Raw genomic sequence first — 56,252 nt, forward strand, 5'->3', positions numbered from 1 at the left:
CGCCCCGGGCCCGCAGCACCCGGGGCACCGCGATGCCGGTGGACTTGCCGGCCCGGGGGGCCATCAGGTCCAGCTCCACGTCCTCGAAGGAGGAGCGCAGCTCCGGGCCGTTCGGCGCGAGGTCGCCGAGCAGGTTGCCGGTGTCGTCCGGGCTGAGCTGCCGTACCCCGGCCAGCGAGGGACGCAGTTCCCGGGCGCGGGCGGCGATCCCGGCGGGGGCCAGCGGGGCCAGGTCACGTACCCGGGCCAGTCCGACCCCGCGCCCGCGCAGGTCCAGCAGCCGGCGTCCGGCGAGCACCGCCGGCACCACCAGCAGCAGCGCCACCACCAGCATTCCGGCGTAGACCGGGTACGGCGACGCGCCGGGCCAGAGCGTGCCGATGTCACCGGAGATCAACGCCAGGTACGCGCCGAGGGTGAACGGCGGCGGGTGCCAGCCGTGCCCGGTCACCGCGGCGCCCAGGGTGCCGCCCAGCCAGGCGACCGTGAACAACGCCGCGTTGGCGAGGACCACCAGGCAGAACGCCCAGAAGAACAGGTCGGCCCCCCGGGGCGCGCCCGACGACATCCGGCTCATGCCCGCCACCCCGGATCGCCCGCGAGGGCCTCGTCGGCGAGGTGGGCCAGCTCCGGCCGGGTGGCCAGGTTGCCCAGTTCCGCCTCGGCCTCGAAGACCGCCTGCCGGGCCGCCGCCCGCTCGGCGGCCTGCTGGGCGGCGTACCCGTTCTGCACCCAGCGTTGGTTGGTGTCGTGCAGCCGGCGCTCGGTGTCGGTGATGGACACCCGGATCGGGATGCCGGGCCGGCCACCCACCTTGATCAGGAACCGGCCCCGGCCGGGTGGTTCCTCGTTGCTGCCGGTGCTCGCCCAACCCGGCGGCGACGACCAGGACGAGACCAGCTCGATCTCCCGCTTGGACAGGCCGATCACCCGGCCCAGGTCGGTCATCTCGGCCGCCGGCAGCCCGGCGCAGGCCACGATCCCGGCCCGCTCCACGAAACCGCGCGCCTTGGCCCGGTCGGCGTCGGACCCCAGCGCCTCGGCGTCCTTGAGGGTGTGGGTGATCTTGGCGTCGCCGAGGCCGAGCGACCGGTTGAGCCGGGTCAGCGCGTCGATCCGGTCGACGATGCCGGAGGCGGCCCGTAGCGGTCGCCACAGCTCGTCCAGGATGGTGAAGAACCAGCGGCGCGGAGCCAGGCCGGCGTCAGCGAGGGCGTGCGAGGCGGCGACCGTGCCCAGGCCCTCGGACCAGGCGGCCAGCATCGCCGCCGCGGTGAGCTGGGTGTCGGACTCGCCGATGCGGGAGATGTCGATGCAGACCGCCGGGGCGTCCGGGTCGATCCGGGTGGAGGTGGTCGAACCGAAGGTGTCGCCCAACGCCCCGTCGAGGATGCCCAGCAGCGACCGGTGCAGCGGGTCCACCGCGTCGCGGTAGCGGCTCTCCTGACCCCGGTCCAGGGTCACCGCGCGGACCCGGTCGGGTCCCTCCTCCAACACCCGCAGCAGGTCCGGCAGCAGCGGCGCCCGGCCCTGCGGCGTGCGTTCGCGCAGGTGCCGCAGGCAGGCCGAGAGCACCGACTGTTCGTGGTCGTCCAGGGCCCGGCCGCGCACGATGGTCAGCAGCGCCGCGACCATGTTCAGCACCCGGCCGTGCGTCTCGGCGGCCAGCGCCCGGCCGGCCCGGCCGCCGATCCGCTCGGCGGCCAGCCCCATCGCCCCCGGGTCCAGCACGTTGATCCCGCCGACGCCGCGCCCGATCGGGATCACCTGACCGCCGAGGGCGCGCACCGTGTCCGCGTAGTCCGGCTTGAGGTCGCCGAGCACCAGTGGCACCACGCCGGTCGCGGCCAGGCCCACCGCCATCCGGTTGATCAGGGTCGACTTGCCCAGACCGGGCATGCCCAGCATGAACAGCGACGGGTTGGAGATGTAGCGGGCCCGGGTGAACCAGGAGATCGGATCACCGCAGACCGTGGCGCCGGTGTAGAGGTGCTGGCCCAGCGGCACCCCGGACATCGGCGCCCCCGAGCCGGCCGAGAACGGCCACAGCCCGCACGCCTGCACGGTGGTGGCCCGCCACATGGTGGGCGCGTCCAGGTAGCCGACCCGGCCCCCGCCGGGCCCCTCCCAGCCCCGCGCCGAGGCGGGCAGCTCCCGGCGGGGCCGGGGCGGCCTGGTGTTCTTCGGCGGTACGGGGGCCCCGTCGTCCGGGTCGCCGGCCAGCCCGGTCAGCGCGGTCCGCGCCCCCGAGGTCCCGGCCGGCCAGCCCGCCCCGAGCCCGTCCGCGCGGACGGCAGGTGCGCCGCTCACATCGCCTCCTGGAGTTCGTGTGGCAGCACGGTCTGCTCCCACGGAAGGATTCCGGCCGGCAGGGTGCAGGTGAACGCCGCCGCCTGCATCCGGTGGGCCGGCCGCATCGCGATCCGGGTCGCCCCGGTCATGTTGCGGACCAGCACCGACGCGTCGTCGAGCTGGGACCGGTCGTCGACGGTGACGGTCAGCATCAGCGAGAACTCCACCAGCCCCGCCCCGGTGGCCTCCTCGGCGGCGGCCTGCTCGGCGGCGCGGACCTCGGCGGCGGCCCGCGCCTGCACCATTCCCCGCCCGGAGGTGGCCATGAACTGCGCCGTACGCCGGTCGGCCTCGACGATCCGGGCCGAGGTCGCCGGGTCGATCGGCCGGTACAGCAACGCCACCCGTTTGCGGCGGGTGCCGGCGGAGGCGTCGAGCATGGTGCGCAGCACACTGGAGCGCACCGTGCCCCGGGGCGCCAGGGTGAGCAGCCAGGTCCGGGAGACCCCCGAGTCGTGCTGGTAGGCGTCCACCGACTCGACCGCGGCGACCGGCCCGCAGTCGGCCCACTCCAGCCCGGTCTGCCCGTGCTCGGCACGGACACTGAGCACCTCGGCGGCGCAGGCCGGGTCGTACGCCACCCGGACCACCTCGGCGATCTGCTCGGCCGACAGCGGCTCGGCGACGCCCCCACCGGCCCCGATCAGCCCGGTCAGCAGGCTCGGCACCCGGATGGCCAGGTCGGCGACCACGTCCTCCGGATCCCGCCGCGCCCCACCCACCGGGGCGTAGGTGAGGGTGATGTACGAATTCATCTCCGACGACGCCGACGGGTAGTCGTCGACCACCTCCTCCAGCACCGCACGGGCGGCGGCGGGAGCGGCGGCGTCCAGCCGGGGCAGCACCTCCGCCGCGAGCCGGGTGCCCGGGTCCGGTGCGGTCTCCACCACCACCGCCGCCCCGCGCAGCCCCGGCTCGTGGGCGAGCCGGGACAGCCACTCCCCCCACAGCGACACCCACGTGTCGACCTGCTCCGGGTCGACCAGCGACCCGCCGTCGGGCTCGCACCGCAGCACGATCGTGTAGAGGTTGCGGCTCTTGTGGTGCAGCACCCCGAACGGCCTGTCGTAGGCGTCCCGGCCCTCCCGGGCGAGCACCCCGCTGAGCAGGCCGGGCGGCGGGAACCGGCCACCCGGCCGGGCCGAGAGCGGCCCGGAGACGTACAGGTGCTCCCGCCGGGACACCCGACGCGACCAGCCGATCCGCAACGTCAGGAGCTGGTACATGTTGCGGCCGTCCTGGGTGCGTACGGCCATCGGCAGCAGCGCCACCACCAGCGGCACGCCGACCACGAACGCCGCCTGTAGCGACGCCAGCGAGGCCAGCAGCACCAGCACCAGCCCGCCGAACACCCCGACCGTGCCGACCAGGCCGAGCGGGCCCAGCCCGGCCCGGCGCGGCCGACGCCAGTTGCCGTACGTCGGTTCGATGACGGCTTCCGTCGACATTGCCTCTCCCTCGTCTCACCAGACCACCACCCGGCCGGATCGTCCGGTCGGCGGCGGTCCGCGCTGTCAGTTGTGGCCGGCGTCGCCGTCCGCGCCCGACACGGTGCCGGCCACCATGTTCCGGCCGGTCCGGGCCGCCCGGTGCGCCCCGTCGATCGCCGCCCCGACCGGCCCGGCCAACCGGGCGGCGGAACCCGCCGCCGCCGTGCCACCGGCGGAGCTGCCCGCGTTACGACCGGACCGGCCCTCGCTGCCGGACGGTCCCTGCCGGCCGGTGTCGCCCCGGCTGCCCTGCGGCCCGCGTGCGCCGGACGGCGCGCCACCACCTCCGCCGCCCGAGGACAGGGCGGACCCGGCGACCCGTTTCGCGCCGGAGGCGACCATGCCGCCCGCGGCCGAGACGGCGGTGCCGGTCGGATCACCGGTGCCCAGCGCCGCCGTGGCCGGCACCACGATCTTGAGCAGCGCCGGCAGGGCGATCGCCGACAGCAGCAGGACGCCGATGCCGGCGATGCGGATGTGCGAGGAGTTCTGGGTCCGGCTGCCGACGGCGAGCATCTCCGCGCCGGAGAACATGATCAGACCGACGGCGGGCTTGTAGAGCAGCCAGGCCACCGTCCAGCCGATGTGCTTGCGCCACCAGCCGGCGCCCCAGTTCGTCATCGACGCGGCGGCGGCCAGCGGCAGCGTGCCGAGCATGATGGTCATCACGCCCAGCCGCAGGTAGAGCATCAGCACGTGCACGATGGCGGCGATCAGCAGCAGGAAGGCCAGCACCAGCAGCAGGAACGACTCGATGGACGAGCCGTTGTCCACACACGGCACACCCATGATCACCTGCATGGCCGCCGACTTGAGCAGGTGGTCGGAGAAGCCGTCGGAGAGGCTGGCCGCCCGGCCCACCACCCACGAGCCGGCCCCGGCGACCAGGATGACCCGCAGGAAGCCCTGCAACGCGGTCCGTCCGGCGGTGCCCTTGCGTTCCATCGCCATCCGGGCGGCGGCGAACAGCACCGACCCGATCGCCAGATAGGTCACGACCCACTCGATCTGGTCGCTGATCAGGCTCGGTACGTCGTCCGGCCCGCCCTCGGTCGTGGTGCCCAGCGTCGGCACCGAGGCGCTCAGCTCGGCGAAGATCGAGATCGCGGCGGCCAGCATCAGGTTGGCGATCATCCGGACCAGGGTGCCGATCGGGTCACCGAGGAACGAGAAGAAGCCGGTGATGATGTCCAGCGGACTGGGAGGTGAACACCCGCCCATCTACTTCCTCCAGAGGGTGTAGCCGGCGCTGCCGGTGACCGTGCCGAGCGAGGCGTGCACCACGCCGGCCCGCGACGGCGTCACCTTCCAGTCGCCGGCGTCCCAGCGCAGCTCGACCAGGGTCGCCACGTAGCCCCCGGCACCGGTCTTGACCAGCAACTGCACCCGGGCGGCGTCGGCCGCGTACCGGGACAGGGCGAAGCCCGCATAGCTGCCGCCGCCCCGGCTGGTGACCACCCCGGCGGCGGCCTCCAGCCGGGCCACCAGCACGTCACGGCCCGGCCCCGGCAGCACCTGCCGGTCGGCCACCGTCCGCCAGGCGGGCCCGGCCAGCTGGGTGGGCACGGCATGTGCCGCCAGCACCGCACCGATCGGGGTGTGCGCGAAGCAGCCCAGCACCCCGTCGGCGGTGCGCGACGGCCCCTGCGTCGCGGAGACCGGCACCCGGTCGCCGCCGTCGAGGGTCCGCCACGCCACGTCCTCCGGCGGCACCGCCGGGCCCGCCGTCACCACCGGTCGGGGTGGACACTGCGCCACCTGCGCCTCGGCGGCGGCGCGGGCCACCGGGTCGACGGACGTCTGCCGGGTCGCCCCGGACACCCAGACCCCCGCCGCCAGCAACGCCATGCCGGCGAGGAACGCGACGGACAGCAGCCAGCCGCGCTCGGCCCAGAACGGCGGGTCCGCCGGAGACCGGCCTCGCCCGCCGGTCACTGCGGCTGGCCGGCGGTGGTGCCGGCGCCGCCGAGGAAGAAGTTGGCCAACGGACCCGCGACGGCGACCAGGATGCAGCCACCGAGCACCAGGCCCAGGCGGGACATGTGTTCGGAACTCTCACCCCGCTTCACCGAGATCGCCATCATCGTGCCGGTGATCAGCACCCCGGCCACCCCGGCTGCGGTGCCCGCCCAGGCGATCAGGCCCAGCAGCTTGTTCACCAGGGTGTTCAGCTGTCCCGGCGCGTTGGGGGTCGGGTTGATCCCGCCACCGGGTCCCGGGTCGGGGGCCATCGGGAGGCGGGCGAACAGGTAGGCCGCCGCGTACTGGGACAGGCTCGTGAACGTCATCGGAACAGCTCCTTCAGGGCAGGTGGCATCACCGGAGGCGTAGACGACGCTCCGGCGGTGACCGGGGGGGTGGAACAGGGCCGGGCAGTGCGGGGTGCGCTGTCCGGCCGGCGACGGTCCGGCTCAGAGTCCGAGGTCGCCGAAGAACGTGACGAGCGGTCCGGCGGTCGCGCCGAGCGCGCAGCCCATCGCGACGAACACCGCCCCGCGGAAGTGGTCGCTCATTTCCCCGGGCACACCCCGGTTGAGTTGGATGGCCATCGAGATGCCGAGGATGAGCAGCCCGGCGACGCCCGCCGCGCTGACCCCCCAGGCGAGCAGGTTCAGCAGGTCGTCGGCCGCGCCACCGGCCGGGTCGTACGGCGGCGGGGGCTGGAAGGCCGGCAGCGGGGAGGGCGCCGCCGCCGGACCACGCGCCAGGAACGCGGCGACGATCCCGTACCCGGAGGTCACCGGGTCATCCCCTCGCCGGCCAGCCCGGTCGCCGCCCGCAGCCGGTCCAGGGCCTTGGGCATCCGGGCGGGCTGCTGTCCCAGCCGCCAGGCCGGAATCCACGGCACCCGGTGCACCGGCGCGACCGACCGCAGCACCCGGATGCGGCGGGTCAGTGCCGGCGGCAGCCGGCCCGGGGCGTCGGCCAGCAGCGCCAGGCCGACCAGCCGCATGCCGGGCGGGTGACGCCCCTCCCGCAGCGCGTTGAGCGCCCGGGAGACCGCCCGCATCCCCTCGGCGTTGGTCCGGCCGACCAGCATCACCGTGGCCGGTTCCGCCCGCGCGGGGTCCGGCCACCGGCAGCCGAGGTCGACGCCGCCGAAGAGCCGGGTCAGCGTGGTCGTGCCGGCGCCGCCGTGCGCCGCGATCCAGCCCAGCCCCGTCTCGGACAGGGACCGCCGGGACACCGCCGCCCCGGGACCGGTCCGGACGGACGGCGGCCCCGGTGGCATCCGCGGTGCCGGGTCGGTCATCGTCGCGGACCCCATGGCACCCACCTCCTGTCGAATGTCGCTCCACTTCGTCGACGTCCCGGTTGAACCACCCCGGGTCCGGACCCGTCAGTACGGCGGGCCGGGCGGTCGACGGACGCCACTACGACGGGCCCCGCCACCCGGTTCACGCCGGGGACGAACTTTTTTCCACCGCGGTGGTGACCAGCCTGGGAGGCGACATGGCAGCGTCCGACAACGACGGCGCGGAGCCGACGCAAGGGTCGAACCGGAGCAGCGCGGCGCTGATCGGCGCGGCCGTCGCGGCCGGGCTGAGCTGCCTGGCGACCCCGGTGGCCGGGGTGGTCGGGGCCGCCGCCGTCTTCGTGATCGGCGCGCTGGGCGTGCTGCTGGCCCCGCTCGTCGCGCTGATCCTGTTCTTCGGTGGCGGCGGTGGGTCGGCCGACCCGGTCAGCGCCGCCGACGACTCGCTGGCCGCCGCGCAGGGCGACGGCAAGGGCACGCTCGACCCCGACCAGGTGCCCGAGGGGCTGGCGGACAGCATCGAGGACGCCGGGAAGACCTGCACCCAGATCGGCCCCGTGGTGATCGCCGCGCAGATCGAGGTGGCCTCCGGGTGGGACCCGGCGAAGGTCGGCCCGAACGGGGAGAAGGGCATCTCCCAGCTGCCACCCGCGGTCTTCACGCAGTACGGCGAGGACACCGACGACGACGGCGACACCGACGCGGTCGACGAGGAGGACTCGATCGCCGCCCAGGCCAAACACGTCTGCGCCCTGGCCCGGCAGGCCCAGGCCCTGCTCGACGACGGCGAGGCGATCGGCGAGGTGCTCGACCTGACGCTCGCCGCGTACGCCGTCGGCATCGACGAGGTACGCCGGGCCGGTGGCGTCCCCTCCACCAACGCCGCCCAGCTCTACCTCGCGCAGGTCCGGTCCCTGTTCGCCAAGTACCAGGGGCTCGGCGGTCCGCCGCCGTCGTTCCCGCCGACCGCCTCGCCCAGCCCCGCCTCGCCCAGCCCCGGAGCGTCGGGTGACTGACCCGTACCGACCGGCGGAACCGATCCGACCGGCAGACCGACGAGGAGTGTCCATGACGGTGACGACCCCGCAGGAGCAGACCCGTGCCGACGACGCGCCGCCTGAGGACCGGCCGCCCACCTCACCGTTCATCCTCTACCTGCGTGACGACGAGTACGTCGAGGAGTTGGAGCTGCTCAGCAACTGGGTCCGGCTGCTGCTCGTGCCGATCTACGCCCGGGAGGCGTCCTCGACCGCGCCCTGGTGCGGGCAGTGGTGGCGACACCCCGAGGCGGTGGCGCAGTTGCACGGCCTGTGGTTGGCGTGGCAGGAACTCACCGGCCCGGAGGCGGGGCTGTGCGGCCCGGCCAACTGGCACCGCGACTACCTGGAGCCGGTGCTGAACAGCCTGCGCAACCCGGCCGGACCGTTCGCCGGCTGCAAGGCGGGCGCGCACCGGGCGAAGGAGGTCCCGCACACCGACCCGTACTGACCACCGCGAACCCGCCCGCCCGGACCGGCAGGTCAGGGGCGGGCGGGTCGGTGGCCCGGGTGGGCTCAGCGGGAGATCGGGGCGGTGACGATCGCGGTGCCGTCGACCAGGCCCACGGTGACGAAGGCCAGGTCCGCAACCGGCAACGACAGTTCGCCGGTGACCTCCTGCGGGCCGGTCGAGGCGGTCCAGTCCCGCACCACGTGGGTGACGCCGTCACGGGTCACCGCGAACAGCCGGTACCGCAGGCCCTGGCGCAGGCCGGTGGCGGTGATCCGGATGGTGGAGCCGCGCCCCTCGTCGGTGGTGATCGCCACGGAGAGGCTCACCCCCTCGGCCGGCGCCTCCCCGGTCGCGGTGAGCACCACGCCGCTGTGGTCGCCGAAGCCGGTGACCGCGGCGATCCCGCCGGCCAGGACGACGGCCACCAGCGCGGCGGCCACCCCGCCCCAGAGGAGCATCCGGCGACGCCGGGCCGGGTCGCCGGGGCGGGTGCCTGCCGTGCCGGAGGCCGTCGCGGGCCGGTCCCCGCCGGGGCGGCTGCCCGCCCCACCGCCGGTGGTTCGCGGACCGGTGCCCCGGCGAACGCCCCGCCGGGGCGTCGCGACCGGGGCCACGTCGGTGAGCGGCTCGGCGGCCGGTGCGTCGGCCGTCGCCCCAGCGTCGTCGACGGTGGGTGGTGGCGGGGAGTCGGCCGGCGGACGCGCGACAGGCACCGGTGCCAGGGCGGCCGGCGGGGTCGGGACGCGGTCCGGCGGTGGGCCGAACTCGGGCGGCAGCGGGAACTCGGGCGGCAGGCCGGCGAGATCCTCCCAGTCGGCGGCGTCCAGCCCGCCGAGGGCGCTGGTCACGCCGCCCATCTCACCCGCCGTGGACAGGCACTCGTCACAACCGGCCAGGTGGGCCTCGAACGTGACCCGGTCGGCGTCGTCGAGCGCGCCGAGCAGGTAGAGGGCCAGGGCGGCGTGCTCGGCGGTGGGCTGGTCACCCCCGGTGCGCATCACGCCCTCCTTCTCGACCCGGAGACACCGGTGACGGTGTGACGACCCCCGGGACGGCAACCGTCCGGCGGATCGAGCGGGAAACCGACACGTCGCGTCATCACGACGACTCGGTCGGGCCGATCGCTGCGTGCAGCGCGCGCACCGCATAGTACGTCCTGGACTTTACCGTACCCTCCGGGATTCCCAGTCGCTGTGCGGCCTCGGCGACCGAGGAGCCCTTGTAGTACATCTCGACGAGCACCTCACGGTGTTCCGGTTTGATCTGCTGCAACGCCAGCCGGACGGTGTGGGTGCTGACCACCCGGTCCATCTCGTCGTCGGCCGAGGCGAGCCGGTTGAGGTCGGGGATGGCCACCTCGGGCGGACGGGACTGGCGGGCGCGCATCGCGTCGATGGCCACGTGCCGGGCGACCGTGTAGAGCCACGGGGCGATCCGGCGCGGGTCCTCCGCCAGCGTCTCCAGATTCCGCCAGGTGCGCAGGAACGTCTCCTGGACCAGGTCCTCGGCGAGTTCCTGCCGGCCCAGGAGCAGTCGGGTGAGAAACCGCAGCAGCGGTCCCCGGTACTGCTCGTGGATCCAGCCCATCAGGGCCTCGGGGGAGGCCCGTTCGGTCGCCGCGTCGCCGGTCACCCCGGGCGCTTCGTTGGGCACCGCCGACACAGAACGCCTCCCCCTGACGTACGGGTCACCCCCGTACGGCCGCGCCGTCGTCTCGGCGTCGGGCCCGCCTAGGAAGGAAGCATAACCATGCTCATCGGACGGTCGACCGGGCCGTCGACCGGTCGGTCGGTGCCGCCGGGGTGCGGCGGTGGACGGTTCGGTGGCGGCCCACCGGTCGGTGTCGTGGCCCGGGGCGACGAGGGTGGCCGTGCTCATCGGGTGAAACGCAGCCAGCGGACGTTGACGAACTCCTCGGGTTGGCCACTGGCGAACGTGAGGTAGACGTCGTGCACCCCGGTCACCGGGGCGAGGTTCCCCGGCACGGTCACCCAGTTCTGCCAGCCTCCGGTGCCGGCCACCGCGATGCTGCCCACCGGCGGCAGGCCGGGGGCGTCGAGGCGTACCTCGATCAGACCGGAGACGCCCTGCGGCGCGCCGGAGGCCACCCGCACCTGGAACTGGGTCGCCGGCTCGCGGCCGAAGTCGACTCCCCGGTACCCGGCCCAGTCGCCGTGGGCGAGGAAGCCCAGGTGCTCTCCGCCCTCACTGGAGGGTTCGGTCCGTACGCCCTGCTGCCGGTCGAAGCCGGCGGCCGGGATCTCCTGGCCCACGCCCCGGGCGGCGACGACGGCCGCCGGCCCCTCCACGACGACCGGTCCCTCGACGACCACCGGGCGCTCGGCCTCGGGTGCCGGCTGTCCGGCCGCGCCCCCGCCGAACGGGGTCAGCGTGATGGTCATCTCCCGGGGCGCGGTGTCCTGGATGTAGGAGGCGTCGTCGGCGACGTCGTCGAACGGGAAGCCGTACGCGCGCCCGTCGGCGCTGTGCCGGTGCAGCACCCGGGAGTAGTGGTTGGTCACCGGATGCTGGTAGTAGGCGTCCCGGCTGGTGGTGGGCTGGTCCGGCTGGTCGAGCACCGACCGGTTGAACCCGGCCCCGAGGACCGCCGCCACCGGCCCGGAGCGCCCGTCGTTGGGTGCGGCGAGCGCCCCGTCGCAGTGGAACACGTTGAGCGTGGAGGGCCGGTCGAAGGCGCGTACCCCGCCGTCGAAGGTGAACCGCCCGTCGACCACCCGGCCCCGGACGGTGCCGGTCGGTCCGTGGACCCGCAGCTCGGTACGGCTGTACCGGTCCCAGGTCTCGGCGATGTAACCGTCGTAGTACGCCGGGTCGAAGCGGCCCGTCTCGATGCCCTTGCCCGGCGCGATGACGCGCAGCCCGTCGCCGAGCACCAGCCGTTCGAAGCCGGGCTGACGGGACAGCTCGGCGAAGATCGCGTCCCGCCCGCCGTCGACGAGCTTGCCGGTGGCCTGCTCCACGTCGCCGAGCAACCGGATCGACAGCGGAATGCTGAACATGTCCACCGTGGTGGTGTTGCAGAACATGCCGGAGGCGTTGTAGGTGAACTCACAACAGTCGTGCAGCACACCGAAGCTCGGGTCGTCGGCCACCCAGCCGACCGGGTACTGCAACGCCGGGCGGCCGTTGCCGTCGGTGACCACGGTGAACCGCAGCTCGCCGTCGATGGCGAAGTAGATCCGGCCCGACATCATCGGCAGGACGAACCGGGTCACCCCGGAGTCGGCCAGCCGGACGCCGATGTCGGCGACGCCGTCCGGGCCGTTGTGCGCCGGGTCGGCCGGGGTGAACCGTCCGCTCTCCCGGACGTAGCCCATCGCCCCGGTCTCCGGGTCGGTGCCGACGACGTACATCCGGATCGCCGGGTTGGCGAACCGGCCCGTGCTGTTCACCACGTTCAGTGGCAGACCGCCCGAGGCCCGTGCCCGCGAGATCAACGGGGCCGCCACCAACGGCACACCGACCACGGCGGCGCCGGCGAAACCCATCCCGAGTACCCTGCGGCGAGAAAGCATCCCAAGCTCCGATCAACGACACGGCCATCGCCGCCGTTGCCCGGTGTGACTCCGGCCCGGCCCGGCGGTAGCCACGTTGACGGCCCACTACGCCCCTCGGTTCAATGTCGACCGGACCAAAATCATCCGATCCGATTCGAGCCCGGTGAACCAAGGACATCGCGCATCCGTCACGACAGCGATGTCGCCACGCCGGAAGGGACACCTCCCGTGAAATCCGATCACCCCTCCGTACTCGCCCGACTGGGGTCGATCCCCCGTCGTACCGCAGCCTTCGCCGTCGCCGGACTCGCCGTGCTGTCCATGGTGGTGGCCGCTGTCGGCTGGGGCGCGGCCGAGGCCCGCGACGACGACCTGACCGGTCGGCCCGTCTCCCAGGAGCACCTGACGACCATCCAGGCCGCCGCCCGCTCGTGTCCGACGCTCACCCCGGCCCGGCTGGCCGGTCAGCTGATGGCCGAGTCGGGTCTGGACGGTCGGGCCGACCGGACCGCCTCCGGCGGGCAGGGCATCGCCGGTCTCGACGCCGCCGCGTGGAAGGCGTGGGCACCGTGGCCCGGGGCGGAACGCTCCGACCCCGCCGCCAACATCCTCGCCCTAGCCCACCTGATGTGCGACCTCAGCGGCCAGGTCCGGCTGGCGGACGTCCCGGGTGACACCTGGCGGCTCTCGCTGGCCGCGTTCCACACCGGCCTCGACGAGGTACGCGACGCCAAGGGGGTGCCCACCGACGCGGTGAAGTACGTCGACCAGGCCAGCGGGTACGCCGCCTACTACGCCAAGCTGACCGCGTTCGGCGGTTCCGGCCAGCCCCGCCCCAGTTCCGGCGTCCAGCAGCCCAAGGCGGTGCCCGGCAACTACACGGCACTCGTCGTGCGGGCCGGTTCGGTCTGCCCCGAGGTGACGCCGCCGCTGGTCGCGGCGCAGATGATGGCGCTGTCCGGGTTCGACGCCAACCTGCTCGGCCCGGAAGGACAGCGGGGCGTCGCGCAGTTCCGATCCGAGGTGTGGCAGGCGTACGGCCCCGCCGACGCCTCGGCCTGGGACCCGCAGGCGGCGATCCCGGCGGCCGGCACCGCCCTGTGCGCCCTGCACAAGGAGCTGTCCGGGCTGGAGGGCGACCCGTCGCTGCTGGCGCTGGCCGCGTACCGCAACGGCCCGGCCGCCGTCCGCCAGTCCGGCGGTGACCTGGACGCCGGGACGCAGGCGTACCTGCGGACCGTGCGGGAGCACACCGACTACTACACCCTCGACAACCGGCTGCGGCCGGCACCGCCGTCGGCGTCGCCGTCGCCCAGCCCGACCGGGACGCCCCCCGCGTCGCCGTCGCCCAGCCCGAAGGGCAGCTCGGACGCCCCGCCGCCGCCCGCGAGCCCGTCGGCCAAGCCGGCGGCGGCACCGACCCGACCGGCCGGCACCAAGCAGCTCGTGGGCAAGGAGACCGGGCTGTGCGTCACCGCCGGGACCAGCGACGGGGTACGGGCGGTGCTGAACAAGTGCCGGGAGGAGCGGTCTCAGTGGTGGGACTTCCGCTCCGACGGCAGTGTCCGGGCCAACGGGCTCTGCCTCGACGTGGCCTGGGGTGAGAAGAAGGACGGCACCCCCGTGCAGGTCGCCGTGTGCAGCGGCAACCCCGCCCAGAAGTGGGAGTGGATCGAGTACAACGGCCGCACCTCCCTGTTCAACCGGGAGACCGACCGCTGCCTGGACGTCGACGGGCACGGCGTCGGCGCGCCGATGATGTCCTGGATCTGCGTGTTCAACCCGAAGCAGACCTTCACCCGGCGGTAGCCGACCTGGCCGGCGGGCTCCGGTGGGCCATCATGGTCCGCCGGAGCCCGCCGCCTGTGGGCCGCCGTAGCCGGGCGCTGGCGTCAGCGGCCCGGCCCGGCGTCAGCGGCCGGGCCGGTGTTCCGGGCCTCAGCCGGCGAACCGGCGGCGGCGCAGGCGCAGGCCGAAGACCACACCGACGCCGCAGAGCAGCGCGACACCGAGGATGACGGCGAGCGCCGCGCCGTTGTTGCCCTGCTGCTGGCTGGCCACCTGGTTACGGTCGTCCACCGCCACCGACACCGAGGCGGCCGGGTTGATCATGCCGGAGCCGTACCTGGCGTCGGGGGCCGTGCCGATCGCGTCGGCGGTGCTGCGGATGCGCTCCTTGACCTGGGCGGCGGTCAGGTCGGGCTGGGCCGCCCGGATCAACGCCGCCTGCCCGGCGACGAACGCGACGGCGAACTCGGTGCCGGTGTTGCTGACCGCCTTGCCGCCGCCCACGCCGAGGCTCGCCACGTCCACCCCGGGCGCGACCACCTCCACCCCGCCCTCCACGTACTGCTCGGCGAGCTGGTCGCCGGCACCGACGCCACCGGTGAACAGCAGCGCCCCGCCCCCGGACCGGCCGGCCGGGGACGGCGGCGTCACCGCCTTGGTCGGCGCACCGGCCACCAGCAGGACGTCGTGGTCGAGGGCGGTGGCCACGGACGACGCCACCGCCGGGTCACCGAGGTCGACGTGCGAGCCGACCGCGACGACCGACGCGCCGGCGCTGACCGCCACCTCGATGGCGTTCGCCGCGTCGGCCGCCCGCGCGGCACCCGAACCGCGCACCACCCGTACCGGCAGGATGGTGGCGTCCGGCGCGATGCCCACCGGGCTGCCGTCGACGCTGCTGTCACCGGCGATGATGCCCGCCATCGCGGTGCCGCTGCCCAGGCAGTCGGTGTCCCCCCGCCCGTTGCCGACGGTCACGTCCGCGCCGACCGCCACCCGGCCGCTGAGCTGCTGCACGCTCGCGTCGACCCCGGTGTCGACCACCGCCACCTTGACCCCGTTGCCACGGGTCAGGGTCCAGGCGCTGTCGGCGGCCATCCGCAGCTGCGCCCAGTCCGACCGGCTGCTCGACCCGGTGGTGGCGGTGCACTTCGGACCGGTCGCGCCCGGTCGGGGGCTGCCGCCCGTCCGGGTCGGGCTCGGAGTCGGGCTCGGGCTGACGGCCCTGGGCGTGGGGTCGGCCCCGCCGGAGGGCCGGGCACTCGGGGTGGGTCGCTTGCCGGTCGGGAGCTGGCCGTACTTCACCCCCTCGCCGGCCGCGTCCCAGGGCAACACCAACTGCCAGCCGGCCTTCAGGCTGCCCGGGTCGGTCAGCCGGGACCCGTCGGGCTGCACCCGGCCGGTGTTGAGGTGGTAGATCTCCGCGGACCGTTCGCCGCTGCCGAGGAACCGCCGGGCGATCGCCGTGAGGCTCTCCGGCTGGCCCTGGTACTGCGCCGCGACCACGTAGTACTTCACGTACGGCTGTGGATCGTTGGCGGCCCTCGCCGCAGCCGGCCCGGTCGGCGTCATCAGCACGCAACCGGCCATCACCACCGCGAGCAGGCGGGCAAGGATCGAGCGCTTCGCCAGCACTGGGTGTCCCCCTTCAGTCACCATGGCCGAGCGTCACCGGCCTTCACCGTCTATTGCGGATGAGCGGCCGGTCCGTTCAAATCAATCTGAACCAGATTTCCATGATCCTCGTCATGAGGTCAGCCGAGGGTACCGGCCGCCGATGACGGGAACATCTCCTCGGGCCGTCCCCCGGTGGGGACGGGTGACCGGCAGGCGGACGTCCACCGGCGACGGTGGCGACGAACGACGGCCGGACGATCAGGTGCCGGTGGAGACGAAGGTGGGGCGGCGGTGAACGGGCTCGGGCGCACGGCGGAGCCGGTGGGCGGCAACGGCTTGGACCGGGTGCCGGCCACCCGCCGGTTCGACGTGCGCCGGCACCGCCGCATCGCCGGCCTGTACGACCTCTGGCTGGCCTCCGGTCCCGGCGGGCGGCTGGTGGTGCCCACCGCCCCCGGCCGGCCGCTCGACGCGCGGGCCGTCGCCACCCTGGTCCGGCACGGCGCGGACGCGGCACAGGACGTCCGGATCCTCGCCGACGACGGGGCCCGGCACCTCGACCTGTTCACCGAGGTGGCCGGGCTGCTCGGGCACGACGTGCTGGTCAGCCCGGACGGCTCGGACATCAGGCACGCCGTCGACCGGTCGACCACCGGGCCCGCCCGGCCGGCCGCCGACAGCGGGCCACTGGACGCGGTGCCACTGGACCGGGTGACCCGCCAGCCGATGGACTGGCTCGTGCTCCAGCCGCCGGACCTCGCCACCTCGCTGCCCGGCTGGTTCGCGGTGGGCGACGGGCTGGTCCGTCCCCGTACCGGGGTGGTGGGCCTGCCGCTGCCGGACGGCCTCGCCCTGGCCACCCGGGCCGACTTCGTGACCAGGCGGGCCACCGCGCACCGGCTCGGCGCGTCGACCGGGGTGGTCACCGTCGCCGTCACCGCCCGCTCCGGCGGTTTCCTGGTCGGCACCTACAGCGGCACCCAGGACGTGCACAGCGGCGGGCAGCTCGCCGCGCTCCTCGGCGACCTGCCGCTCTACGGCGCCGACCTGCGGCTCTGGTTGACCTGGCCGTCCGACGCCGACGAGCAGGCCCGGCTCGTCGCGGAGGTGGTCGAGCTGGCCGAGACGACCGGGGCCACCGTCTGGACCCCACCTGCGGGCGGCCGGGCCGAGCTGATCGACGACCGGCGTGACCTGCGGGCGTTCGACCCGACGGGCGCGGTCGCCAGGTGGCAGGCACACCGACCGAGGTACGCCGACGGCCCGTCGACCCTGGACGCGACCCCCGAGGGGCTGCTGGTGTCCCGGCTGGTCCGGGAACGGATCGTGGTCGCCTCACCCACCACCGGGGGCGTCGACGCCGAAGCGGCCGACGGCCACCGGGCACCGGCGCGCGCCGACGACCCGGCCCCCGGACCGGACGGCACCGACGCGTCCCTTCCGACCGACCCGGCCGACCCGGCGTCCCGTACGCCGGTCGACGACGCCGGGGCGGCTGAACAGCCGGCCACGCCCCTCCCCCGGCCCGCCCTGGTCACCGAGAGCCGCCGCGCGGCCGACTACGGTCCACCCTGGTTGCGGCGCGGCCAGCAGGTCAACGCCGCGACGTTCGAGGCGTACGTCCTCGTCGAGGGTGACCCGGCGCGGGCGGTCAGCGACGGGGTGCCCGGCGTCGAGTTGTTCGTGGCCGCGTTCCTCGACCCCCGGTCCGCCCCCGCCGGCAGCGACCTGCTGCGGGTGCGGATCTCCCCCGGCGGCGCGATCCCGATGGCGGTCCTGCGGGCCCACGTGCCGGCACGGTTCAAGTACGTCCTGGGCAGCCCCGACACCTACCTGCTGCCGGCCGCCCGGCTGGACCGGGTCCGGCTGGTGGGCGGATTCCGCTCGGACGGGTTCAGCCGCCTGCTGCCCACCGTGGACGCCGACGGCGAACCCCTGCGGATCCGGCCGGCACCCACCAACCGGTCGGTCGCCGGGTTGCCGAACGACGTCCGCCGCTGGCCCGGCTTCGGCACCCGGCAGGCGTACGCGCTGCTGCCGGCCCGGTCCCGGGGGCTGCCCCGGGGCTGGCTGCCGCTCTACCAGCAGCGGCCGGTGGCCCGGCCGGGCCGGTTGCTGGTGGAGGTCCGGGTGCCGGCGGGACGCACCGTCGACGTCGGGGCCACGCACACCATGCTGGCCGGGTTGACCCTGGTCGGGAGCAGGGTGGACCGGCTGCACCGGGCGGGGGTCGACCTGGTCCTCGGCAGCCGCTCGTACGACCGGATCGTGGTGCAGCGCGCCTACCGGGCGCAGGCGGGCGGCTGGCAGCGGATCGGGGAGGTCACCCCGGGGCCGCTGCCGTCCGCCGCCGCCGGCCTTCAGTCCGCCGTACCGGCCCGGGTGGTGGACCCGCCGTCGACCGTGGACACCTGAACCGACCACCGGCCGGCCGGCACCGGTCCGATCACCACCGGCACGCACCGCCCGCCGGTGTCCGTGGCGAGTCGCCGTGCCCCGGCCAGTTCCGCACCGGCCAGGCCGGGGGTGAACACCACGTACGGCGCGGGCGGCTCGGCGTCGGGGGCGGTCGCCGTCGGCAGCCCCGACAGGGTGCGGCACCCCTCCGGGGCCTGCCCGCCGAGCACGTCGCCCACCGTGGCCACGCCGATCCCGCCGGCCCGCAGCCGCCCGGCGAACAGGGCGGCCGTGCGCCGGCAGTCGTCGGTGTCGCCGACCAGGGTGAGCACGTCGGGTGCCCGCCCCAGGTCGACGTGTAACCGCCACGGTCCCCGGTGGCCCAGCACCAGGGGCAGGGTCGCCGGGGGCGCGGCCTCGTCCGGGCCGAGCCAGGCGTACGCGGGCGCACCCCGGCCCGCCGCGACCCCGACCAGCCGGACCCGGATCGGCCCGAGTTCGGTCTCCAGCTCGGTGCTCAGGTACGGGACCTCGTTGCCGGTCGGCACCGCCGGGCGTGGCAGCTCCGCCCCGGCCGGCACGTCGGCGGGCCCGACGGAGGCCACCGCGGCCGGTGCGACGGCGGCACCGGTCGGCGGTGGCGTCGGGGCCGGCGGCGGTGGGACGGCCGGGCGGTCGACCGTCGTCGGTCGGGGTGGTGCCGACTGTGGTGCCCGGGGCGGCCAGACCGGCTTCGCGGGCAGCCCGCCCACCGTCGCCGGGGGGCCCGCCACCTCCGGTACCGCCACGGCGGTTCCCGGTCCCGGCACCGCGGCCGGTCCCGGCGCTACGGTCGGTTCCGGCGCTACGGTCGGTTCCGGCACCGCGGCCGGTCCCGGCGCTACGGTCGGCTCCGGCGCTACGGTCGGTTCCGGCACCGCGGCCGGTCCCGGCGCTACGGTCGGCTCCGGCACTGCGGCCGGTCCCGGCAGGGAGACCGGCTCCGGCGGGACTGTCGGTTCCGGCCGGACCGACGCCTGTGGGCTCGCGGTGGCCGGCAGTGGTTCCGGTGCGGCTGCCGGGGACGACGCCGGCAGGGCGGTGGGCCCGGTGACAGTGGGCCGGGCGGCGGTGGGCCGGGCGGCGGTGGGCCGGGCGGCGGTGGGCCGGGCGGCGGTGGGCCGGGCGGCGGTGGGCCGGGCGGCGGTGGGCCGGGCGGCGGTGGGCGGTGCCGGCAGGACCACCGACGGCGGCGGAGGCAGCATCGGCGGGGTGACCGCCGGCGGGGCCGGTCGTCGGGCCGGTGCCATGACCGGCCTGGTGAGCGGCGGGGCCGGCGGGGGCGACGGCGGTGCCGGCGGCGCGGACGGTGCGGGCGTCGGTCGGGTGACCGGAGGCGGGCCGGTGCCCACCTCGGCGGCCACCGGCCCGGCGGCGAGTTCGGCGGGGGTCGGGGTGTGGTGCCGCTGCGGCGGCCACGGCCCGTCGTCCTCCAGCACCAATCGGCGGGGCCCGCTTCGACGCAGCAGCAGCACTGCCACGGCGGCGAAGAAGACCGCCAGCAGCCCGGCGCCGACCCGGATCAGTAGCGGGTCCAACCCGCCGCCGGCCTGTGGGGGGTCGGGGGGCCGGGCGACCGCCCTGGTGCTCGCGACGACGGTCCCGGCCGGACGGGAGGGCGCTGCGGACGACGGGGCCACCGTACGCGGGGTCGAGGCGGGGCGGGTCGAGGCGCGTGGGCTGGGGCTGACCGGGGCCGGTGACCGTGGGCCCAGTTGCGGCAGCCGGCCGATCCGTACCCCCTGGCCCTGCGCGTCCCTGGGCAGCACGAGCCGCCAGCCGGGATGCAGGACCACCCCGTCGGTGAACGTCTCGCCGTCGGGCTGGACCCGGCCGACGTTGAGTTCGACGATCTCCCGGAACCGGTTGCCGTTACCGAGGGTGCGCAGCGCGATGGCGTAGAGGTACTCCCGTTGCCCGTCCACGGGTGGCCCGACCACGTAGTACCGACCGGTTTCGGCCGGCACCGCATGGACCGGCCGCACCGCACCCAGCGGCTGCGCCACGCCCGCCGCCTGCGTCGGCTGTGCCGCCACGAGCAGCGCGATCCCGGCCAGCAGCACCGTGACAAAGGCCCGCCGCATCCCCACCATCGCTTTCCACACCCTTGGTCCCACCGACATCCTCCCGTCCCGGCCCCCTTATACGAACCGGGGTGCCGACGGTTCAACGCGAGCCGGATCGTCCTGCCCGGCGGGCGGCGGTGCGTACGGGTGCCGTCGGGTCCGGCTGGCGGCATGCCGCCCGCGCGCACCGCGTCCGACGGTCATGCCAGGATGTGGCGATGTCGTACCCCCCTCAGCCGTCGTACCCGTCCGCGCCCGGCCCCGCGCCGTTGACCGCCTACCCGCAGCCGATCCCCCCGCCGCCGGGGCACGCGGTGCTGGCCGTCTCGGTCAACCGGGGCCCGTACCTGGTGCCCGTCCCGTCCACCAGCCGGTTCAAGGTCGACGGACGGGTGGTGCCGATCCCCGGCGAGGGGACCTGGTACGTGGCCGTGCCGGCCGGCGCGCACGACATCCGCTACACGGACTTCATGGGCATCCCGATCGTCACCACCGCGCTCACCGTGCAGCCCGCGATGGTGTACCCGCTGTCGTTCCGCTTCGGCGGTTGGCGCAACCGGGTCCACGACGGGCAGGGCACCGACGTGACGAAGTTCGGCATGTGGTCGAACTACAGCATCCTGCTCGTCACGCTGGCCGTGCTGGGGGTGCTCTGCTGCGGGGGCTTCGGCCTGCTCAGCACGCTCTCGACCTCCCCCTGAGCCGGTCCGGGGCCGGTCGGTCCCCCGGGGCGGGGTGGTCACCGGCCGCAGGCGGGGTCGCGGCCCGGTCCCGGGTGCGTTGGATCAGCACCACGCTGACCAGCACCAGCAGGGCGGTGCCGAGGGTGGCTGGCGCGACGTGCTCGCCGAGCAGCAGGGCCGACCAGAGCAGGGTGAGCACCGGCTGTCCGAGTTGGAGCTGGCCGACCCGGGCGACGCCGCCCCGGGCCAGACCCGCGTACCAGGCGAAGAAGCCCAGGAACATGGAGACCACGGTCAGGTAGCCGAACGCCGTCCAGGTGCCGGTGTCCGCCCGGGGTGGGTGGGCCACGGCGGCGACGAGGGTCGCGGCACCGGTGACCGGCAGTGCGTAGAGCAGCGCCCAACAGATCGTCCGGGCGCCGCCCAGTTGGCGGGCGAGCGCGCCGCCCTCGGCGTACCCCAGGCCGCAGAGCAGGACCGCGACGAGCAGGAACAGGTCCGACGGGGCCGGTGCACCGTGCACCGCGCCACCGACGGCCAGGAAGGCCAGCACCGCCACCAGGCCGACGCCGCTGGCCAGCCAGAACGCCGGCGGGGGCCGTTCGCCGCTGCGCAGCACCGCGAAAACAGCGGTCACGGCCGGTAGCACGGTGATCACCACCGCGCCGTGCGCGGCGGTCCGTTCGGTCAACGCCAGCGAGGTGAACAGCGGGAACCCGACCACCACGCCGAGGGCGACGACCGCCAACCGCCGCCGCTGCACGCGGGTGGGTCGTGGCCCGCCGGTGCCGCCCAGATAGGCCCCGGCCAGCAGGGCCGCGCCGACGGCCCGGCCGAAGGCCACGAACCACGGGTCGAGCTGCTGCACCGCGACCCGGGTGGCCGGCAGCGACATGCTGAAGGCGAACACGCCCAGCGCCCCCAGCGCGAGACCGGTCAACCGGTCCACTGTTACCGTGCGGGACGCAGTAGCACTACCATGCTCTCTCATGAATAACGATAACGCAGCCGATCGCGTTATCCACGATCTGCGTCGGGCGGCGGCTGCCGCCGCGCCGGGCGACCGGCTACCGTCGGTGCGGGAGCTGACCGCCCGGCACCACGCCTCGCCGGTGACCGTCGCCGCAGCCGTCCGGCACCTGGTGGCCGAAGGGCTGATCGAGGCGCGCGCCGGCCGAGGCACCTTCGTGGCCGCCGTCGCGCCCCCGCAGCGGCCCGCCGCCGACGTTTCCTGGCAGACCGTGGCGCTCGGCCCCCGCCGACCCGGCGAGGACGAGATGCAGGCGCTGCTGGCGCTGCCGCCGGCCGGGGCGATCCCGCTCTCCGGCGGCTACCTCGACGCCGATCTCCAACCCGACGCCGCGCTCGGTGCCGCGCTGACCCGCGCCGCGCGGCAGCCCGCGTCCTGGCAGCGCGGCCCGACGTCGGGCCGGGCGGATCTGCGCGCCTGGTTCGCCCGGGATGCCGGGGGCGGGCTGCGCGCCGAGGACATGGTGATCTGCTCGGGCGGGCAGGCGGCGCTGTCGTCGACGCTGCGGGCCCTCGCCGCGCCCGGCGACACGCTGCTGGTGGAGTCCCCGACCTACCTGGGCGCGCTGGCCGCCGCGCGGGCCGCCGGGCTGCGGGTGGTGCCGGTGCCCGCCGACCCCGACGGGGTACGCCCCGACCAGCTCGCCGGCGCGTTCGCCCGGACCGGCGCCCGGTTGTTCTACTGTCAACCGTTGTACGCCAACCCGCACGGTGCGACGCTCGCCCCGCACCGCCGGGCCCTCGTGGCCGACGCGGTACGCGACGCCGGAGCGTTCCTGATCGAGGACGACTACGCCCGTGACCTCACCATCGACGGGTCGGCCCCACCGCCGCTGGCCGCCGACGACCCCGACGGGCACGTCGTCTACCTGCGGTCGCTGACCAAGTCCGCCGCCCCCGGATTGCGGGTCGCGGCGATCGGCGCACGGGGTCCGGCCGGCCACCGGCTGCGGGCGGCGCGGCTGCTCGACGACCTCTTCGTCGCCGGGCCGCTGCAACAGGCCACGATGGAGTTCGTCACCGCGCCGGCCTGGAAGCGGCACCGGCGGGCCCTGCGTTCCGCGCTGCACGCCCGCCGCGAGGCGTTGCTGGGCGCGCTCCGCCGGCACCTGCCCGCCCTCGCCGGGCAGCCGGTCCCGCGCGGCGGGCTGCACCTGTGGGTCCGGCTGCCGGAGGGCACCGACGACGTCGCGGTCGCCGCCGCCGCAGCCGCAGCCGGGGTCGTCGTCTTCCCCGGCCGTCCCTGGTACGCCGCCGAGCCCCCGGCCCCACACCTGCGCCTGAGCTACGCCTGCGCCCCGCCCGAGGTGATGGACGAGGCCGTCCGGCGGCTCGCCCGGGTCCTGCCGGCCGCCCGCCCCGGACGCCGGGACGCCGACGTCACCGCAGCCGGCGGGCGGTGAACCGGGCCGGCGGGTCGGCGATGGCGTCCTGGGCGGCGACCAGCTGGATCTCCCGGGTGCCCGCCACGAGGGTCCGCTCCAGCACGGTGAAGACCGAGGCGATGGTGCGTTCCAGCGCGAGCGCCGGCGAGCCCGTCGTCCGCAGGTGGGCCAGGTAGAGCGCGGCGGTGACGTCGCCACCGCCGTTCGGGTTGATCGGCAGCAGCGGTGTGGTCACCGCCCAGGCACCCTCGTCCGAGACGGCCACCACCTCCAGCGAGCCGGCCGGCACGTCGTCGTGCAGCACGCTGGTCACCAGGACGTCCCGGGGCCCGGTGGCGCGGACCACGTCGACGGCGTCCAGCACGGCGGTCAGCGAGGTGGTCGTCCGGCCGGCGAGGAAGTCCAGTTCGAAGTGGTTCGGGGTGATGATGTCGGCGCGCGGGACCACGACGTCGCGCAGGTACTCCGGGATGCCGGGCCGGACGAACATCCCCCGGCCGGTGTCGCCCATCACCGGGTCGCAGCAGTAGACCGCGTCCGGGTTGGCCGCCCGGACCCGGTCGACCGCGGCGAGGATGACCGCGCCCATCGCCGGGTCGCCCTGGTAGCCCGACAGCACCGCGTCGGCGGTGCCGAGCACCCCCCGGTCGGCGATGCCCTCGATCACCTCGGCCACGTCGGCCGGGGCCAGCAACGGCCCGCGCCACGCGCCGTAGCCGGTGTGGTTGGAGAAGTGCACGGTGAGCACCGGCCAGACCTCGTGCCCGAGGCGCTGGAGGGGGAACACGGCCGCCGAGTTGCCGACGTGGCCGTAGGCGACGGAGGACTGGATGGACAGGATCTTCACCGGATCATCATGGCTGTTCCCCCTGACAGCCCGGGTACGGGCCCACCGATTCACCCCCACTGCCGGGTCGGGATTCACCCCACTGCCGGGCCGGAAGGCGCGGTTGCGGCCGGTCCCGCGCGGCGCACGCGGGGTCGGCCGCAACCGCGCTCAGGTCAGGTCGAGGGTGTACTGCGCGGTGTGCACCTTCCCGTCGACCTGGAAGTCGAAGAACGCCCGGTAGCGGCCCGCGCTCGGTGCGGTCAGCCAGAACCGCACCGTCCCGTCCACCAGTTCCTGGTCGGGGTGGACGTGCACATAGCCCAGGTCGCCCTCGCGTACCACCACCAGGTGCCCGTACGCCCCCAGGTAGCGCTCCAGGCGGGCCGGGTCGACGCCGTCGAGCCGGAAGGACAGCGGCACGGTCACCCCCACCGTGGGGCTGCCGCCCATCGTCACCGTGAACGGCCCGGCCGTCGACTGCGAGGCGGCCGGCGGCAGCGGGACCGGGGCGTGCGCGCCGGGCACCTGGTGGTCGACTCCCAGCACCAGCGGGACCGTGGTGCCGTCGACGCCGGTCACGGAGAAGTCGGCATAGATCCGGTAGCCACCGGGCCGGGTCAGCGTCAGCGGGACGCTCCAGGTGCCGTCCGAGGTCATGGTCGGGTGCAGGTGCTGGTATCCGCTCAGGTCCCGCCCCACCACGACCAGGTGCAGCGGCTTGTCGTGGACGACCGCGAACCGGGTCGCCGGTTTGCCGTCCGCGCCGACGATGCGGAACCGGTAGTCGGCGCGGACGCCGGCCGGTTGGGTCCGGGTCGTCGGCTGCACGGTGTAGCCACCGGCGTTGACCGACAGCCCGGTCACCTGCGCCTGGGCACCACCGGCGTCGCCGGGATGGGTGTGCGCCCCGGTGCCGGGCCCGTGCTGGTGCCCGTCCCCGGCCGAAAGCGCCGCACCGGTGGCCGGCGGGGCGGCGGTGGTGCCGTCGGCGGGTCGCGCGCCCGAGCCGATCCGGCCGAGCCCGAAGCCCGCCAGCAGGGCCACCACCAGCCCTCCGACCAGCAACGCGAGACCCGTGTTGCCCAGTCGACCCCCGGCATTCGGCGCGGCAGCGGCGGATGCCGTCTCGTCGGCGGCGGACGTCTCGGCGGATGCCGTCTCGGCGGCGGCGGGTGCCGTCTCGGCGGCCCCGGAGGTCGCTTCGGCGGACCCCGCCCTGGCCGTGACCGTCCCCGCCGCCGTGGCCGGAGCCGCCCCGGCGGGGAGTCGTCTCGCCTTGCCGGAGGCCGGGGCAGCCTTACCCGAGGCCGGGGCAGCCTGGGCCGCAGCCGGGACCGCCTGGGCCGAGGCCGCGCCGGTCCTGGCGGGGGTCGTCACCGGGGCGGTGACCACTGCACGTCGGGCGGCGGCGGGACGGGCCGTCTTCCTGCCACCGCCCGTCGTCCCACCACCCATCGTCTTCGACCGGTTGACCCGGCTGCCGCCCCCCGACCGGGCGGCAGTCCGCCCGGGGCGGGGCCGACCGGCGGGCCGGGTGGCGGGCACCGCACGACGCCGCCACGCCGCGAAGCCGACGGCCGCCGCGACCAGCGCCGCCCCACCGGTCCAGGCCAGCCATCCGAGGCCACCTCCGTCGTCGGGGGCGGCGGCCGTCGGGGTGGCCGGGGCGGCGGCGGTCACCGGTGCGGTCGGCACCGCGGACGTTGCCTGGCCGGGGGCGTGTCCTGAGGTGGCGTGCTGTTCGGCGGCGGCCACCAGCGCCGGGTCCGGCTGGTCGACCGGGGGCTGCCAGCCGGCCGGCGCGGCGGTCGGGCGTCCGGTGTAGCGGAAGGTCATGGTGCCCCGGACCGGCTCGCCGTCGGAGGCCACCGACAGGTAGCTGACCGCGTACTGGCCGGCCGCCGGCAGGTGGGCCAGGGTCACCACCGCCGGGTAGCCGGTGCTGTACTCCTTCGGCTCGAACGTGCCGTTGACCAGCAGGTACTCCCGGACCGGCTTGTCCAGGGGACGGGGTGCGCCCTGCCGCCAACCGTCGTCGACCCGGCCGCCGCCGGGCCCGGTGACGGTGAAGTACGCGTTCGCCGCGACCTGCTCGGTGAAGTACAGCTCCACCGTCGTCAGCGGCTCGGCCACCGTGGCGTTGGCCGCCGGGGTGGACATCGCCAGCGTGCCGTGCGCCTGTGCCGCAGTGGTGGGTAGCAGGACCACCGCCACCGCGAACACGAGGGCGAGCAGGCCGGCGAGGGTACGCCCGGCGGGTCCGGTGGCTGGAGGGGGACAGCGCATCGGATCATCCTCACGAAGAGCGGACTTCAATCAATAGTTCACTAACTTTTTACGCAGATAGCAAAAGTTTTGGCTATGGCGTCCCAAGCTGAGGTCAAGATGATCAAAACTCGGTCACGGCTGTGCACCACGTGCCCGGCCGGTCACGGTGGGCCTGCCGTCCCGATCCCGGTACGGATGATCCGCCGACGCCTCCCGTCCGTACCAGTGGGCGGGGGTGACGCCGGGTATGACGTACGCTCACCCGGGACCTACTACACCCCGTCGTTACCGTTGCCGGACGACGACGGGGGCAGGCAGGCGGCAGAACCGGACACGGAGGTGGCGGGTGGGCGACGACGACGCGGAGGTCACCGCGTGGGCGCTGGCCGCCGGTCGGGGTGACCGGGAGGCCGCGGCCCGCTTCATCCGGGCGACCCAGCAGCACGTACGACGGTTCGTCGCGCACCTGATCAGCCCAGCCGAGGCCGACGACCTCACCCAGGAGACGTACCTGCGGGCGATGCGGTCGCTACCGTCGTTCGCCGCCCGTTCGTCGGCCCGCACGTGGCTGCTCGGCATCGCCCGCCGGACCGCCGTCGACCACGTCCGGGCCGCCACGTCCCGGCCGCGTACGGTGCCGCTGTCCGAGTGGCACGACACGCCGGACACCCGGGGCAGCGGCTTCGACGGCGAGGTGGTCCTCAACGACCTGCTGCTGGCCCTGCCCGCCGACCGCCGGGAGGCGTTCGTCGCCACCCAGGTCCTCGGCCTGTCCTACGCCGAGGCGGCCGAGGTGTGCGGCTGCCCGGTCGGCACCATCCGGTCCCGGGTCGCCCGGGCCCGCGAGGATCTCGTCGCGGCGGTCGAGGGGAATCCCCAGGCGATCCGCCGCCGGCCGGGAAGCGCCGCCGGCTGACCGACGACCCGGGCCGCGACCTGGCCCGGGAGAGGTTACGGGAACCATCACGCCCTGCCGGCCGACTACCTGTACATGGGGTGTGAGCAGTGGCGGGAGATCCTGTCGGCACAGTTGGACGGCGAGGAGACCCCGGCCGAGCGGATGGCGGCGGACGCGCACCTGGACGGGTGCGCGGACTGCCGGATCTGGTGTGACCAGGCCGCGACGGTGGCCCGACGGTCCCGCCTGACGCTCTCCACCGCCGACCGCTGCGACCCGGCCGTCGGCACACCCCGTCGGCTACGGTCGACGACCGCCACCCCGGCAGGGCCGGCACCGGTGGGCACTGCGGCCCGTCCGGATCTCGCCGACGTCGTGCTGGCCGCGCTCCCCGCCCGCCGCCGGCTGCGGGACCGGCTCGTGCCGGGCCTGCGCGCCGGGCTGGCCCTCATCGGCGCCCTGCAACTGGTGCTGGGGCTGACCCAGGTCGGCCGGGGCCCGGCCGCCGGGCACGCCCACGGGGCGCTCGACACGCTGGCGTCCGGGCATTTGTGGCACGAGTCGGCCGCGTGGAACATCGCTGTCGGCGCGGGTTTCCTCGTCGTGGCCGCCCGACGCACCCCGACCGGGGGGCTGCTGCCGATGTTGAGCGCCTTCGTCGGCGCGCTCGTGCTGCTCTCGGCCAACGACCTGGTCACCGGCCGGGTGGAGCCGACCCGGCTGGTCAGTCACGGGTTCCTGCTCACCGGTTATCTGATCGTGGTCGCGCTGTCCCGGCCCCGGCTGCGGCCGGACGGCCCGGCGGGACGCGGCCGGGGTGACCGGCCCGCCTGGCGGCTGCGCGCGGACGACGTACCCACCGCCACCCCGACGTTGCGCCTGTTGCCGCCGCACCCGGGCACGGCGCGGACCCGCGACCGGTCGGCCGCCTGACCCGGACGCCGCCCGGCCGGCACGGCACCGCCTCCGCAACCCGGCGACGTCAACCGGTCCGCCAGCGGGACGGCCGACACGGCGGTCGGGTCACCCGGGAGAGGACAATCCCGACCGGCCGGAACTATCGGCGACAGGTGACCGACCAACGGGACAGAGCATCGGCACAACGGAGGAAGAACCCATGCGTCCCACCGGTCCACTCGGCACGAATCGACGCGCGTCAGTCGTCTTCGCCGCCACCACCGCCGCCCTGCTGGCCGTGGGCACCGCCGGCTGCGGCCCGGCCGACCCGGCGTCGGGCCCCCGGCCGGGCGCCTCGGCCCCGGCGAGCACCCCCGCCGGGGTGATCGGCATCCGGGACCCGTGGGTGAAGGCGGCCGACAAGGGCATGACGGCGGCCTTCGGGACGCTTGTCAACGACAGCGACGCCGACGTCACGCTCACCGGGGCCAGCACCACCGTGTCGGCGCTGGAACTGCACGAGATGACCATGCAGGACGGCAAGATGATCATGCGGCAGAAGCAGGGCGGCATCGTGATCAGGGCGAAGGGCACCCACGTGCTGGAGCCCGGCGGCGACCACCTGATGCTGATGGACCTCCGCCAGCCGGTGCGGGCCGGCGACGAGGTCACCGTGACCCTCACCTTCGCCGACGGCCGGACCCAGCAGTTCACCGCCGTGGCAAAGCCGTTCACCGGGGCGCAGGAGAGCTACGCCCCCGGCCACGGCGCTCCCGTGCCGCAGCCGAGCGGACAGCCGGCCATGAGCGGACAGCCGACGACCGGACCGACGTCGTGACCGGACACCCGGGGGTCCGTGCGGTGGGCCGGCGTGGCCTGCTCGCCGGCGGGGTACTGGCGGCGGGGGGCGCGCTGGCCGGCGGCGCGGTGGTCGTCGCCGGGCGGGACGGCCCGAGCGACGGGCCGGGCGTGCCGCAACCGAGTCCGGTGGCGGCCGTCGGCAGCCTGGTCGAGCCGTTTCACGGGCCCCGGCAGGCGGGCGTGGCCACCGAGCCGCAGGCCCACGCCGCGTTCGTCGCGTTCACCCTGCGACCGGGAACCGACCGGGCGGCGCTGGGCCGGCTGCTGCGGCTGCTCAGCGACGACGCCGCCCGGCTCACCCAGGGCCGGCCGGCGTTGGCCGACACCGAGGCCGAACTCGGGCTGCTGCCGGCGCGGCTGACCGTGACCTTCGGTTTCGGTCCCGGCCTCTATCGGGCAGCGGGCGTCGACGACAGGCGGCCGGCGTCGGTGGCCGACCTGCCGGCGTTGCGGATCGACCGGCTCCGACCGGCCTGGTCCGGTGGGGACCTGCTGGTGCAGATCTGCGCCGACGACGCGGTCACCGTCGCGCACGCCCAGCGGGTGCTGGTCAAGGACAGCCGGCCCTTCGCCACCGTCGCATGGGTGCAGCAGGGCTTCCGGCGCAGCCCCGGCGTCGAGCCCGCCGGGCACACCCAACGTAACCTGTTCGGCCAGCTCGACGGCACCGCCAACCCCCGCCCCGGCGTCGCGTTGGACACCGCCGTCTGGGTGCCCGACGGTCCGGACTGGCTGCGCGACAGCACCACCCTGGTGGTCCGCCGGATCAGCATGAACCTGGAGACCTGGGATCTGCTCGGCCGTACCGACCGGGAACTCGCCGTCGGCCGTCGGCTCGACACCGGCGCCCCGCTCACCGGCACCGGCGAGCACGACGAGCCCGACTTCGCCGCCGTCGGCGACGACGGGCTCACCGTCATCCCCGACTTCTCCCATCTCACCCGGGCCCGGGTCACCGACGACCGGTTGAAGATCCTGCGCCGCCCGTACAACTACGACGGTGTGCCCTCCCCGCAGGGGCACGCCGACAGTGGCCTGATCTTCGCCTCTTACCAGGCCGACGTCACCGCCCAGTTCCTGCCCATCCAACGTCGACTCGCCGACCGGGACCTGCTCAACGAGTGGACCACCCCGATCGGCTCCGCCGTATTCGCCGTCCCACCCGGTTGCCCGCCCGACGGGTGGATCGGCCAGCAGGTCCTCGGGTGAACCGGCCCATGACGACCAGGTCACCGTCCCGCCGGGCCGCCGGGCCGCCCCGCCGAGTCACCGGCCGGTTCGTCGCCGCGCTGCTGGCCGGCGTGCTGACCCTGTTCGTCGCCGCCCCGCCGGCCCGGGCGCACAACGGCCTGCGGTCCGCCTCGCCGGCCCGGGACGCGACGCTGACCCACGCGCCCACCGCGATCACGCTGGAGTTCCTGGCCCGGCTCGACCCGACATTCACCACCATCGTGCTGACCGACGGGACGAAGCGACGTGTCCCTACCGGCGATCCGGTGGTCTCCGGCACGACGGGAGCCGTCCGGGTGACCGGTCCCCTGCCCAACGGGACGTACACCGTGGCGTACCGGGTGGTCTCCGTCGACGGGCACCCGGTGCAGGGGTCGTACCCGTTCACCGTGGCCGACCCGGCCGGTCCGGCCGCGCCCTCCCCCGGTCCGCCCAGTGCGTCCCCCGACCCGCCGACCGCGGCGGCCGTCGCGGTGGGGCGCGGCGGCGGGCGGTCCACCGTCGTCGGTGCCGCCGGCAGCGCGGTAGTCGTCCTGCTGGCCGCAGCAGCCCTGCTGCGTCGGCGACGCCGGTCGCGGCGCCCCTGAAGCCACCCGCCGCCGCTGGGCCGCAGGCGGTCGCGGCCCGCAGACCCGCGCCGGCAGACGGTCGTTCCCTTGTGGACCCGTGACGCCGCCGGCCCGTCCGGACATGTGCCGGGAACCGCGGGGACGTCCGCTGCGACTACCTCACCAGGCGGGGCCGACCGCAGGGAATCGGCTGACCCGCAGGCACGGGGCGACCATCGAATACATCCAACACATTCGATCGGATGGATATGTCTGTCACTGAGTTGTCCGACCCGCCGAGGCCGGAACCCGCCCCACCCGCCCGGCCGGCCCGGGGTGGCTCCCCGTTCGGCGCGCTGCTGCTGCGGCTGCACTTCTACGCCGGTGTCCTGGTCGCGCCGTTCCTGGTGGTCGCCGCGTTGACCGGGCTCGCCTACACGGTGGCCCCGCAGGTGGACGCGGCGCTCTACGGCGAGGTGTTGACCGTGACGCAGGTGGGTGAGCGCCCGGTACCGGTGGCCGACCAGGTCGGGGCGGCCCGCAACGCCCATCCGGAGGGCAGCGTCAGCGCGGTGCAGCCCGGCACCGGCGACCGGACCACGAGGGTGGTGTTCACGGTGCCGGAGCTGGCGGACAAGCAGCACACCGTGTACGTCGACCCGTACACCGGCCGGGTGCAGGGGCAGCTCACCACCTGGTTCGGGTCCACACCGGCCACCACCTGGCTGGACGACCTGCACCGCAACCTGCACCTGGGCGCGGTCGGCCGGCACTACTCGGAGCTCGCCGCGAGCTGGCTGTGGGTGCTCGCGCTCGGCGGGGTGGTGCTGTGGTGGCGTCGCCGCCGCGCCTCCCGGTCCACCGCGCGGCACCTGCTCGTACCGGACCTGACCGCCGCCCGCGGGGTGCGCCGGACCCGCAGCTGGCACGCCACCACCGGGATCTGGCTCACCGTCGGCCTGCTGTTCCTCGCGGCCACCGGGTTGACCTGGTCCCGGTACGCCGGGGCGAACTTCGGCGCCGGTCTCGACGCCCTCGACGCCCGCGCCCCGCAACTCTCCACCGCCCTCGCCGCCGGACCGGCTCCGGTCGACCCCGGTGGCGGCCACCACGGTGCCGCCGGGGCCGGCGGGGTGGTCGAGTCGGCCGCCTTCGACCGGGTGCTGACCGCCGCCCGGACGGCCGGGCTGGCCGGCCCGGTCGAGATCGCCCCCGGCGAGCCGGGCTCGGCCTGGACGGTCACCCAGGTCGACAACACCTGGCCGGTGGCCAAGGACCGGGTCGCCGTCGACCCCACGACGGGGACGGTCACCGCCCGCAGCGACTTCGCCGACTGGCCGCTGCTGGCCCAGCTCAGTGGACTCGGCATCCAGGCCCACATGGGGGTGCTCCTCGGCCCGGTCAACCAGATCCTGCTCGCCGCGCTGGCCCTCGGGCTGCTCTGCGTCGTCGTCTGGGGGTACCGGATGTGGTGGCAGCGCCGGCCCACCCGGGCGGACCGCCGGGCCCGCACCGGCACCCCGCCACCCCGGGGTGGTGTGCGGGGCCTGCCGTGGTGGGCGGTGCCCGTCGGCGTACCGGTGGTGGCGGCGATCGGCTGGGCCTTGCCCCTGCTCGGGCTGAGCCTGCTCGCCTTCCTCGTCGTCGACGTCGCCCTGGGCGTGGCGGCCCGACGTCGCCGCGACGCCGCCCCCGCACCGGCCGGCGGATGACGTGCCGCCCCCGGCCGGCACGTCACATTCCCCGGGCGACGATTGACCGGTCGGGGGTCGCGCCGTTACGGTCGACCCACTATCTGCGGCGTCGCGAGGTAAGCCGGTGGGAATCCGGCGCGGTCGCGCCACTGTGAGCGGTTCCGTCGTCGACGGGTCCGTGAGCCAGGACGCTCGGTCGTCCGCAGCCTTGCGATGGGGACGCGTCATCCCCGGGAAGGTTCGAATCCCATGTCGAGTCCCACTCCTGCCCAGCCGCTGGTGCACCCCGTCGGGTCCACCCGTCTGTGGTGGACGGCCCTGGCCGTCGCCGGCGTACTCCTGCTGCTCACCTACCTGGTCGCGTTCGACCAGGGGGCGGTCTCGCGCAGCGGCATGTTCCTGCACGAACTGATGCACGACGGCCGGCACCTGCTCGGTGTCCCGTGCCACTGACCGCTGCCCACAACCCACCCACCTTCGTCACCGTCCTGCTCCGCGGGCTCCTCGCCGGCCTCGTCGCCGGTCTACTCGCGGGCGGTTTCGGCTACCTCGCCGGTGAGCCGCGCATCGACGCGGCCATCGCGATCGAGGAGGCCGCCACCCACACCGGGCCGGTGGCCGACGACCACCACGCCGAGGACCTGGTCGGCCGGGACGGGCAGCGGTTCGGCCTGTTCCTGGCCACCGGCCTGTTCGGGACGGCGATGGGTGGCCTGCTCGCGACCGCGTACGTGCTGCTGCGCCGACGGTTCCCGGCCGCCGACGACGGCCGGTCGGCGTTGCTGCTGGCGGGCGGTGCCCTGCTCGGCGTAGTGCTCGTGCCGTTCGGGAAGTACCCGGCCAATCCCCCGGCGGTGGGCAACCCCGACACCATCGACCAGCGCACCGCCGCCTACCTGGCGTTGGTGGTGCTCGGCCTGGTGGCCGTCTGGGCGGGCACCCTGGGCTACCGGTCGGTCCGCGCCGACGCGCCGCCCTGGCAACGGTGCGGCGCGGCCCTCGGCGGGTTCGTCCTGGTCGCCGGCGTCGGGTACGTCGTCCTGCCGTCGTTCCAGGAGGTCCCGGAGGACTTCCCGGCAGCCCTGCTGTGGAACTTCCGGCTGGCCTCGCTCGGCACCCAGGTGGTGCTGTGGACCGCCCTCGGTCTGTTGTTCAGCGCCCTGATGAGCCGACGCACCGCAGGGCCGCGCCCCGGCGACCGGGCCCGTGCGCCGCTGACCGGTCAGGGCACGCCGGCCCGCCCGTGACCTCGACCAGCCTGCGGCTGGTCGCCCACGCCCACACCGGCGCGCTGCGGCGGGCGGTGTTCGGCGCGGGCGACGACGACCTGGACGAGGGAGGTCGACAGGCCGCCCTCGCCCTGGCCGGTCACGGCCGGACCGGGCCACTGGGCACCGTGGACACCTGTCTGACCAGCCCGGCGACCGCAGCGGTGCAGACTGCGTACGCCCTGGGGTTACGGCCCACCGTCGAGGCTGCGCTGGCCGACTGCGACTACGCCGGCTGGGCCGGGCGCAGCCTGGCCGACGTCGGGGCGCGCGAGCCCGGGGCGCTGCGCCAGTGGTGGGAGACGCCCGGGGCGACGCCGCACGGCGGGGAGTCCCTCGTCGCGCTGCGCGAGCGGGTCGCCGGCTGGCTCGACGACCGGCTCGGGCCGGGCCGGCGGATCGTCGCGGTGACCCATCCGATGGTGGTCCGGGTGGCGATCGTGCACGCGCTCGGCCTGCCGATGGCCGCCCTGCCCCGGCTGGACGTCGCCCCCCTGGCGGTGGTGCGCCTCAGCCGGTACGGCCCCCGGTGGCAGCTCCGGTTCACCGCGCCGGCCGGGCCCGGGGACCGGCACCCACAATGACCGGCCGGTCCGCCTCCGGCGAATCCGGTGGCGGTGCGGGCTGGGTGGTGGCGAGACTCGACGTGTGCCAGAACCGGACCGTTTCCGCGTCGCCGTCCACACCTGGGCGGCCGGCGGCCCGGACTCGGCGCAGGCCGCGGTGCTCGCCCGCCGCCTGGCCGGTGCCGGGCTGACCACGGTGGTGCTCGTCGAGGGGGTCAGCGACCGCGGCGCGGTCGAGGCGCTGGCCGTACGGCGTGGCCGCGACCTGCCCGCCGAGGGCGTCTGCGTGCTGCCGATCGGCGGTGCGACGAGCGCCGGCCGGTTCCTGCGGCTGCTCGGTCCGCCGGGTCTCGGCCTGGCCGTCCGGGGGATGTGCGACGAGGCCGAAGAGGGCTGGTTCCGACGCGGCCTGGAGCAGGTCGGTCTCGGCGTCGGCCTGGACCGCCCCGCGATGGAGGCGCTGGGCTTCCCGGTCTGCGTCGCCGACCTGGAGGACGAACTGATCCGCGCGTCGGGTCCCGCCGGAGTCGAGGACGTCCTCGCCGCTGAGGGTGACCTGCCCCGGTTCCGGGTCTTCCAGAACCAGCCCGCCCAGCGCGGCCGGTCCGTCGAGCGGCAACTGCGCCGGTTCCTGGGCACCACCAGCGGCCGCAAGGCCCGGTACGCCGCCGCGCTGGTGCACGCCCTCGACCCGGACCACGTGCCCCGGCCGTTGGACCTGCTGCTTCCCGCCCGACCACACCGCACCGACCGCCCCCCGGACGCACCCGGGCGGCGGGACACGGCCGCCGGCCCGGGTAGGGTCGCGCAGATGACCGGTGACCCGCCACTGCTCGCTGCCGACGATCCGCTGGCGGTCGCGGTGACCGGGGCGATCCGCGACGGCGACCTCGCCCGGCTGCGGTCGCTGCTCGACGCGCATCCGGGGTTGGCCGCCGCGCGCATCGCCGACCGGGTCGGCGGGGTCCGAACCCTGCTGCACGTGGTCACCGACTGGCCGGGCCGGTTCCCGCGTGGTGCCGCCACCGTCGCCGCACTGGTCGCCGCCGGTGCCGACGTCGACGCCCGGTTCGCCGGGCCGCACCGGGAGACCCCGCTGCACTGGGCGGCCAGTTGCGACGACGTGGACGTCGTCGACGCCCTGCTGGACGCCGGCGCCGACCTCGAAGCTCCCGGGAGCGTGATCGCCGACGGCACGCCGCTGGCGAACGCGCGGGCCTTCGCCCAGTGGCGGGCGGCGTACCGGCTGGTCGTCCGGGGGGCCCGCACCACCCTCGTCGACGCGGCGACGCTCGGCCTGCACGACCGGGTGGAGCGGGCCTGCACCGGCGACACCCCGCCGACGCCCGACGAGATCGACTGGGCGTTCTGGGGTGCGTGCCACGGCGGGCGGCAGTCCTGCGCCGGGTACCTGTGGGCACGCGGCGCGCGGCTCAACCGGGTACCGCCGTGGGAGCACCGCACCGCCCTGGACGCGGCCGTCCGGCGGGGCGCCACCGAGCTGGTCGGGTGGCTGCGGGCGCGGGGCGCCGTCACCGCCGCCGATCTGGACCCGCGCCCGCCCGACGCCACCGGCTGACCCGGCACGCCTGTCGCGCGTCACGACGGGACGGCACCGTCGGCAGGGGGCTACTCCCCGGCGGCCAACTGTTCCTTGGCCTCGTCGTAGCCGGCCGCCGCCGGCGCGTCGGTCGGCGCGTAGATCACCCGGATCACCCCGGTCGGGTACACCTCGGTCGTGGTCACCCGCAGGTGGTACGGGGTGTTCCCGTCGTCGAACAGCCTGCGGCCCTTGCGCGCCGCCACCGGGTGCACCAGCAGCCGCAGCTCGTCGACGAGCCCGGCGGCGAGCAGCTGCTGCACCACCGAGATCGAGCCGGGGATGAGGACGCCGCCGACACCGGGGTCGTCACGCAGCGCGGCGACGACGTCGAGGAGGTCACCGTCGAGCACCTCGGAGTTGCGCCAGGGCAGCTCCCTCGCCTGCCGCGTGACGACCACCTTGCGCAGGTCGCCGAGCTGCTTGGCGAAGGGGGCGTCGTCACCGCCGGCGGCCTCCCGGTCGGGCCACGCCCCGGCGAAGCTGTCGTAGGTCTCCCGGCCGAGCAGCAGCACGTCGGCGGTGTCGTAGTCCGCGCTGACGGCCCGCCCCATGTTGTCGTCGAAGTACGGGAAGTGCCAGTCGGGGTCGATCTCGGCCACGCCGTCGGCCGAGATGAACAGCGTGGAGATGACCTTTGCCATCGGGAGGTCCCTTCAGGTCGGTAGCCGGACCGGCCCAGCATCCCAAACTTCCCGGTCGGACATCGCCCATCCCCCGGCCGACGGTCCGGCCCGTCGTGAGCGGGCCCTAACCGCGCAGCCTGATCCGGTAGCGTCGGGTGGGGCCGAAGCGGGTGTCCCCGATGCCCTCGAAAAGGCCGCCGCACCGTTCGATCGTCCGGGCCGAGGCAACATTGTCGGTCGCGCAGACGACCAGCAGCCGTTCCCGACCGAGTAGCCGTGCCTCGGCGAGCATCCGTCGCACCGCCCAGGTGGCCAGCCCCCGGCGGCGTGCGGAGGGACGGATGCCGTACCCGAGATGGCCGGCCCAGTGCGCCTGTTCGTCGTGGTCGGGGCGCAGGGCGATCCCGCCGAGCACCTGCACCCGTCCCGGCTCCCGCTCGATGATCCAGCGGTACGTGCAGGTGTGGTCGGTCGCCCCAGACCGGTCCGGCGGTGGCGTCAGTCGTGCCAGCCAGGCGGCGAACCCGGCCGGCGTGTCCACCTCGTCGGACGGGCGCAGTCCGAAGCCGTCCTCGTGCTGCCCCGGCCCCCATTCCGCGTGCGCTTCCTGCCATGCGTCGCGCAGGTGGGCGGTGGGGGCGATCAGGTCAGGCATCCGCCGAAGGTACCCCCGCCGGACGAGGGGGTGGGCGCGCCGACGCCGCGGTCCGGTCGCCGGCGGAAAAGATCGTGGTGGGCGGTGAAACCGGGGGGCCGTTCCGGACGTCCTGAGGGGTGAGTCGGGTACCGGCGGCGACGACCGGGCCGGTACGTCGACGGAGATCCCCCACCAGAAGGAGCGAACGATGTCGACGAAACGATGGCTCGCGGGCGTCGGGCTGCTGGCCCTGACCGGCGCGCTGGCGGCCTGTGCCCAGTCGCGGCCCGGGGCCGACGCGCCCCCGGCCGAGCCGCAGCGGAAGACGGCGGCGGTGGCGGTGGGGCTGTCCGCCACCCCGCCGAAGACGAGTTCCGCCCCGCGCGGGTTCACCGGCACCCGGCAGTACACGATCGTCCGGGTCGGTTCGTTCGAGGGCGGCCTGTCGCTGACCGACTCCGGGCGGTTGGCCGAGGTCGACGACGACCAGGGGCGGCAGCTGTTCGTACCGACCCCGCTGGGCGGTGGCAAGTACCTGATCAAGGCGTACGCCCGGACCAGTGCCGGCCCGCTGTGCTGGCGGGTGCATAATCCGGGCAACAGCCAGCCGTTGGTGGTGCAGGCGGCCACCTGCCGCAGCGACGACGCGCGCCAGCAGTTCGAGATCGTCGCGGCGGCCGGCAGCACGCCGTCGTACCTGATCAGCAGCGCCGGGGCGTTCCTGCGGACCTCCGCGCGCTCCGGTCTCATCCTCGAGGAGTTGGGTGACGCCCCGCCGACCAGCAGTTTCCGGTTCACCGACAACGGGCCGGCACCGGCCGGACGGTGACGGTGGGCCGGTCGGGTCGGCCGGGGGCACGACGCCGGCCGACCCGACCGGAACGGGGCGCGACAGCGGCGGGCGGGGCCGGGCGCAGGGTGGGACGGGACCAGAGGCGAGCGGGTGGTGGAGATCGTGATCGATGCGTGACGCCGAGGAGTTCGACGCGTTCTACGCCTCGTCGGCCCAGCGGGTGCTGGGGCAGGTGTACGCGATGGTCGGCAGCCGTACCGAGGCCGAGGACGCGGTGGCCGAGGCGTACGCCCGTGCCTGGAGCCGCTGGTCGACGGTGCGGGAGTGCGACAGCCCCGAGGCGTGGGTGCGCAAGGTGGCGTACCGGATCGCGGTGAGCGCCTGGCGCAAGACGGTGAACCGGGTGCGGGCCCACCGTCGGGAGGCGGTCGCCCAGCAGGTCGATGCGATCTCGGTCGATCATGTCGTGCTGGTCGAGGCGTTGCGGCGCATCCCCGGCGAGCAGCGCCGGGCGATCGTGCTGCACCATCTGGTCGGCCTCAGCGTGGCCGAGATCGCCGTGGAGACCCGGGCGAATCCGAACACCGTCAAGACCCGGCTGGCCCGGGGCCGCCGGGGCCTGGCCGGGTACCTGAGCGGCGACGAACAGCAGACGACGGCGGGGAGGGGCCATGGGGTCTGACGACATGCTCGACGACGCCCTGCGGGGGCTGGCCCGGCACGCCGGGCAGACCGGTCGGCTCGCCACGGTCGCCGAGGTCCGCCGGCGGGGCGACCGCAGGCGTCGGCAGCGGCACGTCGCGACGGCCGCGGTGGGGGTCGTGGTGCTGGGGACGCTGGGGGCCGGTTTCGCCGTGGCCCGCCTGGCAGGGCCGCCGCAGGCCACCGTGCCCGTCGGTCCGCCCGCCACGACGTCGACGCCGCCCACGGCGACCCCGTCCACCGGGCCGACGCCGCGTACCCCGGCCACCGGTGGCCCGACGCCCGGCGCGACGGATGCCACACCGCAGGGTTCGGCGACCGCCGATCCGTTGCGGCTCGGGCAGCGCCGGTACGCCCTGGTGCGGTCCGCGGCGGCGGAGGGCGCGGTGTCCCTGCTCGACGACGGTCGCCTCGGTGAGGTCGACGGCGACGAAGGCCGGTCGCTGTTCGTCTTCGTACCCCAGGGTTCCGGCACCTACCTGGTCCGGACCGCCGAACCGGACGCCGACGGCGACCTTGCCTGTTGGCAGGTCCGGTCGTCGGGTTCCCAGCCGCTCACCGTGGCCGGGGCCCCGTGTGAGCCGACGGAGCCACGGCAACTGTTCTCGATCACCGTCGACGGTACGGCCGGTGGCCAGCGGACCTATGCCGTCAGCAACAACTCGGCGTACCTGCAGTACTCCAGCCGTCGCGGGCTGATCCTCGAGGAACTGGGCGACGCCCCGCTGACGACGGTGTTCCGGTTCGTCGACAACGGCCCCGCACCGCAGGGCTGAGCCCGGCCCGGGCGCGGGTGGCCGCGCTCACCGTCGGGGCAGGCCGGCCAGCCAGCGGTCCAGTTCCGCCGGGGAGTCGAAGCGCAGCACAGGCGGCCCGGTGGGGTCGGTCTGCCAGGCCCGCATCCGGCGGCGGGCCCGGCCGTACGCGCCGACGTGCCAGAGCAGGATCGAGTCCCGGGACAGCACGCTGCGCAGTGTCTCCCGGTTGCCGTTGCAGATCACCTCGCCGGTCACCAACCGGCGGAGGGTGCGGCGCAGCAACCGCCCCAAGGACAGCCAGCGCGGGTAGTCCAGGGCGACGACCAGGTCGGCGCGGCCCAGCGGCACGTCCCGCCACCCGTGGTAGGCCCCGTCGATGATCCACTGTTCGCCCTGGCAGATCCGGGTGATCCGGTCGCGTTGCTCGGCGACCGGCACCTCGACCCAGCCGGGCAGCCACAGCAGGTCGTCGACGGGGTGCCAGGGCAGGCCCAGCCGGTCGGCCAGTTCCGCGGCGAGTGTGGACTTGCCCGCGCCGTACACCCCGTAGACCAGGATGCGGGACGGTGCGCTCATCCGGGCAGCCTACGCAGCAGGTACGCGGTCCGCACGGTGCGCCCGGGGCGGTCCGGCGCGACGGTCGCCGGGCGCGGGCGGCCGGCCGCCGGTCGGCACGGCGGGTGTCGATGCCTCTTGTCGGAATCTCCCGCCGTCCATTAGTTTGTTTAACATCCAGACCAACTAGCTCCACTTCCACCTGCGAATCCACCACCAGCCCTTTTCGAGGGGGAACCGATGACACCCCAGCAACCCGGCTCGAAGGCCTCGCGCCGCCACTTCCTCGGCCTGGTCGGCCTCGGCACGGCCGCCATCGCCGGCGGCCCCCTGCTCGCCGGGTGCTCCGAGAAGCCGGCCGGCTCCGGCGCCGCGCAGAACCTGGACGCGTACGCCAACCTGCTGCCGACGCAGAAGGACCTCGCCCAGAGCATCAAGCCCGACATCATCGGCACCCGACCGGTGCCCGACGGCTACACGAAGTACCCGACCTCACTGGTCGACGCGATCACCGAGCGGCCCGGCACCAGCGGCAAGGAGATCACCGCGATGACCCCGGCCTGGGGTCCGGCCCCACCCGGAGTCGCCCAGAACGCCTACCTCCAGGCGGTCAACGCCGAGCTGGGCACGCCGGTGAACTTCACCATCCAGGACGGCAACACCTACGCCGACAAGCTCAACGCGATGCTCGGCGCGCGGGACGTCCCGGAACTGCTCTGCGTGCCGGGTTGGGAGGTGCAGAAGATCCCGCGCTTCTCCGAGGCGATCAAGGTGCTCTTCGAGGACCTCACCGACTACCTCAAGGGCGACGCGGCCAACGCGTACCCGATGCTGGCCTCGTTCCCCACCGGCGCCTGGCGCAACTCGCTGTGGAACGAGCGGCTGATGGCCGTGCCCAACCCGACCGACGGGCCGTTCCCGTGGGCGTTGTTCACCCGCAAGGACCTGCTCGACGCGCGCGGGCTGGCGGTGCCGGCGTCGCTCAACGACCTGCTCACCGTGGCCAAGCAGGTCACCGACCCGGCCAAGAAGGTGTGGGCGTTCGACAACGTCTTCGAGATGATCCAGATGTACCACAAGGTGCCGGCCTCCAAGCAGGGCTGGCGGCTGAAGGCCGACGGGACCCCGGAGTTCAAGTACGAGACCCCGGAGTACCGGCAGGCCCTGGAGGTGATGGCCAAGATCTACAAGGACGGTCTGGTCCACCCCGAGATCGTCGCCAGCAAGGGCGCGGACAACGTCCAACTGTTCGCCAAGAACGGCGCGATCGTCTTCTCCCGCAACGGGGTGGGCTTCTGGCAGGGCGCCCAGGCCGAGCACCAGAAGGTCAACCCCAAGCTGAACATCCAGCCGGTGCCGATCTTCTCGGCCACCGGCGGTGACCCCCTGGTCTGGGGCGACGACGAGCCGATCTCCTTCACCTTCGTCAGGAAGGGACTCGGCAAGGACCGGGTCGAGGAACTGCTGCGGATCATGAACTGGTGCTCCGCGCCGCTGGGTTCGCAGGAGGCGCAGCTGCGGGACTACGGGGTGGCGGGCAAGCACCACACCAGCACCCCGAACGGGCCGGTCAAGACCGACCTGGCGTTCAAGGAGATCGCCAACCAGTACTTCTTCATCAGTGGGCGCAACCCCACCATCGGCCCGTACCCGGAGACCCCGAACTACGTACCGGACCTGCTGAACTACTCCAACAACATGGTGAAGTTCCTGGAGAAGGACCCGTGGGACGGGGTGAAGCTGGAGATGCCGGCCGCGTACAAGGCCAACCAGGTGCCCACCGAGGACAAGTTCACCGACATGCTGCGGGGTCGCCGGCCACTGTCCGACATCGACGCCATCGTGCAGGAGTGGAAGGCCAACGGGGGCGAGGAAGCGCGGGAACTGCTCGCCAAGTCGCTACCCAAGGCCGGGCGATGACCACTCGCGACACCACCGTCGCGGCCGGGTCCGACCGGACCCGGCCCGACGGGCCCACCCTGGCGGGGCGAGAACGCCGTCCCGCCCGTCGGCGGCGGGTGCCGCTGCGCACCCGACTCGCCCGGGACTGGCAACTGCTGGCCATGGTGACGCCCGGCTTCCTCGTCCTGCTGGTCTTCAGCTACCTGCCGATCCTGGGCAACGTCATCGCCTTCCAGGACTACAACCCCTACCTGGGGGACAACCCGTTGCAGGCGTTCGCGCGCAGCAACTGGATCGGGTTCGGGCAGTTCCAGCTGTTGTTCGAGGACTCGGCCTTCTGGGAGGCGTTCCGCAACACCCTGGCGATCACCGCGTTCCAACTGGTCTTCTTCTTCCCGCTGCCGATCTTCCTGGCGATCATGCTGCACAACCTGCTGTCCAGCCGGTGGCGCGGCTTCGTGCAGACCGTCGTCTATCTGCCGCACTTCTTCAGCTGGGTGCTGGTGGTCACCTTCTTCGTCGCCATGCTCGGCGGCGCCGGACTGCTGGCGCAGACCATGCGCGACGCCGGGATGCAGCCGTGGAACGTGATGACCAACCCGGACACCTTCATCATCCTGGTCACCGCCGAGGCGGTCTGGAAGGACGTCGGCTGGGGAACCATCGTCTTCCTCGCCGCGCTGTCCACCATCGACACCAGCCTCTACGAGGCGGCGGCGGCCGACGGCGCCGGCCGGTGGCGGCGGCTGTGGCACATCACCCTGCCCGGTCTACGCCCGGTGATCGTGCTGCTGCTCATCCTGCGGCTGGGCGACGCGCTCTCGGTCGGCTTCGAACAGTTCCTGCTGCAACGCGACGCGGTGGGCCGGCAGGCCGCCGAGGTGCTCGACACGTTCGTCTACCACTTCTCCATCGCCACCGGGAACTACGGCTACGGCGCGGCGGCCGGCCTGTTCAAGGCCGCGATCGGGCTCGGCCTGATCCTGGCCGCCAACCGGGTCGCCCACCTGCTCGGCGAACGGGGGATCTACTCGAAATGACCGAGACCGTCGCACTGCGGGCCCGCACCGGACGCAACCGCCGGCCGGTGTGGGAGGAGCCACCGACCCGGATCGGCCAGGGGCTCAAAGCCGCTTTCCTGGGCCTGCTCGTGCTCAGCGTGCTCTTCCCGCTCTGGGTGATCCTGGTGACCAGCCTGTCCTCCCGGGAGGCCCTCGCCGAGGCCGGCGGCATCGTCGTCATCCCCCGGGGCATCGACACCGCGGCCTACGAGACGATCTTCGCCGGTGGGGCGGTCACCCGGGCGCTGTGGATCAGCACGCTGGTCACCGTCATCGGCAGCGCGCTGGCGTTGACGGTGACCGTGCTGGCCGCGTATGGGCTGTCCCAGCCACGTTCGGTCGGCTACCGCTGGCTGCTGATCTACTTCCTGGTCCCGTTCCTGGTCTACCCGCCGCTGGTGCCGAAGTACCTGGTGGTGACCGGGCTGGGCCTCAAGGACACCATCTGGGCGCTGATCCTGCCGCCGGCGATCAGCGTGTTCAACCTGGTCGTGGTGCGGGGCTTCTTCCAGGCCATCCCGCAGGAACTGCTGGACAGCGCCCGGGTCGACGGGGCGAGCCACTTCCGTACCCTGGGCCAGATCGTGCTGCCGCTGTCCCGGGCGGTCATCGCCGTGGTGGGCCTGTTCTACGCGGTGAGCTACTGGAACGTCTGGTTCGACGCGCTGCTGTTCATCGACCGCAACGACATGTACCCGATCCAGCGGGTGTTGCAGAGCTACCTGCTGGCCGGTCAGGCCCCGCACACCTCCGGCGGCAGCACCGGAGTGTCGATGCCGCCGACCGAGGCCATCAAGATGGCGGTGGTCGTGCTCACCGTCGCCCCGATCGTCGCGGTGTACCCGTTCATCCAGCGCCACTTCATCAAGGGCGTGCTGATCGGTGCCGTGAAGGGCTGACCGGTCCGGGGCGGGGGCGGGTCGGCGGGGATGGCGGCCCGCGTGCGACAGTGGGCGGTCGTGAGCACCCTTGCCGTACGCGGGCTGACCCGCCGGTTCGGCGCGCTTGTCGTCCTCGACGACGTGCGCTTCGACCTCGACGCGGGTCAGGTCGCCGTCGTCGTCGGACCCAACGGTGCCGGCAAGACCACCCTGCTGCGCTGCGTCGTCGGGGCGGACCGCCCGGATGAGGGCGAGATCCTGCTCGACGGCCGGCGCTGCGACGAGACCGACCCCCGGGTCCGGGCGGCGGTCGCCGCCGCCCTCGACGACATCGACTTCTTCCCCGACCTGTCCGTCGTCGAGCACCTCGAACTGCTCGCCTACGCCCACGGCGGCACCGCCGGACCCGTCGCGGAGGTGCTCGCCGAGCTGGGTCTCGAACCGGCCCGCGACCAACTACCGGCGACGCTGTCCAGCGGGCAGCGCCGCCGCCTCGCCCTCGCCTCCTGCTTCGTACGCCCACGCCGGCTGCTCGTCCTCGACGAGCCGGAGCAGCGCCTCGACGTCCGGGGCCGGGCCTGGCTGGCGCAGCGGCTGCTGCGGGAGAAGGCGACCGGCACGGCGGTGCTGATGGCGTCACACGACACCGACCTGATCGACGCGGTCGCCGACCGGCGGATCGAGATCGGCGGTTGAGGTGACGTCGACCAGGACCTCTCCGCCCGCGCTGGCCACGCCCACGCCCCGGCAGGTGCGGGCCCGGCTGCGCGACGCCCGCCGCCGGCACCATCCCGGTTCGCTCGGCGAGGTGCTCACCGACGCCTACGTCGTGGTGCTGTTCGTCGCCCTGTACGGCTGGTTCGCGGTCGCCGCGATCCGCGACCACCTGACGGCCCCGCAGGTCGCCCGCACCGACCCGGGCGACAGGTACTGGATCGCCGTCGCCGCCGTCACGGCGGGGGCCGGGCTCGTCTGGTGGGGCCTGCGGCTGACCGGACCGCTGCTGGTCACCCCGGCCGCACAGGCCTGGCTGGTCAGTTCCCCGGTGGACCGGCGGGCGTGGCTGCTCCCCCGGTTCGGTGCCCTGGTCGGCGGCGGCACCGTCGGCGGCGGTGTGCTGGCGGTGGCCGCCGCCGTCGCCGGCGGCCACGACCGCCCCGCCGACCTGGCCTGGGCGGCGGTGGCCGGGGTCAGCTGCGGGGCCACCGCGACCGGCTGGGCCGTGGTCGCCCAGAGCGCCCGCCCCACGCCCCGCTGGGCGCGACGGCTCGCCGTCGGGCTGCCCGCCGCCGGGGCGACGATCGCGGTGCTGGTGGTGCTCGGGCACGCCGCCGGACGGTCCCTCCCGCTGCTGCCGGTGCCGCTCACTCCCACCGTCGGCCTGGCGTTGCTGCCGGTCGCGGTGGCGTCGACCGTCAGCGCGTACCGGCGGCTGCCCCGGGTGGACCGGGCGGCGCTGACCACGGGGGCGCAGTTCGCCAACGCCGCCACCACCGCCGCCGTGCTGCTGGATCCGTCGCTGCTCGCCGCGCTGGTGGAGAGCCGCAGGTGGCGCGCGATCGGCCTGGTAAGCGGCCGGCCCCTGCGGGCCGGCGGCCGGTTCGCGGTGCTGCTCCAGACGGAGGTACGCCGGTTGTCGCGGCGTCGGGGCGCCCTCGTCGGCTGGGCCGGGGCGCTGCTGACCATGTACGCCGTCGCGGTGGCGCTGCCGTCGGTCGCGGGTCCCGCGCACCTGGTCCTGGCGTACCTGGCGACCTGTCGGCTCACCGGTGGGCTGCGCGCGGTGAGCCGGTCGGCGGGGCTGCGGCGGTCCCTCGGCGGCAACGACGCCCTGCTGCGGCTGACGCACCTCGTCGTGCCGGGCCTCGGGGCCACCGTGTGGTACCTGGCCACCCTGCCGGCGCTGCGGCCGGTCCCCGTACCGCTCGACGCGGTGCTGCTGCTCGGGATCGTGACGGCCGCCTTCTGGGCCGGCACCCGCCCACCCATGCGGTACGGCGGGGCGGTGGTCAACACCCCGTTCGCGATGGTGCCCGTCGATCTGGTCCGGCAGGTGCTGCGCGGCCCGGACCTGGTCGCCGTGCTGGTGGTCGTCCAACTGCTCGCGGGGTGACGGCGGCGGCCGGACGCTCAGCGGGCCGGCAGGCAGACCCGGCCGGTGAACGCCGGGTCGGGTTGCCGGTTGCCCGCCCAGGCCGGGTTCGCCGCGATCGGCAGCGGCGGCGCCTGCCAGGCGGCGGCGAAGCTCTGCAACAGCGGGTACTCGGCCCGGGTGTGGGCGATCGGTTTACCGAGCAGGAAGTCGATCAACCGGTCCTGGAGCAGGCTGCGGTCCAGTAGGCCACCGTGCACGCCGGGGATCTGGTAGACCGGAATCCGGCTGTACTCCCCCGGCGGCGCCTCGGTGGCCGTCGCGGTGGGCAGGAAGGCGACGATCCGGACCCCCGGCACGGGACACATCAGCTGGTTGCGGTAGAACGGCGCGTCGTCGAGCAGCGACCTGATGAACGGCTCGTCCGGCCCGCCGCCGACGTCGGCGAGACCGAAGATGGCACGCAGTTGCCAACCGGTGACCACCCCCCAGCCCTGGTCGTGGTGCGGGGGCGGGTAGTAGGCCCGGCCGGCGTAGATCAACGGACTGAACATGACCAGGATGTCGACCGCCGGGTCGTGCCGCCGGGCCAGATAGGTGCGGGCCACCATCGCCCCCTCGCTCTCCCCGATCAGCGCCACCTGCCGCCCGGTACGCCGGTGCAGCAGCTCCACCTGCCGGGCGAGCAGCGCCACGCTGTCCGCCATCGACCGGGTGGTGTCCGCCGACCCGTACGACAGCGGCCTGCCGTCGGGGTCGAGCCCCCGGTAGGAGAAGCGCTGCACCCGGGGGTCGGACGGCTGCTCACCGCCGTAGTCCGAGCCGTAGCCGGTGAGCACGATCACCGCGTGGGTGACCGCGGCGGGCAGCGGTCGTTCCAGCACCGCCGTCCTGATCCACTGCTCGTTGCCCGGGACCAGCTCCGTCACCGGCGGGATGACCAGCGGCACGGCCACGGCCAGCAGCGCCGCCAGCGGGGTCACCGGCACCCGGGCCCACCGTAGCCGCGAGCGCAGCAGCGCTGCCCGGACGGTCCGGTTCCACAGCACCCCGTTGAGCGCCCCCGCCACCCCGGCCACCGGCACCGTCCACCAGCCGGGCACCACCCAGCACAGCGCGCCGGCCACGGTCAGCACCACGAAGTTCAGCAGTGACCAGCCGACCAACGAGATCGACGGCAGCCCCCGCCACCAGTGCTCCACCACGGCCACCCGTTGCAGGAACGGCGCGAGCAGGAACATCGGCAGCAGCGACGCCAGCAGCACCCAGGACAGGGCCACCACCGACGCCGCCACCGAGATCGCCGCCCAGGGTGCGACGAACCCGCCGACCAGCACGCCGAGCACGACGTTGCGGCGCAGCAGCCACCCCAGTGAGGGTCGGGGCACCCCCACCGGCCAGGCCAGCAGCACCAGGCCGGTGGTGAACAGGCCCCGGGCGACCAGCACGTAGGTCAGCCAGAGCACGAACTCCCACCACGACCGGTGGTAGACGTAGAGCCACCGCAGGTCGTGGTAGGTGTCGTACGGCCAGAGGGCGGTGAGCTGCGGGGGGATGCCCTGGGCGGCCCGGAATCCGAGGGCGACCAGCACGGTGGCCCCGATCATCGGCACCAGGCTGGTCACCAGCAGCAGCCCGACGAACCTTCGGTTCACGACCACCCCGTTCCGCCGTACCGTACGCGATCGCGTCTCTCGCAGGCTCCACCGGAACGACGGCCGGCGTCGGCGAATCCGGCACATTGCCCCGGTTCGACCGACTGCGGTGGGTGTTTCCGTCGGCGCTGCCGCCTGGCCCGGACGGGCCCGGGTGGCGCGGGGGACGGCGGCCGGTCCGGGGATGACCGGACCGGCCGCCGTCGCTGATCACTGGACCAGGCAGGTGCCCCCGTTGAACTGGAAGGCGGCCGGCCGCGGGTTGCTCGCGCCTGAGGTGCCCTGGACACCGAAGCTGACCGTGCCGCTCTGCGGCACGGTGCCGTTCCAGGCGGCGTTACGGGCGGTCACGGCGACGCCGGACTGGGTGACCTGCGCGTTCCAGGCGTTGGTGATCCGCTGGTCGGCGGCGAAGGACCAGGTCAACGACCAACTGGTGACCGGGGAGCCGAGGTTGGTGATCGACACCTCGGCGGTGAACCCACCGTTCCACTGGTTGGGCTGCCAGACGACCCGGCACGAGACGGGCGGTGGGGTGGTCGGTGGCGGAGTGGTGGGCGGCGGGGTGGTCGGCGCAGGCGTGGTCGGGGGTGGGGTGGTGGGCGGCGGGGTCGTCGGCGAGGGGGTGGTGGTGTCCCGCGGCGGGAAACGCAGGATGCGGTCGTCGGTCGACGCCGGGGTGCCCCGCCCGTCCCGGTTGCTGGTGGTGACCCAGAGCCAGCCGTCCGGCCCGTACTCGACGGTGCGCAGGCGGCCGTAGGTGCCGGTCAGCTCGGCCGTCGGGGTGCCGACCCCGCCGGTGCCGGTCAGCGGCACGGTCCACAGCCGGGTGCCGCGCAGGGCGGCGACGAAGAGCCGGTTGCCGGCGACCGCAGCGCCGCTCGGGGACGCCTCCGCGGTCGTCCAGACCAGCAGCGGGTCCCGGAACCGGGGGTCGTTGGCCCGCCCCTCGACCGTCGGCCAGCCGTAGTTGCCGCCGGGCACGATGAGGTTAACCTCGTCCCAGGTGTTCTGCCCGAACTCGGCGGCGTAGAGCCGCCCCTGGGCGTCCCAGGTCAGGCCCTGCACGTTGCGGTGTCCGAGGCTGTAGACCAGGGAGCCGGCCGTGGGGTTGTCCGACGGCGCCGACCCGTCCGGCCGCATCCGGAGGATCTTGCCGTTGCGGCTCTGCGGGTTCTGCGCGTTGGCGGTCTGCCCCGCGTCACCGACCCCGGCGTAGAGCATCCCGTCGGGGCCGAAGGCGATCCGGCCGCCGTTGTGGATGGTGGACCGGGCCAGGCCGGTGAGGACCGGCTCCTGGGTCTGCGGCGTGGTGAGCCGGAACCGGACGATCCGGTTGTCGGTGGCGGTGCTGAGGTAGACGTAGACGTAGCCGTCCTGGGCGTACCCCGGGGAGACCGCGAGGCCGAGCAGGCCGCCCTCGCCGGTCGCGGTCACCCCGGAGATCTGGGCCACCTGCTCCGGGGCCTGCCCGGGGCGGACCCGCAGCACCTGGCCGGAGTTGCGCAGGGCCGTCAGGGCGCTGCCGTCGGGCAGGAAGTCCATCCCCCAGGGTACGGTCAGGCCGGTGGCCACGACCTGCGGACGGGTGAAGTCGAAGTCGCCGAGGGCCAGGGTCGTGGCGGCCGGGGCCGGGCCGGCCGGGGCGGCCCCGGCGAGCGTCGCGGTGCCGACGCCGGTGGCCGCGAGCCCCGCCGCGACCGCTGCCGCCACCATCGAACGGACTCTCACGTCGGGCACCTCCCAGACATTAAGTGACTTGCGTCAATATAGCCCGACCTCGGTGAAAGACGCAGCGCTGGACGAAACCGACGCCGGCGGCGGCCCTCCCGCCGACGCCTACCGGTACGGCGGGCCTGTCGGGGGCGGCGGCTAGCATCCGCCGGTGACCCTCACCCCTGACGACCTGACCGGTTACGTCGAGCGTGACCTCGACGCCGATCTCGCCCGCTGGTTCGCCGACCGCCCACCGGTCGTCGTGCCCGACTCGACCCGGCCGGTGACGCCGATGCTCGACCGGCTGCCACCGCCGGCCGCCTCGGCGTTGGCGGCGTTCGACCGCCGCGTCCGGTCCGGGCGGATGCCCCGGTTCCTCGACATCCACGACTGGTCCTACGGCTTCGCCTTCGCCGGGAACGACTGCCGGCTCCTCGACGCCGACTACCGGCCGACGCTCACCGACGACGACGTCTACTCGATCGGCGCCGACGGCGGCGGCAACCTGCACGTGGTCCTCGCCACCGGGCAGGTCGGCCTCTGGTTCCACGAGGAGGAGGTCGTCGAGGGCGGCACCCGTTTCGACACCCTCGACGTCTTCCTCTGGTCGGTCGTGCGTTACCACGCGGTGCGGGCGGGCCGGCTGGAGCGGGCCGCCGTCGAGGCCGACTTCCGGTCGCTGGGCCAGGACGGCGTCCTGCGCCCCGAGGTCGGGCTGCTCAGCACGATGCCGTGACGCGCCACCCCGCCCCCGACACCCCCGATCCGTGACGCCGGCCGGGCCGGGGTGGGCACGCCGCCCGCTAGCGGGCCCGACCGGTGTCGCCGGACTGGGCCCACTCCTTGGCCAGCAGCTGGTAGGACCGCACCCGGTCGGCATGGTCGTGGGTGATCGTGGTGACCAGCAGTTCGTCGGCGTCGGTGACGTCCCGCAGGGTGCGCAGCCGCTCGGCGACCGTGTCCGGCGCGCCGACGAACCGGGTGTCCAGCCGGTCGGCGACGAGCTGCCGGTCGGCGGCGGTCCACGGCAGGGCGGCGGCCTGCTCGGGGCTCGGGTACGGGATCGCGCCCACACCGCTGCGGATGCTGTGCACCCAGTGCCCGTACGGGGTGGCCAGCCGACGCGCCTCGGCGTCGGTGTCGGCGACGACCACGTCGGCGGAGACCACCAGGTAGGGCTTCGCCAGCACCGCCGACGGCCGGAACGCCGCCCGGTACGCGGTGACCGCGTCGAGCACCGTCGCGGGGCTGACGTGGTAGTTGGCGGCGAACGGCAGGCCCCGCGCCCCGGCGAGTCGGGCGCTCTCCCCGCCGCTGCTGCCCAGCAGCCACACCTGCAGGTCCACCCCCTCCCCCGGTACGGCGTGCGCGTCGAGACCGTCGGCGTCCCGGTAGTCGCCGCGCAGCAGCGCGAGGATGTCGTCGAGCTGCCCGGCGAACCCGGGCGGTCGCGCGCCGGCCTGGTGCAGCAGCGCGGTGGCGAGCGCGTACCGGGGTGCGGCGGCGAGGTGGGCGTAGGAGAACGGGGCGGGGATCAGCAGCCCGTCGACCACCCGGGCCCCGGCCGGCGGTGCGACGGACGCGGCGGGTTCCCGGGCGGCGTCCGCGCGGGGCGGTCCGGACCGGCCGATGCCGAGGTCGATGCGGCCCGGGTGGAGGGTGGCGAGGGTGCCGAACTCCTCCACCACCGACAGGGCGGTACGGTGCCCCACCAGCAGCGCGCCGGAGCCGACCCGCAGCACGCTGGTGGCTGCGGCGACCTGCCCGATCAGCACGGCCGGCGCGGCGCTGGCCACCCCGGCGGCCAGGTGGTGTTCGGCCACCCAGTAGCGGCGGTAGCCGAACTGCTCGACCCGGCGGGCCAGGTCGACGGTGTGCCGCAGCGCGTCGGCGACGGTGCCACCGGCGGGCACCGGCGACAGGTCGAGCACGGACAGCGCGGTCGATGGCATGGGTGACCCCGTTTCTGCTCAGAGCGGCTCGGCGGCAGACGCCGGCGGACGGAAGGGACGGCTGGGGATCTCCCGGCGCAGCACGGGTGCCACCTCCGCCTGGAACAGCTCCAGGCTCCGCCGGTGTGCCTCGGCGGTCAGCCCGTCCTGGTCGGCCCGCAGGTGCATCACCTCGTGGCCGAGCTGCCCGTGCTGGCGCAACACCTTGTCGACGATCTGCTGCGGGCTGCCCACCAGCAGGGAGCTGCGGGCCACGGCGTCCTCGATGGTGGGGAAGACCGGCTCCACGCCGAGCCGGCGGGACGCGGCGACCCGGGCGTCGAAGATCGGCCGGTACGTCTCGACCGCCTCCTGTGAGGTGCGGGCGGCGTAGAAGCCGGCGGTGCCGGCCCCGACGAGGGCGTCCGCCGGGTCGTGGCCGTGGTGCACCCACCGTTGCCGGTAGTACCGGACCTGCTCCGCGTACGGCTCGATCGGGTTGACGACGTTGGCGGAGAAGATCGGGTCGCCGTGGCGGGCGGCCAGGTCGACCGAGTCCCGGCTGGTGGCGCTGCCGTGCCAGATCCGGATGGTCTCCTGCAGCGGGCGGGGCCAGGTCTCGGCCTCGGTCAGCGCCGGCCGGTACCGGCCCGACCAGGTGACCCGCTCCTCCCGCCAGAGCCGGCGGAACAGCTCGTAGCCCTCCCGGCTGCGGTCCCACTGGTCCTCGGCGGTGACGCCGAAGAGTCGGGCCTGGACGGCGCCGTTGCCCTTGCCGATGATCAGTTCCAGCCGGCCGTCGGAGAGGTGGTCGAGGGTGGCGTAGTCCTCGTAGGCGCGGACCGGGTCCAGCAGGCTCAGCGTGGTGACCGCGGTGAACAGCCGGATGGTGCGGGTCCGGGCCGCGATGTGGCTGAGCACCACCGGCGGCGCGGAGGAGATGAAGGGGCGTTCGTGGCGTTCGCCGACGCCGAAGCCGTCGAACCCGAGTTCCTCGGCGAGCACGGCGGTGTCGACCACCTCCCGGAACCGTCCGGTGGTGCTCCGCAGTCGCCCGGTGACCGGGTCGGGCAGGTGGGTGATCAGCGTGACCAGCAGGACCTTCATGCCGGGACCGGAGCCTTCCGTCGGGTGCCGGGCTGGATCACCAGCGCGAAGCACCGGGAGTAGGGCAACGCATCGTACGGCGGGAAGACCGCGATCGGCCGGTAGCCGGCGCGTTCGTAGCGGCGGACCGCGTCGGGCTGACGGTCACCTGTCTGCAGGACGATCCGGCCCGCGCCGAGCTGCCCGGCCGCCTCCCGGGCGGCGTCCAGGAGCTGATCGGCGATGCCCCGCCCCCGGTGGGCGGGTGCCACGTACATCCGTTTGAGTTCCAGGTCGCAGCCGTGCCAGCGCAGCGCGGCGTGCCCGACCGGGGTGGCGTCGGCGGTGTAGGCCACCCCCGTCCAGGCCACCGAGCCCGGCGCGAACACCCGTTCCGGGGGCAGATGGATCGGGTCGTACGGGCGGTCGGCGTACCGCTGGCGCAGCTCCCCGGTCATCGCGGCCCGCAGGGCCACCGCGTCCGGGTCGTCCGGGCGCAGCCGGCAGACGGTGACCGGAGTCGCCTGCGCGGCGGTCACGCCGCACCGACCCGGGTGACCGGGCGGGCGGCCCGCAGGCCGAGATGCTCCCGCAGGGTGGTGCCGGTGTACTCGGTGCGGAACACGCCACGTTCCTGCAGCAGCGGGACGACCCGGTCGACGAACTCGTCGAGCCCGCCCGGGGTCAGGTGCGGCACCAGGATGAACCCGTCGGCGGCGTCGGACTGCACGAAGTGGTCCATCTGCTCGGCGACCCGCTGCGGGGTGCCGACGAACGACTGCCGGCCGGTGACCTCGATGACCAGGTCACGGATCCCGAGCCCCTTCTCCCCCGCCAGCGCCCGCCAGCGCCGGGCGGTGCCGACCGGGTCCGGGTACATGCCGGCGCGGCCCCGGCTGACCGCGGCGGCGTCGGTGGCCGGGTCCTCCGCCGGCAGCGGGCCGTCCGGGTCGTAGCCGGACAGGTCCCGGTTCCACAGCTGCTCCAGCAGCAGGATCGCGGTCTGCGGGCTGACCTGCTGGCGACGGATGTGGTGGGCCCGTTCCTGCGCCTCGGCGTCGGTGTCGCCGAGCACGAAGGTCGCCCCGGGAATGATCTTCAGGTCGTCCGGGGTGCGGCCGTACCGGGACAGCCGGGCCTTGACGTCCCGGTAGAACTCCCGCCCCTCGGCCAGGGTGCCGTGCCGGGAGAAGATGGCGTCGGCGCTGGACGCGGCGAACTCCCGGCCCTCGGGCGAGTCGCCGGCCTGCAGGATCACCGGGTGCAGTTGCGGGCTGCGCGGCACGGTGAAGTGCCCGGCGATGTCAAACTGGTCGCCGTGGTGGGCGAAGACCCCCGGGTCGGCCCCACGGACGTACCTGCCGGTGGCGCGGTCACCGACGACGGCGTCCGCCGGCCACGACTCCCACAGCCGGCGGGCGACCCGGACGAACTCGGCGGCCCGCTCGTAGCGCAGCGACCGGTCGAGGTAGCCGCCCCGGCGGAAGTTCTCCCCGGTGAACGCGTCGGAGGTGGTGACCACGTTCCAGGCGGCCCGCCCGGCGCTGAGGTGGTCCAGGGTGGCCAGCTGCCGGGCCAGCTCGTACGGCTCCCGGAAGGTGGTGTTCAGGGTGCCGGCCAGCCCCAGGTGGGTGGTGACGGCGGCGAGCGCGGCCAGCACGGTGAGGGTGTCCGGCCGGCCCACCACATCCAGGTCGTGGATCCGGCCGCGTTGTTCCCGCAGCCGCAGGCCCTCGGCCAGGAAGAAGAAGTCGAACCGGCCGCGTTCGGCGGTGCGGGCCAGGTGGACGAAGGAAGCGAAGTCGATGTGGCTGCCGGAGGCCGGGTCGCTCCACACGGTGGTGTTGTTCACGCCGGGGAAGTGCGCGGCCAGGATGATCTGCTTGGGCATGGGTCCTCTCCGGGGGTCAGCGGGGGCCCGCGACGGCGTACCGGTTGGCCGGGCGGGGCAGCCCGAGCAGGTCGCGCAGCGTGCCACCGGGGTAGCCGGCGCGGAACAGGCCCCGGTCCCGCAGCGCGGGCACCACCGCCCGGGTGATCATGGTCAGGTCGTCGGGCAGCACGGCGGGACGCAGCCGGAACCCGTCCACCCCGGCCCGCCGCCACGCGGCGAGCAGGTCGGCGAGCTGCGCGGGGCTGCCGGTGAAGGTGGCCGCGTCACAGGTGTGCGCCGTCCCGTGCAGCTCGTCCAGCCGGTCCCGACGCCGTCGGGCCGCCGCCGGGGTGTCGTCGAGCAGCACCTGCAGGTCGGCGAGGATCCGCAGGGGCGGCCCGCCGCGGCCGATGGTCTCCTCGACGGCCCGGACCTCGGCGACGACGGTCTCGGCGTGCGCGGCGTCGGTGGGGGTGACGAACACGACGTCGGCGTGCCGGGCGGCGAACGTGTACGGCACCGTCGCGTGGGCCAGCACGGCGACCACCGGTTGCCCCTGCGGTGGCCTGGGAACGATCGACGGGCCCTTGACCGAGAACCACCGGCCGGTGAAGTCGGTGTAGTGCAGCCGGTCCCGGTCGATGAACCGGCCGGTCGGGGCGTCCCGGATCTCCGCGTCGTCCTGCCAGCTGTCCCAGAGGCGGCGGACCACCTCGACGGCGTCGGCGGCCTCGGCGAACAGGTCACCGACGAGTCGTGCCCGCTCGGGTTCGGCCAGTCGGGTCGGGTCCGGCGGCAGCTCCCGCCGACCGAAGTGCCCGGCCTCGGCCCGGTGGGCGGAGATCCGGGGCCGCCAGCCGGCCCGGCCGCCGCTGACGTGGTCGAGGGTGGCCACCGCGGTCGAAACGTGGAACGGCTCGGTGTGCGTGACGCTGGTGGTCGGGACCAGCCCGATGTGCCGGGTCAGCGGGGCGATCCGGGCCGCGACCAGCAGCGCGTCGAGCCGGCCCCGGAGCTGGTCGACCCGGCCGTCCGGCCCGTCGGGCAGGGACGACTGGAGGTCCAGCGAGTCCTCGATGGTGACCAGGTCCAGCGCGGCCTGTTCGGCCTGCCCGACCAGGGCGGCCCACCAGCGGGGGAACAGCGGTGCCGCCGGGTCGGCGTGGGACAGCCGCCAGGCGGCGGGATGCCAGCCGAGGCCGTCGAGGGCGACGGCCAGGTGCAGGGTGGGTTCGGGCATGGGTTCTCCTCCTCGGTCAGCCGGCGATGACCAGCGTGGGCAGCGCGTCGAGCAGGGACCGGGTGTGGTCGTGCCGGGGGTAGCTGAAGACGTCGCCGACGGGGCCCTGCTCGACCACCGCGCCGTCGTGCAGCACCAGCACCCGGTCGGCGAGGTGGTGCACCACGCCCAGGTCGTGGGAGATGAACAGCAGGGCGGTGCCGTCGGCGGCCCGCAAGTCGGCCAGCAGGTCGAGGACCTGGGCCTGGACGCGGACGTCGAGGGCGGAGACCGGTTCGTCGCAGATGATCAGGCTGGGCCGGGGGGCGACGGCGCGGGCGATGGCGACCCGTTGCCGTTGCCCGCCGGACAGCGACCGGGGGTGCCGGTGCAGCAGGTCCGGGCCGAGGCCGACCCGGCGCAGCAGGGCGACCACCCGGTCGGTGCGGTCCGGCCCGGGGTCGAGGTTCTCGGCGACGAGCCGACCCACGGTGTACCGGGGGTCGAAGGAGCCCAGCGGGTCCTGGGAGATCAGTTGCAGTCGGCGGCGCAGCGGCCGGCGGGCCCGCTCCGGCACCCCGGACCACCGGGTCGACTCGAAGGTGACGGTGCCGGCGTCGGCGGCGAGCAGGCCGGCGACGAGCCGGGCGACGGTGCTCTTGCCGGACCCGGACTCACCGACCAGCCCCAGCGTCTCGCCCCGGGCCACGCTGAACGACACGTCCCGCACGACGGTGTGCGGGCCGTACCGTCGGGTCAGGCCGACCGCGTCGAGCACGGTGTCGTCCGGGCGGACGGCGGGCCGCGTCGGCAGCGGGGTCCGCGCCAGTGCCGGCACCGCGCAACCGTCGCGGACCCGGGCCGGTTCGCTGAGCCGACGTCCCCGGGACGAGGCCGACGGCACCGCCGCGAGCAACTGCCTGGTGTACGGGTGCTGCGGTGCCTGCAACAGCCGGCCGGTCGGCCCTTCTTCGACGATCCGGCCGTCCCGCATC

General features: G+C 74.7%; 52 protein-coding genes, 1 pseudogene and 1 riboswitch (2 of these 54 cut by a window edge). Of the genes and pseudogenes, 25 read left to right on the forward strand and 28 right to left on the reverse strand.

Features of this window, described 5'->3' with window-relative positions; all coding sequences use genetic code 11:
* The 8 genes from JQN84_RS20935 to JQN84_RS20970 all read right to left on the reverse strand — a co-directional run.
* Nucleotides 1–577, reverse strand: the beginning of a protein-coding gene (locus tag JQN84_RS20935; RefSeq protein ID WP_239485768.1) for a type IV secretory system conjugative DNA transfer family protein. The gene continues 1,196 nt to the left of window position 1, outside the view; 577 of the gene's 1,773 nt are visible here — the first part of the coding sequence; it begins with the start codon at nt 575–577; its stop codon lies off the left edge, out of view.
* The gene (locus JQN84_RS20940; protein ID WP_281897992.1) at nt 574–2,310 is read right to left on the reverse strand and encodes a putative type IV secretion/conjugal transfer ATPase; all 1,737 of its coding nucleotides are present in this window, start codon (nt 2,308–2,310) and stop codon (nt 574–576) included. Before JQN84_RS20940 ends, JQN84_RS20935 begins: the two co-directional genes overlap by 4 nt.
* Nucleotides 2,307–3,800, reverse strand: a complete 1,494-nt coding sequence (locus JQN84_RS20945) for an SCO6880 family protein (protein WP_204960197.1) — start codon at nt 3,798–3,800, stop codon at nt 2,307–2,309. The genes JQN84_RS20940 and JQN84_RS20945 overlap by 4 nt, the downstream gene beginning before the upstream one ends.
* A 66-nt stretch (nt 3,801–3,866) precedes the next feature.
* On the reverse strand, nt 3,867–5,063 hold the full coding sequence (locus JQN84_RS20950; RefSeq protein WP_204960198.1) for a hypothetical protein: 1,197 nt from the start codon (nt 5,061–5,063) through the stop codon (nt 3,867–3,869).
* A complete protein-coding gene (locus JQN84_RS20955; protein ID WP_204960199.1) occupies nt 5,064–5,777 on the reverse strand; it encodes a DUF8175 domain-containg protein in 714 nt (237 codons plus the stop codon). It lies immediately after the preceding gene.
* The gene (locus tag JQN84_RS20960; RefSeq protein WP_204960200.1) at nt 5,774–6,130 is read right to left on the reverse strand and encodes a hypothetical protein; all 357 of its coding nucleotides are present in this window, start codon (nt 6,128–6,130) and stop codon (nt 5,774–5,776) included. Before JQN84_RS20960 ends, JQN84_RS20955 begins: the two co-directional genes overlap by 4 nt.
* 123 nt (nt 6,131–6,253) lie before the next feature.
* Nucleotides 6,254–6,583 carry a hypothetical protein gene (locus JQN84_RS20965; RefSeq protein WP_204960201.1) on the reverse strand — a complete coding sequence of 110 codons (330 nt, stop codon included), beginning with the start codon at nt 6,581–6,583 and terminating at the stop codon, nt 6,254–6,256.
* Nucleotides 6,580–7,110 (reverse strand): hypothetical protein, encoded by a 531-nt coding sequence (locus JQN84_RS20970; RefSeq protein WP_239485769.1) that lies wholly within the window; start codon nt 7,108–7,110, stop codon nt 6,580–6,582. Before JQN84_RS20970 ends, JQN84_RS20965 begins: the two co-directional genes overlap by 4 nt.
* A 185-nt stretch (nt 7,111–7,295) precedes the next feature.
* Between JQN84_RS20970 and JQN84_RS20975 the strand changes: the two genes are divergently transcribed.
* Both JQN84_RS20975 and JQN84_RS20980 read left to right on the forward strand, forming a co-directional pair.
* Nucleotides 7,296–8,114, forward strand: coding sequence for a lytic transglycosylase domain-containing protein (locus JQN84_RS20975; protein WP_204960202.1), 819 nt, complete (start codon nt 7,296–7,298; stop codon nt 8,112–8,114).
* A 52-nt stretch (nt 8,115–8,166) separates the two neighbouring features.
* Entirely contained in the window at nt 8,167–8,586 is a 420-nt protein-coding gene (locus tag JQN84_RS20980) for a DUF4913 domain-containing protein (RefSeq protein WP_204960203.1), read from the forward strand.
* A gap of 65 nt (nt 8,587–8,651) precedes the next feature.
* On the opposite strand, the gene JQN84_RS32115 is transcribed toward JQN84_RS20980, so the two are convergent.
* From JQN84_RS32115 to JQN84_RS20995, 3 genes are all read right to left on the reverse strand, one after another.
* Nucleotides 8,652–9,587 (reverse strand): zf-HC2 domain-containing protein, encoded by a 936-nt coding sequence (locus JQN84_RS32115; RefSeq protein ID WP_204960204.1) that lies wholly within the window; start codon nt 9,585–9,587, stop codon nt 8,652–8,654.
* Nucleotides 9,588–9,687: 100 nt separating this feature from the next.
* Nucleotides 9,688–10,242 carry a sigma-70 family RNA polymerase sigma factor gene (locus JQN84_RS20990; RefSeq protein WP_204960205.1) on the reverse strand — a complete coding sequence of 185 codons (555 nt, stop codon included), beginning with the start codon at nt 10,240–10,242 and terminating at the stop codon, nt 9,688–9,690.
* Nucleotides 10,243–10,463: 221 nt separating this feature from the next.
* Entirely contained in the window at nt 10,464–12,098 is a 1,635-nt protein-coding gene (locus tag JQN84_RS20995) for a beta-1,3-glucanase family protein (protein WP_204960206.1), read from the reverse strand.
* Between the two features lie 237 nt (nt 12,099–12,335).
* On the opposite strand from JQN84_RS20995, the gene JQN84_RS21000 reads away from it, so the two are divergent.
* Nucleotides 12,336–13,916 (forward strand): ricin-type beta-trefoil lectin domain protein, encoded by a 1,581-nt coding sequence (locus JQN84_RS21000; RefSeq protein WP_307821371.1) that lies wholly within the window; start codon nt 12,336–12,338, stop codon nt 13,914–13,916.
* A 129-nt stretch (nt 13,917–14,045) separates the two neighbouring features.
* On the opposite strand, the gene JQN84_RS21005 is transcribed toward JQN84_RS21000, so the two are convergent.
* Entirely contained in the window at nt 14,046–15,530 is a 1,485-nt protein-coding gene (locus JQN84_RS21005; protein ID WP_204960207.1) for a S8 family serine peptidase, read from the reverse strand.
* 273 nt (nt 15,531–15,803) lie between these two features.
* Here JQN84_RS21005 and JQN84_RS21010 point away from each other — a divergent pair, with 273 nt between their 5' ends.
* Nucleotides 15,804–17,927, forward strand: coding sequence for a hypothetical protein (locus JQN84_RS21010; protein WP_204960208.1), 2,124 nt, complete (start codon nt 15,804–15,806; stop codon nt 17,925–17,927).
* Here JQN84_RS21010 and JQN84_RS21015 read toward each other — a convergent pair.
* On the reverse strand, nt 17,873–20,041 hold the full coding sequence (locus JQN84_RS21015) for a hypothetical protein (RefSeq protein ID WP_204960209.1): 2,169 nt from the start codon (nt 20,039–20,041) through the stop codon (nt 17,873–17,875). The genes JQN84_RS21010 and JQN84_RS21015 overlap by 55 nt on opposite strands.
* Before the next feature lie 191 nt (nt 20,042–20,232).
* Here JQN84_RS21015 and JQN84_RS21020 point away from each other — a divergent pair, with 191 nt between their 5' ends.
* Entirely contained in the window at nt 20,233–20,715 is a 483-nt protein-coding gene (locus JQN84_RS21020; RefSeq protein WP_204960210.1) for a hypothetical protein, read from the forward strand.
* Here the strand turns inward: JQN84_RS21020 and JQN84_RS21025 are convergent.
* Entirely contained in the window at nt 20,690–21,646 is a 957-nt protein-coding gene (locus tag JQN84_RS21025; RefSeq protein ID WP_307821373.1) for a DMT family transporter, read from the reverse strand. The two genes, JQN84_RS21020 and JQN84_RS21025, sit on opposite strands and share 26 nt — an antisense overlap.
* 40 nt (nt 21,647–21,686) lie before the next feature.
* Here JQN84_RS21025 and JQN84_RS21030 point away from each other — a divergent pair, with 40 nt between their 5' ends.
* Complete coding sequence (locus JQN84_RS21030) at nt 21,687–23,129, forward strand: aminotransferase-like domain-containing protein (RefSeq protein ID WP_204960212.1); 1,443 nt, start codon at nt 21,687–21,689, stop codon at nt 23,127–23,129.
* Here the strand turns inward: JQN84_RS21030 and pdxY are convergent.
* Both pdxY and JQN84_RS21040 read right to left on the reverse strand, forming a co-directional pair.
* Nucleotides 23,107–23,958 (reverse strand): pyridoxal kinase PdxY, encoded by an 852-nt coding sequence (gene pdxY / locus JQN84_RS21035; protein ID WP_204960213.1) that lies wholly within the window; start codon nt 23,956–23,958, stop codon nt 23,107–23,109. The genes JQN84_RS21030 and pdxY overlap by 23 nt on opposite strands.
* A gap of 150 nt (nt 23,959–24,108) precedes the next feature.
* Entirely contained in the window at nt 24,109–26,226 is a 2,118-nt protein-coding gene (locus JQN84_RS21040; protein ID WP_204960214.1) for a copper resistance CopC family protein, read from the reverse strand.
* A gap of 328 nt (nt 26,227–26,554) precedes the next feature.
* Here JQN84_RS21040 and JQN84_RS21045 point away from each other — a divergent pair, with 328 nt between their 5' ends.
* The 10 genes from JQN84_RS21045 (at nt 26,555) to JQN84_RS32335 (ending at nt 35,749) form a co-directional block, all read left to right on the forward strand.
* The gene (locus JQN84_RS21045) at nt 26,555–27,124 is read left to right on the forward strand and encodes a sigma-70 family RNA polymerase sigma factor (protein ID WP_281898015.1); all 570 of its coding nucleotides are present in this window, start codon (nt 26,555–26,557) and stop codon (nt 27,122–27,124) included.
* 75 nt (nt 27,125–27,199) lie between these two features.
* On the forward strand, nt 27,200–28,039 hold the full coding sequence (locus tag JQN84_RS21050; RefSeq protein ID WP_204960216.1) for a zf-HC2 domain-containing protein: 840 nt from the start codon (nt 27,200–27,202) through the stop codon (nt 28,037–28,039).
* 184 nt (nt 28,040–28,223) lie between these two features.
* Nucleotides 28,224–28,841 carry a copper chaperone PCu(A)C gene (locus tag JQN84_RS21055; RefSeq protein ID WP_204960217.1) on the forward strand — a complete coding sequence of 206 codons (618 nt, stop codon included), beginning with the start codon at nt 28,224–28,226 and terminating at the stop codon, nt 28,839–28,841.
* A 23-nt stretch (nt 28,842–28,864) separates the two neighbouring features.
* Nucleotides 28,865–30,073: a Dyp-type peroxidase gene (locus JQN84_RS21060; protein ID WP_204960343.1), complete on the forward strand. Its 1,209-nt coding sequence runs from the start codon at nt 28,865–28,867 to the stop codon at nt 30,071–30,073.
* A gap of 8 nt (nt 30,074–30,081) precedes the next feature.
* Nucleotides 30,082–30,681, forward strand: a complete 600-nt coding sequence (locus JQN84_RS21065; protein ID WP_204960218.1) for a copper resistance CopC family protein — start codon at nt 30,082–30,084, stop codon at nt 30,679–30,681.
* 224 nt (nt 30,682–30,905) lie between these two features.
* Entirely contained in the window at nt 30,906–32,354 is a 1,449-nt protein-coding gene (locus JQN84_RS21070; protein WP_372446004.1) for a PepSY-associated TM helix domain-containing protein, read from the forward strand.
* A 55-nt stretch (nt 32,355–32,409) separates the two neighbouring features.
* Nucleotides 32,410–32,551, forward strand: a riboswitch (cobalamin riboswitch).
* Between the two features lie 34 nt (nt 32,552–32,585).
* Nucleotides 32,586–32,789, forward strand: a complete 204-nt coding sequence (locus JQN84_RS21075) for a CbtB domain-containing protein (protein WP_204960219.1) — start codon at nt 32,586–32,588, stop codon at nt 32,787–32,789.
* Nucleotides 32,780–33,583: a CbtA family protein gene (locus JQN84_RS21080; protein ID WP_281898021.1), complete on the forward strand. Its 804-nt coding sequence runs from the start codon at nt 32,780–32,782 to the stop codon at nt 33,581–33,583. The genes JQN84_RS21075 and JQN84_RS21080 overlap by 10 nt, the downstream gene beginning before the upstream one ends.
* Entirely contained in the window at nt 33,580–34,188 is a 609-nt protein-coding gene (locus tag JQN84_RS21085) for a histidine phosphatase family protein (protein ID WP_204960220.1), read from the forward strand. The genes JQN84_RS21080 and JQN84_RS21085 overlap by 4 nt, the downstream gene beginning before the upstream one ends.
* A gap of 64 nt (nt 34,189–34,252) precedes the next feature.
* A complete protein-coding gene (locus JQN84_RS32335) occupies nt 34,253–35,749 on the forward strand; it encodes a TOPRIM nucleotidyl transferase/hydrolase domain-containing protein (protein WP_307821376.1) in 1,497 nt (498 codons plus the stop codon).
* A gap of 50 nt (nt 35,750–35,799) precedes the next feature.
* On the opposite strand, the gene JQN84_RS21095 is transcribed toward JQN84_RS32335, so the two are convergent.
* Both JQN84_RS21095 and JQN84_RS21100 read right to left on the reverse strand, forming a co-directional pair.
* The gene (locus tag JQN84_RS21095) at nt 35,800–36,414 is read right to left on the reverse strand and encodes a dihydrofolate reductase family protein (RefSeq protein ID WP_145920269.1); all 615 of its coding nucleotides are present in this window, start codon (nt 36,412–36,414) and stop codon (nt 35,800–35,802) included.
* Between the two features lie 106 nt (nt 36,415–36,520).
* The gene (locus JQN84_RS21100) at nt 36,521–37,051 is read right to left on the reverse strand and encodes a GNAT family N-acetyltransferase (protein WP_088644937.1); all 531 of its coding nucleotides are present in this window, start codon (nt 37,049–37,051) and stop codon (nt 36,521–36,523) included.
* Between the two features lie 190 nt (nt 37,052–37,241).
* On the opposite strand from JQN84_RS21100, the gene JQN84_RS21105 reads away from it, so the two are divergent.
* From JQN84_RS21105 to JQN84_RS21115, 3 genes are all read left to right on the forward strand, one after another.
* Complete coding sequence (locus JQN84_RS21105; protein ID WP_204960221.1) at nt 37,242–37,862, forward strand: hypothetical protein; 621 nt, start codon at nt 37,242–37,244, stop codon at nt 37,860–37,862.
* A 133-nt stretch (nt 37,863–37,995) separates the two neighbouring features.
* Nucleotides 37,996–38,508, forward strand: a complete 513-nt coding sequence (locus JQN84_RS21110) for a SigE family RNA polymerase sigma factor (protein ID WP_204960222.1) — start codon at nt 37,996–37,998, stop codon at nt 38,506–38,508.
* Nucleotides 38,498–39,304 carry a hypothetical protein gene (locus tag JQN84_RS21115; protein WP_204960223.1) on the forward strand — a complete coding sequence of 269 codons (807 nt, stop codon included), beginning with the start codon at nt 38,498–38,500 and terminating at the stop codon, nt 39,302–39,304. Before JQN84_RS21110 ends, JQN84_RS21115 begins: the two co-directional genes overlap by 11 nt.
* A 27-nt stretch (nt 39,305–39,331) precedes the next feature.
* Here JQN84_RS21115 and JQN84_RS21120 read toward each other — a convergent pair whose 3' ends face one another.
* Entirely contained in the window at nt 39,332–39,862 is a 531-nt protein-coding gene (locus tag JQN84_RS21120) for a P-loop NTPase family protein (RefSeq protein ID WP_204960224.1), read from the reverse strand.
* Between the two features lie 219 nt (nt 39,863–40,081).
* Between JQN84_RS21120 and JQN84_RS21125 the strand changes: the two genes are divergently transcribed.
* The 5 genes from JQN84_RS21125 to JQN84_RS21145 are packed head-to-tail and all read left to right on the forward strand — an operon-like array spanning nt 40,082 to nt 45,798.
* Entirely contained in the window at nt 40,082–41,761 is a 1,680-nt protein-coding gene (locus JQN84_RS21125; protein ID WP_204960225.1) for an extracellular solute-binding protein, read from the forward strand.
* Nucleotides 41,758–42,783, forward strand: coding sequence for an ABC transporter permease (locus JQN84_RS21130; RefSeq protein ID WP_204960226.1), 1,026 nt, complete (start codon nt 41,758–41,760; stop codon nt 42,781–42,783). Before JQN84_RS21125 ends, JQN84_RS21130 begins: the two co-directional genes overlap by 4 nt.
* Nucleotides 42,780–43,703, forward strand: coding sequence for a carbohydrate ABC transporter permease (locus tag JQN84_RS21135; RefSeq protein WP_204960227.1), 924 nt, complete (start codon nt 42,780–42,782; stop codon nt 43,701–43,703). Before JQN84_RS21130 ends, JQN84_RS21135 begins: the two co-directional genes overlap by 4 nt.
* 60 nt (nt 43,704–43,763) lie before the next feature.
* On the forward strand, nt 43,764–44,381 hold the full coding sequence (locus tag JQN84_RS21140; protein ID WP_281898037.1) for an ABC transporter ATP-binding protein: 618 nt from the start codon (nt 43,764–43,766) through the stop codon (nt 44,379–44,381).
* Nucleotide 44,382: 1 nt separating this feature from the next.
* Nucleotides 44,383–45,798 (forward strand): DUF6297 family protein, encoded by a 1,416-nt coding sequence (locus tag JQN84_RS21145; RefSeq protein ID WP_204960229.1) that lies wholly within the window; start codon nt 44,383–44,385, stop codon nt 45,796–45,798.
* Nucleotides 45,799–45,815: 17 nt separating this feature from the next.
* Here the strand turns inward: JQN84_RS21145 and JQN84_RS21150 are convergent, their stop codons facing one another.
* The 3 genes and pseudogenes from JQN84_RS21150 to JQN84_RS21155 form a co-directional block, all read right to left on the reverse strand.
* The gene (locus tag JQN84_RS21150) at nt 45,816–47,519 is read right to left on the reverse strand and encodes a hypothetical protein (protein ID WP_204960230.1); all 1,704 of its coding nucleotides are present in this window, start codon (nt 47,517–47,519) and stop codon (nt 45,816–45,818) included.
* A gap of 123 nt (nt 47,520–47,642) precedes the next feature.
* The gene (locus JQN84_RS32605) at nt 47,643–47,900 is read right to left on the reverse strand and encodes a cellulose binding domain-containing protein (protein WP_372446005.1); all 258 of its coding nucleotides are present in this window, start codon (nt 47,898–47,900) and stop codon (nt 47,643–47,645) included.
* A gap of 180 nt (nt 47,901–48,080) precedes the next feature.
* Nucleotides 48,081–49,148: pseudogene (locus tag JQN84_RS21155) on the reverse strand (PQQ-dependent sugar dehydrogenase); the annotation flags it as partial.
* 169 nt (nt 49,149–49,317) lie between these two features.
* On the opposite strand from JQN84_RS21155, the gene JQN84_RS21160 reads away from it, so the two are divergent.
* On the forward strand, nt 49,318–49,884 hold the full coding sequence (locus tag JQN84_RS21160; RefSeq protein WP_204960231.1) for a hypothetical protein: 567 nt from the start codon (nt 49,318–49,320) through the stop codon (nt 49,882–49,884).
* A 67-nt stretch (nt 49,885–49,951) separates the two neighbouring features.
* Here JQN84_RS21160 and JQN84_RS21165 read toward each other — a convergent pair whose 3' ends face one another.
* The 6 genes in view from JQN84_RS21165 to JQN84_RS21190 are tightly spaced (at most 18 nt apart) and all read right to left on the reverse strand, a layout consistent with a single transcriptional unit that may run on beyond the window.
* Nucleotides 49,952–51,100 carry an LLM class flavin-dependent oxidoreductase gene (locus tag JQN84_RS21165; RefSeq protein ID WP_204960232.1) on the reverse strand — a complete coding sequence of 383 codons (1,149 nt, stop codon included), beginning with the start codon at nt 51,098–51,100 and terminating at the stop codon, nt 49,952–49,954.
* An 18-nt stretch (nt 51,101–51,118) separates the two neighbouring features.
* Complete coding sequence (locus JQN84_RS21170) at nt 51,119–52,186, reverse strand: LLM class flavin-dependent oxidoreductase (RefSeq protein ID WP_204960233.1); 1,068 nt, start codon at nt 52,184–52,186, stop codon at nt 51,119–51,121.
* Nucleotides 52,183–52,704, reverse strand: coding sequence for a GNAT family N-acetyltransferase (locus JQN84_RS21175; RefSeq protein ID WP_204960234.1), 522 nt, complete (start codon nt 52,702–52,704; stop codon nt 52,183–52,185). The genes JQN84_RS21170 and JQN84_RS21175 overlap by 4 nt, the downstream gene beginning before the upstream one ends.
* On the reverse strand, nt 52,701–54,056 hold the full coding sequence (locus JQN84_RS21180) for an NtaA/DmoA family FMN-dependent monooxygenase (RefSeq protein ID WP_204960235.1): 1,356 nt from the start codon (nt 54,054–54,056) through the stop codon (nt 52,701–52,703). The genes JQN84_RS21175 and JQN84_RS21180 overlap by 4 nt, the downstream gene beginning before the upstream one ends.
* 16 nt (nt 54,057–54,072) lie before the next feature.
* Nucleotides 54,073–55,278 carry an LLM class flavin-dependent oxidoreductase gene (locus JQN84_RS21185; RefSeq protein WP_204960236.1) on the reverse strand — a complete coding sequence of 402 codons (1,206 nt, stop codon included), beginning with the start codon at nt 55,276–55,278 and terminating at the stop codon, nt 54,073–54,075.
* Between the two features lie 16 nt (nt 55,279–55,294).
* Nucleotides 55,295–56,252 carry the 3' portion of a dipeptide ABC transporter ATP-binding protein gene (locus tag JQN84_RS21190; RefSeq protein ID WP_204960237.1) on the reverse strand. The gene runs 677 nt beyond the window's last position, so only the last 958 of its 1,635 coding nucleotides appear in the window; its start codon lies off the right edge, out of view — the gene reads right to left on this strand; it ends in the stop codon at nt 55,295–55,297.

Origin of the sequence: Micromonospora humidisoli (genome assembly GCF_016900955.1) — a bacterium.
In the GTDB taxonomy this organism is placed as follows: domain Bacteria; phylum Actinomycetota; class Actinomycetes; order Mycobacteriales; family Micromonosporaceae; genus Micromonospora; species Micromonospora wenchangensis.

What these genes read in the sequence shown, in the direction of transcription:
- JQN84_RS20945 (WP_204960197.1), bottom strand. Translation starts at nt 3,800, where the DNA reads ATGTCGACGGAAGCCGTCATCGAACCGACGTACGGCAACTGGCGTCGG.
- JQN84_RS20950 (WP_204960198.1), bottom strand. Translation starts at nt 5,063, where the DNA reads ATGGGCGGGTGTTCACCTCCCAGTCCGCTGGACATCATCACCGGCTTC.
- JQN84_RS20960 (WP_204960200.1), bottom strand. Translation starts at nt 6,130, where the DNA reads ATGACGTTCACGAGCCTGTCCCAGTACGCGGCGGCCTACCTGTTCGCC.
- JQN84_RS20970 (WP_239485769.1), bottom strand. Translation starts at nt 7,110, where the DNA reads ATGGGGTCCGCGACGATGACCGACCCGGCACCGCGGATGCCACCGGGG.
- JQN84_RS20975 (WP_204960202.1), top strand. Translation starts at nt 7,296, where the DNA reads ATGGCAGCGTCCGACAACGACGGCGCGGAGCCGACGCAAGGGTCGAAC.
- JQN84_RS20980 (WP_204960203.1), top strand. Translation starts at nt 8,167, where the DNA reads ATGACGGTGACGACCCCGCAGGAGCAGACCCGTGCCGACGACGCGCCG.
- JQN84_RS32115 (WP_204960204.1), bottom strand. Translation starts at nt 9,587, where the DNA reads ATGCGCACCGGGGGTGACCAGCCCACCGCCGAGCACGCCGCCCTGGCC.
- JQN84_RS20995 (WP_204960206.1), bottom strand. Translation starts at nt 12,098, where the DNA reads ATGGGTTTCGCCGGCGCCGCCGTGGTCGGTGTGCCGTTGGTGGCGGCC.
- JQN84_RS21015 (WP_204960209.1), bottom strand. Translation starts at nt 20,041, where the DNA reads ATGGTGGGGATGCGGCGGGCCTTTGTCACGGTGCTGCTGGCCGGGATC.
- JQN84_RS21020 (WP_204960210.1), top strand. Translation starts at nt 20,233, where the DNA reads ATGTCGTACCCCCCTCAGCCGTCGTACCCGTCCGCGCCCGGCCCCGCG.
- JQN84_RS21030 (WP_204960212.1), top strand. Translation starts at nt 21,687, where the DNA reads ATGAATAACGATAACGCAGCCGATCGCGTTATCCACGATCTGCGTCGG.
- JQN84_RS21040 (WP_204960214.1), bottom strand. Translation starts at nt 26,226, where the DNA reads ATGCGCTGTCCCCCTCCAGCCACCGGACCCGCCGGGCGTACCCTCGCC.
- JQN84_RS21050 (WP_204960216.1), top strand. Translation starts at nt 27,200, where the DNA reads ATGGGGTGTGAGCAGTGGCGGGAGATCCTGTCGGCACAGTTGGACGGC.
- JQN84_RS21055 (WP_204960217.1), top strand. Translation starts at nt 28,224, where the DNA reads ATGCGTCCCACCGGTCCACTCGGCACGAATCGACGCGCGTCAGTCGTC.
- JQN84_RS21065 (WP_204960218.1), top strand. Translation starts at nt 30,082, where the DNA reads ATGACGACCAGGTCACCGTCCCGCCGGGCCGCCGGGCCGCCCCGCCGA.
- JQN84_RS21070 (WP_372446004.1), top strand. Translation starts at nt 30,906, where the DNA reads ATGGATATGTCTGTCACTGAGTTGTCCGACCCGCCGAGGCCGGAACCC.
- JQN84_RS21075 (WP_204960219.1), top strand. Translation starts at nt 32,586, where the DNA reads ATGTCGAGTCCCACTCCTGCCCAGCCGCTGGTGCACCCCGTCGGGTCC.
- JQN84_RS21095 (WP_145920269.1), bottom strand. Translation starts at nt 36,414, where the DNA reads ATGGCAAAGGTCATCTCCACGCTGTTCATCTCGGCCGACGGCGTGGCC.
- JQN84_RS21100 (WP_088644937.1), bottom strand. Translation starts at nt 37,051, where the DNA reads ATGCCTGACCTGATCGCCCCCACCGCCCACCTGCGCGACGCATGGCAG.
- JQN84_RS21105 (WP_204960221.1), top strand. Translation starts at nt 37,242, where the DNA reads ATGTCGACGAAACGATGGCTCGCGGGCGTCGGGCTGCTGGCCCTGACC.
- JQN84_RS21110 (WP_204960222.1), top strand. Translation starts at nt 37,996, where the DNA reads ATGCGTGACGCCGAGGAGTTCGACGCGTTCTACGCCTCGTCGGCCCAG.
- JQN84_RS21115 (WP_204960223.1), top strand. Translation starts at nt 38,498, where the DNA reads ATGGGGTCTGACGACATGCTCGACGACGCCCTGCGGGGGCTGGCCCGG.
- JQN84_RS21120 (WP_204960224.1), bottom strand. Translation starts at nt 39,862, where the DNA reads ATGAGCGCACCGTCCCGCATCCTGGTCTACGGGGTGTACGGCGCGGGC.
- JQN84_RS21125 (WP_204960225.1), top strand. Translation starts at nt 40,082, where the DNA reads ATGACACCCCAGCAACCCGGCTCGAAGGCCTCGCGCCGCCACTTCCTC.
- JQN84_RS21130 (WP_204960226.1), top strand. Translation starts at nt 41,758, where the DNA reads ATGACCACTCGCGACACCACCGTCGCGGCCGGGTCCGACCGGACCCGG.
- JQN84_RS21135 (WP_204960227.1), top strand. Translation starts at nt 42,780, where the DNA reads ATGACCGAGACCGTCGCACTGCGGGCCCGCACCGGACGCAACCGCCGG.
- JQN84_RS21150 (WP_204960230.1), bottom strand. Translation starts at nt 47,519, where the DNA reads ATGTGCCGGATTCGCCGACGCCGGCCGTCGTTCCGGTGGAGCCTGCGA.
- JQN84_RS21165 (WP_204960232.1), bottom strand. Translation starts at nt 51,100, where the DNA reads ATGCCATCGACCGCGCTGTCCGTGCTCGACCTGTCGCCGGTGCCCGCC.
- JQN84_RS21170 (WP_204960233.1), bottom strand. Translation starts at nt 52,186, where the DNA reads ATGAAGGTCCTGCTGGTCACGCTGATCACCCACCTGCCCGACCCGGTC.
- JQN84_RS21180 (WP_204960235.1), bottom strand. Translation starts at nt 54,056, where the DNA reads ATGCCCAAGCAGATCATCCTGGCCGCGCACTTCCCCGGCGTGAACAAC.
- JQN84_RS21185 (WP_204960236.1), bottom strand. Translation starts at nt 55,278, where the DNA reads ATGCCCGAACCCACCCTGCACCTGGCCGTCGCCCTCGACGGCCTCGGC.